This is a genomic window from Mesorhizobium sp. BH1-1-4, assembly GCF_020165665.1.
Lineage (GTDB): Bacteria > Pseudomonadota > Alphaproteobacteria > Rhizobiales > Rhizobiaceae > Mesorhizobium.
Genome location: NZ_JAIUIN010000002.1, coordinates 55,300 through 112,441 on the forward strand (window position 1 = coordinate 55,300; position 57,142 = coordinate 112,441).

The window sequence follows — 57,142 nt, forward strand, 5'->3', positions numbered from 1 at the left end:
GTGGCCGTCCGATTTGCTTGCGTCATGCACCGATCTTTCGCACGAGTTCCCAAATTCCGGTTGACGAAAAAATATGATCAAGTATCAGTTTCTGAAATGCTGACAGATTGTCAGCTTTTCTGCCGCGCGGCAAGGACGTTGGGAGGCGCCTTTGACTTCGACAAGCACCGGTGTTCAGGGCGATGGCGATTGGCTGGTCGGTAACCCGACCGGCGCGCAACTCGCTTCGGCCTTGTGGATCGGGTCGGTCGGCCTGCTCATTCTCGGTCTGCAGCCTGTCCTGCTCGGCGCCCTCTATACCGAGGGCCATGTCAGCGGTGACGAATTGGCACTGGTCGCCACCGCCGAGATGATCGCCATCGCGATCGGTTCGGCGATCGTGGCGATGCTGCTCTCGGCGCACAACATGCGCTGGAAGAGTGCGATCCTCCTGCTGCTCCTGGCGCTGGCCAATGTCTGGACGGCCTATGCCGCTGGCGCCAACACGTTGATGGCGGCACGCGCCCTGGCCGGTCTTGCCGAAGGCGGCCTCGTCGCCGTCGCCACCGAACTGATTGCCCGCTCGCGGCGCGCCGAACGCATCGGCGGCTTTTTCGTCACCATGCAGACCTTGGCGCAATGCGCTCTGGCCCTGCTGCTGGCCCTTTATGTCATCCCTGCCGCCGGGTCGGCCGGTGGCTTCCTCGTTCTTGCCGTCGTCTGTGTCGCGTCGCTGGTGGTCGCCTTCGCTGTCCCCTCCGACTATGCCGACCTGCCGAAGGACGAGAACCTCGCCAATGTGCTGACCGTTCCTTCGATCACCGCGCTGTTGTGCGTCTTCTGCTACTTCATGTTCTTCGGTGCGGTCTGGGCGTTTCTGGAGCCGCTCGGCGCCCAGTTCGGCATCGATGGCCGCACCGTCGGGCTGATCGTCTCGGCCAGCCTCGCGGTGCAGGTGCTGGGCGCGATGACGGCGACCGTGTTCGAGGCGCGCATCGACTATCGCCTTGCCATCGCGGCGATCGGCATCGTCGCGCTTGCCGCCTCGCTCGTGCTTGCCAGCGGACCTGGCCTCACGACATTCTGGGTCGCCGCCCTGGTTATGGGTTTTATCCTGCTGTTCATCGTGCCCTACCAGATCCGGCTGGCGATCACCGCCGATGAGACGCGCACCGCCGTGCTGCTTGTGCCGGCCGCCCAGCTTTTCGGCCTGGCGATCGGGCCGGTCGCGGCGTCGCTGCTCATCGACGGCAAGGATTTTCGCCCGGTTCCCGAATTCGCCGCCGCGAGCGCCGTCGCCAGCGTGGCGCTGCTCGGCCTGTTTGTCCTCGTGGCGCGGCGTCGCCGCGCGGTTGCGTGAGCGGCCATGTCGAACAGCTGGAGCAACTGGTCGGGCTTTGTCACCGCGGAGCCACGGCTGATGGCGAGCCCCGCCGATGCCGGCGAACTCGGCGATCTCATCCGGACCGCGCCCGGTCCGGTCCGCGTCGTCGGCGCCGGTCACTCCTTCACGCCGCTGGTCAAGTCGCAAGGCACCATCCTGTCGCTGGAGAAGCTCGAAGGCTTGGTCTCGCATGACGCGAAAAAAAATCAGGCACGCGTGCGGGCAGGGACGCGGCTTGGTTCGCTCATGCACATCCTGCAAGGCATTGGCCAGGGCCTGCCCAATATGGGCGACATCGACCGTCAGGCGATAGGCGGCGCGCTGGGCACGGCCACCCATGGCTCTGGGCCGACGCTCGGTGCCTATCACACGCAACTGGACACGGTGCAGATCGTCGACGGGCTGGGCAAGGTCCGCGAATTCAAGCGGGACGGGGATCAAGAGACGATCCATGCCATCGGCGTCGCGCTCGGCGCCTTCGGTGTGCTCAGCGAAGTGACGCTGAACAACATCGCGACCTACCGGCTGCGCCGCCGCAAATGGGTGTTGCCGATCGCCGACATGCTGCGCGATTTCGAAACGATGATGGCCGCCCATCGCTCGGCCGAATTCTACTACATTCCGTTTTCCGGTTACGCGCAGTTCATCGCCAGCGACTTTAGCACCGAAGCGACGACGACGCGCCCGACCGACGATGACGAGGGCTCCTTGCGCACACTGCGCCGCCTGCGCACCGGGCTTGCCTGGCTGCCGTCGCTGCGCCGCCGGCTGATCCTGGGCGCGGTCGCCAAAGTGCCGGCCGAGGACTATGTGCAGGACTGGCTAAATGTCTATGCCAGCGACCGGCAGACCCGGTTCAACGAGATGGAATATCACCTTCCCTTCGAGGAGGGGCCGAAGGCGCTGGCCGAGATCATCGACCTGACCGAGAAGCATTTTCCAGAGGTCTATTTCCCGATGGAAGTGCGGTCGGTGGCACCGGACGATTTCTGGCTCTCGCCCTTTCACAAAAGGCTCACCTGTTCCATCGCCATCCACCACGACGCGGCGAACGATCCGCTGCCGTTCATGCGCGCGGCCGAACCGATCTTCCGCCGATATGGCGGCAGGCCGCATTGGGGCAAGATGCACACCCTGAAGGCGGCCGACCTGAAAAAGCTCTATCCGCGCTGGGACGACGCGATGGCGGTGCGCCGCGACATCGATCCGCACAACCGTTTCGTCTCGCCCTACATGGCCGACCTGTTCGGCATCGATCAATGAAAGCTTACTTCGCGACGCTTTCGGATGCGCTGCGAGAGGCGGGCATTTTCCAACCTTGCCTGCTGCTCGACCGTGACCGGCTGGACAGCAACATCGCCCTGGTCAGGGAGAGGCTCGATCCCGGCCTCGCCGTGCGGCTGGTCGACAAGTCGCTCGCTTGCCTGCCGCTGCTTGCCCATATCGGCAATACGCTTGGAACCCACCGTTTCATGACCTTCCATCCGCCGATCAGCGAGGCGGTATTGACGGCGTTTCCGCACGCCGATCTCCTTTATGGCAAGCCGATGCCGGTCGGCGCGGCAAGGGCGGTGCTTTCGAGGGGCGATACGGCCTGGTCGCGCGTCTGCTGGCTGATCGATACCCAGGAGAGGCTGGCGGAGTATGGCGCGCTCGCCGACGAACTCGGTGTCGAGCTGCGCATCGCTTTCGAAATCGATGTCGGACTGCATCGCGGCGGCTTCGCCGAACCGGAGGCCTTGTCGCGGGCTTTGAAATTGCTGCCGACCCACAAAGGGCTGCGCTGCGAAGGCGTCATGGCCTATGAGGCGCATGCGCCGCACATACCGGGCTTGTTCGGCGGGCCGGCCAAGGCGTTGGCGCAAGCCTCGGAACGAGTTGCGGCTTTCGTGGCGCGCCTCGGCGCCGACCAGCGAAGCATACTCAACATTGGCGGCAGCAAGACCGCGCTGCTTCATCATGGCGGCGCCGCCAATGAAGTGTCGATGGGCTCTGCCTTCGTGCTGCCTGGCGATTTCGACACGCCAGGCCTCGATGGCTTTCAGCCGGCCGCCTTCATCGCGACGCCGATCCTGAAAGTGGTCGAGCCGATGCTGCCCGGCCCGCCGGCGGTCTCGCGCCTGCTGCAGGCGCTCGGCCGGTTTCCGCGCAAGGGCTGCTACCTCTATGGCGGCAAATGGATGGCCGAGCCGGTGTTTCCCGAGGGCATGAAGACGAACGGCCTGCTCGGCCTGTCCTCCAACCAACAATTCATGGGCCTGCCAACCGACACGACTGCAAAGCCCGACGATTACGCTTTCCTGCGGCCGACGCAGAGCGAGGCCGTGCTGCAGCAGTTCGGGCCGATCGCGGTCCTTTCCCGTGGCAGAATCGTGGATCGCTGGCCGGTATTGCCGATGATGTGATGGGGCAGACCGTCTCTAATAGTTGACTGCGTCAAGTAAATCGGCGATCGTGTTTGGACAGGAGATGTCCATGACCATTCACCATCAGCCCGACAACGCTGCGCACAACAAGGACCTGATCGATGCGGTTCGGGCCTTCAACCGGTTCTACACGCGTCAGATCGGACTGCTCGACGAAGGGCTGCTGAAGAGCGCCTTCTCGTTGACCGAGGCGCGGGTGCTGTACGAGTTGGCGCATCGTGACGGACTGACCGCGACCGACCTCGGGCGCGATCTCGGCCTCGATGCCGGTTATGTCAGCCGTTTGCTGAAGAAGTTCGAGCGCCTTCACCTCATCTCCAGGGCCACCCTTGCTTCGGACGCGCGGCAGTCGACGATCGCGCTGACGCCGGCGGGCAGGAACGCCTTCGCGCCGCTGAACAAGGATTCGCACGACCAGGTCGCGGCGCTGCTCGATCGGCTGCCCACCTCGGAGCAGGACCGGCTGGTCAATTCCATGCGCACGGTACAGCGACTGCTGGATGACAGTGCCGAGCCGAAAATCCCTTACCTGCTGCGGCCGCCGCAGGTCGGCGACATCGGCTGGATCACCCGCCGGCAAGGGATGCTCTACGCCCAGGACTATGGCTGGGACGAAACCTATGAAGCGCTGGTCGCCGAAATCCTGGCCAATTTCGTAAAATCCTACGATCCGAAATGGGAGCGCGGCTGGATCGCCGAACGGGAAGGCGAGGTCGTCGGCTCGGTCTTCGTCGTGCGCAAGTCCGACCAGGTGGCCAAGCTGCGGCTCCTTTATGTCGAACCTTCGGCGCGGGGTCTCGGCATCGGCAAGCGCCTGGTCGAGGAATGCATCGGCTTTGCCCGCGCCAGGGGCTACAAGACGCTGACCCTGTGGACCAACGACATTCTGACCGCCGCCCGGCACATCTACCAGGCGGCCGGATTCAGGCTGACCGAGGAAGAGCCCCACTATTCCTTCGGCAAGGATCTGGTTGGCCAGAACTGGGATCTCGATCTCTAGCGAGCTGTCCGGCAATGCCGGGTTGCTGGCGGTTTGCGCCAATGGTATCGAATACGGGTCGAAAAGGACCCTGGAGCGGCAAACGGTAAGCCCGCTCCCTTCCGTCAGATGGAAGCTCCGTTCCCATCCAGAATGGGAACCCACGGCAAGCCACGGCGTGCTTTGACGCCGGGCTTGGCGTTCGGGGTCCCGCCGATCGGCGTTCCTTCGTGTGCCAGGCGCCAACGAAGGAGAAGAGACAATGCCCATCATTCGCGCCGACACCGGCGTCATCACCCAGATCAACGTCTTCACCGTGCCCGAGGGCGGACAGCAGGCGCTGATCGACCTTTTGCGGGAGGCGGCAATGAGTTGTCGTGGCATTCCCGGCTGGATGTCGGCCAGCTTGCACAGGGAACTCGACGGCTCACGCGTCGTCAACTATGCGCAGGCGCGGGATCAGGCGGCCATGCGGCGCGTCTTCGAGCATCTGCGGACGAGCGGTTTCCTCGATCGCAACCAGGCCCTGGGGCAGGCCCATCCCGGCCTCTATGAGGTCGCGCTCACCGTGGAATAGGCGAGGCGGCGGGCCGCGCCTCGGCTGCTGCCGGGGCGTGGCCCATTCGGCATCCAGCCCCTATGATTTGACCGGCACCCAGATCTCCAGCCCACCATTGCCGGTGCGGGCATCGAATTCAGGGCCATAGCGCTCGAATTCCGGCGCGTCGGCGATTTCATGGCCTGAGGCGGGCAGCCAGCTGTTCCAGATCGTGTTGATCGTACGCCGGATGGTCGAGATGTGCTCGCGATGCGTGAACACGGCATATTTCTGTGCCGGCACCCGCACCCGTTGGAATTCCTTCGGCAGATCCGCGAAGTCGCGCACCTCGACGCCGACGACATAGTCGAAATTGCCGGCATCGTCGCCATTGAGGCAGACGCCGTAGAAAACGCCTGAAATCTCGCCTTGTATGTTGCCGATGTATGGAGCGAAGCGCTGCCACTGCATGGGAATGCCGGCACTGGATTCGCAGCTGTAGCGCTCGCCGAGCCCGCCGACGAGGAAGGGCCGGCTGGTCTCGAAGCGCGGCGGCTGGAGTGTGGTGAGAAGTGAGCTGTCCATCAGGATAGGCTCCACGAGGTCGAGGGACTTGGTCGAACCTTGCGCGCGCACCAGTTCCGGCGTGGTGCCGAACTGGTCGCGGAAGGCACGGGTGAAAGCCTCATGCGAGTTGTAGCTGGCCTCGAGCGCGATGCTGAGAATGTCGGGCGCTCCGCCAGCCAGCTTGCGCGCCGCCTCGGTCAGCCGGCGCGAGCGCATGTAGCCCATGACGGAGCGGCCGGTGGCGGCGCCGAAGGCGCGCGTCACATGAAAGCGCGACACGCCACTGCTTTGCGCGACGTCGTCGAGCGTAACGACGTCAGGCAGATGGCTTTCGACAAACCATAGCGCTTTCTCGGTCGGGTTCATGTGCTCCTCGCATTTGGCATCCGCACCCTGGCGCCTCGCAGCCCGCCCAGTTTGATCGAAATTGCGCATCGCGCAAATGGGCAAGCGGTCGCGCGTTCTCATTGGGTGCCTGCTGTGATCGACTCGGATGGCCGTGTCGGCAAGGTACCGTCGAACAGCACGGTGATGGCCGTGTCGGCAGCGATTGACTGAGTGCATGTATTGTTATAACAGAACATAGTGATCGTCTTGCCTCGGCGCCGCTCGCGGCCTAGGCTGCGACTCGTGATGGTCCCCGAGCCGAAAGGCGAGGGGTGAAAAGGGAACGCGGTGGGATCCGATTTGGGTCGAGGCCGCGGCTGCCCCCGCAACTGTAAGCGGCGAGCAAGATCCGGAACGCCACTGGCCGGCAAGGCTGGGAAGGCAGGATTGCGCGGAGACCCGTGAGCCAGGAGACCTGCCATCACCGAGTTGACCGGACGGGGTGTGCCGGGAGGAAACGTGGACATCGGTCTTGTCGGCCGGTCGACCAACATCCTTCCGTCGCCAGTTTTGAAAGTGACGGGACGTTGGACGGCGCAATCGATCGTATTCACCGCACCCAAAGGCACCAGATCATCGTGTGCACGCTTTGCCGCGACGTGCCGACCGGCGTCAGGTCTGGCGAAGCTCTGTGCGCCGAATTGCGCTCCCGTCTCTCGGCCCAGCCTGACCTGATGCGTGATTTCACGGTCGAGGGCGTGGCTTGCATGGCGGGATGCGCGCGCCCGCTGGCAGTGGCCTTCCAGGCGCCGGGCAAAGCCGCCTATCTCTTCGGCTCGATCGATGCAGAGGCCGACGCTGGCGATCTCGTGCGGTTTGCCAGGCTCTACGCTTCGCTTGCCGACGGCTGGTGCAATTCCGGACAACGTCCGCCGCGCCTGGCCGGCAAGACGCTGGCCCGCATCCCGGCACCGGGCAAGCCGGCGGATGGCAATCGATGACAACGCCGCTTCTCGATGCGCGCGACCTGAGCGCGACGGCGAATGGCCGGGCTCTGGTCGATGCCGTCAGCCTGTCGGTGACATCAGGCGACCGCCTCGCCATCATTGGTCCCAACGGCGCCGGCAAGACCACGCTGCTGCGCATGTTGTCCGGCATGCTCAGGCCAAGTTCGGGCGAGGTGGAGCTTGGCGGGCGACGCCTGGACAGGATTTCGCCGGCCGAGCGGGCCTTGCATATCGCCGTCGTTGGCCAGACCGACCAGCCGGATCCGCGTCTGGCGGTGATTGACTATGTCGAGCTCGGCCGAGTCCCGCATGCCGGCCTGGGGCGTCGGAGCGAGGAGCGCGACATTGTCGTGGATGCGCTGCGCCGGACCGGCCTGTTGCCGCTGCTCGGCCGCACCATCGGCTCGCTGTCGGGTGGCGAACGCCAGCGCGCCCAGCTTGCCCGAGCCATCGCGCAGGAACCCAAGCTCCTGTTTCTCGACGAACCGACCAACCACCTCGACCCGCGCGCTCGCGCGCAACTGCTCGAACTGGTGGCCGGCTTGGGCATGACGGTGATCGCCGTGCTGCACGATCTGACGCTGGTAGCGCCCTTCGCCACCAAGGTCGCGGTGATGAATGAGGCGCGGCTGCAGGCTCTGGCGCCGCCGCATGAGGCGCTGACCCAGCAGCTGATCCGCGAGATTTTCGGCGTCGACGTGTTCCGCCTGCGCCATCCCACCGAGGATCGCGAACTGACGGTGTTCGAACTCCCGAATCGCGCCGCGCCGCCATCGTGATCACCCTCTCATCATCCGACACGGTTCAACCAAGGAGCAAATCCGTGAAACGCCTTGCCATCTCGCTCGTCCTCTCGCTGCTCGCCTCGACGGCCTTCGCCTTCCCCGTCACCGTCGACAGCTGCGGCAACCCGCTGACTTTCGACGCTCCACCGAAGCGTGCGGTCATCCATGATCTCAACATGGCCGAGATGGCCTTCGCGCTGAAACTGCAGCCCTCGATCGTCGGCCTGACGGGCATCACCGGATGGTACAAGGTCGGCCCCGAATTCAAGGCAGAACAGGGTTCCATCCCAGAACTGGCGCCGAAATATCCAACGCTGGAGAATCTCGTCGCGGTCGAGCCCGATTTCTTCTTCGCCGGCTGGTACTACGGTATGAAGCCCGGCGGCGACGTGACCCCCGACACGCTCGCACCGCATGGCATCAAGACGCTGGTGCTGACCGAAAGCTGCGTCCATCTCGACAAGAGCCGCCCGGCCGCCTCCATGGACCTGCTTTATGGCGACGTCGAAAAGCTGGGCAAGGTTTTCGGCAAGGAGCCGGAAGCGGACAAGCTCGTCGCCGGCTGGAAAGCGCAGCTAGCCGATATCACCGCCAAGGTCGGTGATCGCAAGGGAACACGCGTGTTCCTCTACGATTCCGGCGAGGACAAGCCGTTCACAGCCGGAAAATTCGCCATCCCCAGCGCCATGATATCGGCCGCCGGCGGCGACAACATCATGGCCGACATGGAAACCAGTTGGGGCAACACGGACTGGGAGACGGTGGGGGCGCGCAATCCGCAATTCCTCATCCTGCTCGATTATCAGGACGGCGGCGGCTACAGGAAACTGCTCGATTTCCTGAAGGCGCACCCGGCGATGAAAGAGACGGACGCGGTCAAGAACGAGCGCTTCGTCGCGCTTCGTTACGCCGAGCTGACGCCGGGACCAGCGAACATCGAAGCCATCGGCAAGATCGCCAGGGCGATGCATCCGGAAGCGTTCTGATGCATCTTGCCCGAGAGCAAAAACCGGGCGCGCTGTCAGGGCACAGCGCGTTCACGCTGGCCATGGCGGCGGGCACGGTGGCGCTCGTCGCTCTCGCGCTGCTGTCGATCGCCTACGGCTCGACGCTGATACCTCTGGGCGATGTCATCGCCGCGCTTGGCCGTGCCATCGGGCTGGACGAGCCGCGAATATCGGGCCCGGTCGGCAAGATCGTCGTCGACCTGCGGCTGCCGCGGACGATCCTGGCGATCTGTGTCGGCGGCGGACTGGGCATTGTCGGCGCCTTGCTGCAGACGGTGACCCGCAACGATCTTGCCGATCCCTTCCTGTTCGGCCTGTCTTCTGGGGCCGCCGCCGGCGCGGTTTCCGTCATCACCGTCTTCGGTGACAGTTTCGGTATCTGGACCCTGCCGGTCGCCGCCTTTACCGGGGGCATACTGGCCGCATGCATCGTGCTTTTGCTGGTCGCGCGGGTCAGGGGGCAGGGCCCGGAACGGCTGATCCTCGCCGGCCTTGCCGTCTCCTTCATGTTCACCGCCCTGACCAATTATCTGGTCTTTGCCGGCGACCAGCGCGCGGCCCATTCGGTGCTGTTCTGGACGATGGGCGGGCTCGGCCTGGCGCGCTGGGACAATGTCTGGCTGGGGGCGGTGGGCGCGGGCACCATCGCGGCCTACGGGCTGTGGAATCACCGCAGGCTGGATGCATTCCTCGCCGGTGAAAGTGCGGCCGAAAGTCTTGGCGTGCCGGTGGCGCGCATGCGCAGGGCGACATTTCTCGTCGCCGCCTTCTCGACGGCAATCCTTGTCTCGGTCGCCGGCGTCATCGGCTTTGTCGGCCTGATGATCCCGCATCTGGCGCGGCCGCTGGCCGGTCCCTTGCATCTGCGCCTGATCGCGAGCTGCGCGATGTTCGGGGCGGTTCTCCTGCTGGCAAGCGATCTTCTGGCGCGCACCTTGCTGCCGCCGCAGGAACTGCCGATCGGCATCATCACCAGCTCGCTCGGCGCATTCTTCGTCGTCACCATGGTCGTTCGAAACCGCCTTTGAAGCGGCTTCTTGTACCGCTGCAGGTGGAGTTTCGGGTGGGAGCGGCGTTCACCCGCCGCTAACCAGGATCGCGTTGCGCGGCTGTCCTGCCGATTTTTTGCCGGCTTTCATCGCGCTATGGTATCTTGAATAGTAAGCACGCTTATTATATATATCGCTCATGGTTTCAGATGGCATCGACAGATTGGGATTTTTGATCCACGACGTGCAGCGCCTGATGCGCAAGCGCTTTGAAGCGCGCGCCAGCGGGCTCGGCCTGTCTTCGGCGCAATGGCGGCTTCTGGTGCGCGTCGCCAAGGAGGCGGGCGTTGCGCAGGCGCGGCTCGCAGAACTGCTCGAAATCGAGCCGATCAGCGTCTCGCGCCTGGTCGACCGGATGGAAGAGGGCGGCTGGATCGAACGCCGCTCCGACGCGACCGACCGGCGCGTGCGCATGATCTTCCCGACCGAGAAGGCGAACGCGGCCTATGCGGACGTCAAGAGCCTTGCTGGCGAAGTCTATGAGGAATCGCTCAGCGGCGTTTCGCCGGAAGACCGACGCGTCCTGATCCGGGCGCTGGATGTAATCGTCCGGAATCTGACGGACGGCGAAGCTTCGTCGCTTGAAAAGATCAAGAGTACGGAAGGTGCGGCAGCATGAACGCGGTAGCCAAGGTGGAAGAAAACGCTCCCAAGGTGGAGATGGAAGCGCCGGCCCAGCCGGCGGTCGCCCCGGTCGCGGTAGCTCCCCCCGTGCAGCCGATCCCGGCGCCGAAGAAGAAGCGCCGCATCGGCCGTCTGATGCTGATGGTTGCCTTGCCGGCGGCACTGATCATCGGCGGCGGCTATGTCTGGGTCACGGGCGGTCGCTACCAGGAGACCGAGAACGCCAATCTGCAGCAGGCCAAGGTGTCGATTGCCTCCGATACGGCCGGCCGCATTGTCCAGGTCGCCATATCGGACAACCAGACGGTCAAGCAGGGCGATCTCCTGTTCGCCATCGACCCCGAGCCCTACCGGATCGCGCTCGCCCAGGCCGACGCCGCGGTCGCCACCGCCCGCCTCAATGTCGAGCAGTTGCGTGCTGCCTATAGCCAGGCGCTGTCGCAGCGGAAGTCCGATGCCAGCGAGGTCGATTATGCCCAATCGCAATTCGATCGCGCCGCCGATCTTGCCCAGAAGGGCATCAACGCCAAGTCGTCGCTGGATCAGGCCAAGAACGATCTCGACAAGGCCAGGCAGCAACTGGCTGTTGCGGAACAGGGCATCATCAGCGCCAAGGCGGCACTCGGCGGCAATCCCGATATTGAAACCGACAGGCACCCGACCGTGATGTCGGCACTCGCCGCGCGCGACAAGGCAGCCTACGACCTGGCACAGACCACGGTGAAGGCGCCCGCCGATGGTGTCGTCTATCAGGCCGCGTCCTTCAAGGTCGGCCAGTATGTCGGCTCCGGCACACCGTTGTTCGCGCTGGTCGAGACCGGCGACACCTGGATCGACGCCAATTTCAAGGAAACCCAGCTCACCAACATGCAGCCGGGCCAGAAGGCGGAAATCGTGGTCGATACCTATCCGGGCAGGACATTCGAAGCGACGGTCAAGGCTATCGGTGCCGGCACCGGCGCGGACTTCTCGCTGCTGCCCGCCCAGAACGCCACGGGCAACTGGGTCAAGGTCACCCAACGCATCCCGGTGCGTCTGGAACTGACCGATCCCGACGCCAAGATGGCGCTGCGTACCGGTATGAGTGCTTCGGTTACCGTCGATACGGGCGTGGCACGCGGCTGGCCGTCGATCTTCGGCCACGCCACGGCTGGCGAGCCCGCGCGGTAAGTCAAGGGAAGCCCGCGGGGACCAGGCGGGTTGGAAACGAGTTGCAGGATTGGTCTGATGGGAGGGGTGGCGAAAATCAGCATTTGGGACGCGCCGCGTGGCAGCTGTCCAAAATCTGAAATCTTCGGCACGGACCCGTCGGTCCTCAGGTTTCCGGGCGGCAGGCATCCGCTCATCAGAGACTTTCAGTCGATGTAACCCCCACATCGATAATCGCGTCCCACCGCGACGAAGGTCTCTCGACGGAAGGCATAGCCGCCCGGAAACCCGTTCTACACGTTTCTGTTGTTTTCTGGAAGTTCTACGCCATGAGCACGTCCGAACCCTTCAAAGAAGTGCCGCATCGTGGCCTGATCACGGTCGCGCTCATGTTGGCGACGGTGATGCAGGCGCTCGACACCACCATTGCCAATGTCGCGCTGCCGACCATGACTGGCGATCTCGGCGCCTCGCCCGACAACATCAACTGGGTGCTGACCTCCTACATCGTCGCCGCCGCCATCATGACGCCTGTCACCGGCTGGCTCGCCGACCGTTTCGGCCGCAAGGAACTGTTCCTGATGGCGGTGGTCGGCTTCACCATCTTCTCGATGTTGTGCGGCCTGGCGTGGAGCCTGGAAAGCATCGTGTTCTTCCGGCTGATGCAAGGCGTGTTCGGCGCCGCGATCGTGCCGCTGTCGCAGACCTTCCTGCTCGACATCAATCCCAAGGAACGCCATGGCCAGGCCATGGCCATATGGGGCGCCGGCATCATGCTGGGACCGATCCTCGGCCCGACGCTTGGCGGTTGGCTGACCGAGAATTTCAACTGGCGCTGGGTGTTCTTCATCAACCTGCCGGTCGGCATCGTCGCCTTGCTTGGCATGGTCGCCTATCTGCCGGCCGTTGCCCGGCGGGTGCGAAGCTTCGATTTCTTCGGCTTTGCCATGATATCGCTCGGCGTCGGCGCCCTGCAGCTGATGCTCGATCGCGGTGGCGAGGTCGACTGGTTTTCCTCGGTCGAGATCTGGATCGAGCTTGGTCTTTCGCTCACCGGCTTCTGGGTGTTCATCATCCACACGGTGACATCGGAGCATCCCTTCATCGATCCGAAGATTTTCCTCGACCGCAACTTCGTCACCGGGCTGGCGTTCATTTTCGTCATGGGCGTGCTGATCCTGGCCTCCATGTCGCTGCTGCCGCCGATGCTGTCGACCATCTTCGGCTACCCGACCGTCACCATCGGCATCGTCATCGGGCCGCGCGGCGTCGGCACGATGATTTCGATGCTCGTCGTCGGGCGGCTCATGAGCAGGATCGACGCCAGAATTCTCGTCGTCTTCGGCTTTCTCCTGACCGCGCAGTCGCTCTACACCATGGCCAGCTTTTCGCCGCAGATGGACAATTGGCTGATCCTCAGCTCCGGCGTGATCCAGGGGCTGGGCATGGGCATGGTGTTCGTGCCGCTGTCGACTGTAGCCTTCGCCACGCTCGACGCCCGCTACCGCACCGATGCAACCTCGTTGTTCAGCCTGGTGCGTAACCTTGGCTCGTCGATCGGCGTATCTGTCGTGACGGTGCTTCTGGTGCGCAACACGCAAATCAACCACGCCGAGCTTTCCACCTTCATCAACCCGTTCAATCCCAATCTGTGGGCGGTCTCGCCAGCGGCAGCTGGCGGCGATCCGACGGCACTGTCGCAGGTCGACCGCATGGTCAATGTCCAGGCGATGATGATCTCCTACGTCAACGACTTCAAAATACTGATGATGATGACGCTGGCCGCCATCCCGTTTGTCTTCCTGCTGCGCAAGCCGAAAACGGCGCCGGCCGGCGGGGCGCCTGCAGCGCATATGGATTAGGCCGACGCAGGCAGATCGCCTGCCGCCGATATGGACCATACCGCCGCATCGGGTGGTCCTAGCCGGTTGCCGGGCGAGCCGGCATCGTTTCGCCAGTTGACGGACGAGTGCCAGGACGATGCAGAACGCGACATTTCCGGTCTTCGATCTCGGCCAATTCGAGAAAGCGAGCGCCACGGAGAAGGCGGCGCTGGGCACCGAGGTCGACCGCATCTGCCGCGGCACCGGCTTCCTGGCGATCAAGAACCATGGCATTTCGCAAGCGGTGATCGATGCCGCCTGGTCCAAGGCACGCGCCTTCTTCGACCTGCCGCCGGAACAGAAGCAGCGGTCCAAGGCGCCCTACAACGGCTATCCTTACGGCTACCTGGGCCCAGAACTCGAAGCGCTGGCCAAATCCCGCAATGTCGACACGCCGCCGGACCTCAAGGAAAGCTTCAATGGCGGCCCGCTCGGCGTACCACCGGGCATGTCCGATCCCGAGGCGCTCGCCTTCTGCTATGCCGAGACGATCTGGCCTGAAGCGCCGGACGGGTTCGTCGACGCCTGGAAAGCCTATTATGCCGCCCTGGAGGATCTGGCGCTGCGCATCATGCGCGTCTTCGCCACCGCGCTTGGCCTGCCCGAGACCTATTTCGACAGCTATCTCGATGCGCCGATCAGCGCGCTGAGGGCGCTCAACTATCCCGAGCAGCATGCCGCGCCAAAGCCCGGCCAAATCCGCGCCGGCGCTCACACCGACTATGGCAGCCTGACTATCTTGCTGCCGCAGGCCGGGTCGCGGGGACTTCAAATCATCACCCCGGACGGAGAATGGACCGAAGTGCCGCCGATCCCGGGCGCCTTTGTCATCAATATCGGCGACCTGATGGCGCGCTGGACCAATGACCGCTGGGTGTCCACCGTGCACCGTGTCGTCAATCCAGAAGCGGGCGGGCGGGATCGGCGCCAGTCCTTGGCCTTCTTCCACCAGCCGAACTGGGATGCCGAGATCAAGGTGCTGGATGCCTGCCTTGCCGATGGCGAGACGCCAAAATATGGCCCCGTGCGCTCTGGCCCCTACCTGATGGCGAAATTCAAGGCGACGACGAAATAGGTTGGGATACTATTTCCCGAGCACCAGGGCCCAATAGCGCAGGTTCGGGTCGCGGCCGTCGCGCACATAAGCGAGGCCGAAGCGGCTGAAGTCCGGGTCGAGTATGTTGCGCCGGTGGCCCTGCGAATGCATCCAGATGTCGAACAGCTTCTGCTGATCGAACCGGCCTTCGGCGATGTTCTCGGCCGCCGCACCTCGTACGCCATTGTCCTTCATGCGCGAGGCGAAATCCTTGCCCCAGCCGGTGGTGTGGCTCATGCGCTCGCGCGAGGCCATGTAGCCGGCCTGTTGCAAAGCGGCCTGCTCGAGTTGCGCGTCGGGTGCCAGCGGGCCGCGCCCGGCCGTGGCACGCAAGCCGGCCAAAGTGGCCGTGGCGGAGGACGAGACACCAGCACCTTGCCCGGTCGGCAGCGAAACGGTGCCGCATGCGGCGAGTGTGGCGAGAACCGCGAGGCCGGCTGCCTTGAGCCAGGTGCGCCTGTTCAGCTTCGCGATCTGGTCGTTTTCGAGTCTTGAAGTGGTCATGCCTGCCTGAGATAGCCGCGATCATGGCTTTTGCCGGGCAGGGCGATGAAAATCCGAGATCGAAATGGCGGTTAGCCGCTTATTTCACAAGCGTGATATAGCGGCCGGCATACATCTCGCGATCTCCAAACACGGCCGAGCAGTCGGTTTTGATGGACGAGTTTCCTGTCATTTGCACCGTCAGGCCAACAAGCCTCAAACAGTCGCCCTGACCGCTCATATCCGAGTTGCCGGCAAAGGTAACGGCAGCGTCAGGCGCATAGACGAACCCGCTGATCACGGAATTCGCGCCGCCGTTCAGCGTCAAGGCTGATGTGTTGCCATGGTTCTCGAAAATGGTGATGCCCGTATAAGGGCCACTGGTGGGCGGGGAAAGGTTCACCTTTTCATTGGCATTTATGATGATCTGCGCACCCTCCATGAGGAATATGGTCACGCCTTGACCGGTCAGGCTGCCGTTGCCGCCCGGTTTTATGGTCACGCCGCGCATGATGTAGACGCCCGGATTGAGCGTGATGTTTCCCGACAACGTCTTGTCGCAATAGGTTCCGGGCGACAGCGTGTAGGTTTTGCCGTTCGGGACCGGCAGGCACAACGAGTAGGCGGGAGGGACAACGTCCGCCAGGGGGTCGAAAGACGCATATTGGTGTTCGAGCGGAGTTCCGCAGGCGAGATTGGCGCTGGGCGGCGAAATCCCGGAAGTGCCGCCGACGGTCGAGAGGCAGCCGGCCGAGACCTGCGCGGAACCGCCTCTGCTGACGGCACTGGAATCGTCCGAGTTCGCCGCGATCACGCAGTTGCTCATGGAGACACTGGTCGAGCCCTGCAGACTTATGGCGGCCGACGCATGCGGATCGAGCGCCAGCACGCAGGCCTGCGCACCGGGGTTCATCTTGACCGTGGCCGACCGGTGGGCCGGCCAAGGGGCCGCGCCGTTGATGAAGCTCGGACGGTTGATGCTGGACGCAAGCGAGATGTAATAGGCGCTCGGGTCGCCGCTGGCGCTTGCCGAAAACGCGGCGACGCTGTCTGAATATTCCTGCTGGTCGGCGACGCTCAGATTGGCCGCGAAGAATGTCAGCCCAAGCGCCTGGACATCACCCGCAGTCATGCTGGGGAGGTACTGTGTGCCGACGGCAAGCCCAGCCGCGTCCAGCGAGTTCTGCAATTGCGCCGCGTCGTCGCTCGTGCCCGTCACGTCCATGGTGCCGGCCACGACAACCATGATCGGCAGCATCGCTATGGCGGTCGCCACTGCAAAATTGCCGCGCTCCGAAGGCCAGAAGTCCTTCAACGTGAACATCGCCCCTCGCCATGTTGTAGGCTCGACCAATACGGCACGGGGTCTCTCCGAGTAATTTAAGCAATCACTAAAATGCATGACTTCTAAAATGAAGATCATGGTTCGCCGAACGAATGCCTCTGCTACGCCGCCGGAAGCGATAGCCGGAGCTGACTGATTACCGCCATTGACGTGGCGACAATTGCCGCCAGATCTGCTATCGTCACGCTTGCTCTTTCAGTGGCAGCTAAAGGCGGCCATCCAGGCGGTGACCGCCCCGACACACGGGAGGAAGGTTATGGCCGGCTTTCATGTCATGGCGGACGCGTACGGCATGCATGTGCAGCCCGCGGTTCGCCGTATTTCCACATCGGACCTCTGGGACGCGCTCAGGCTTGGCGCCGAGGATTTTTGGGCCAGGCCCTCGCACTACGTGTTCCTGTGCCTGATCTATCCGGTCGTCGGGCTGATCCTGACGCAGTGGACGTCCGGTTCCAACGCCATCCAGCTCGTCTATCCCCTGATGTCGGGCTTTGCCCTGGTCGGCCCGTTCGCCGCGATCGGACTCTATGAGATCAGCCGCCGCCGCGAGCTTGGCATGAACACCAACTGGCGCCATGCGCTCGATGTTCGCCATTCATCGGCGCTGCCCTCGATAGCGGTCATCGGCATCATGCTGTTCGCGTTGTTCCTGTTATGGCTGTTCACGGCGCAGTCGATCTACACCAGCCTTTTCGGCGGCGAGCCGCCGGCTTCGGTCGGGGCCTTCCTGCGCGACGTGCTGACGACAGGCAAGGGCTGGATGCTGATCCTTCTCGGCAACGCCGCCGGCCTGGTCTTCGCCGTGGTGGTGTTGGCGACCACGGTCGTTGCCTTTCCGCTTTTGCTCGATCGCGATGTCGGCGCCGTTTCGGCCATAGAGACCTCGGCGCGCGCGGTCATGGCAAATCCGCTGCAGATGGCGCTCTGGGGCCTCATTGTCGCGGCCCTTCTGGTGGTCGGCTCGATCCCGCTGTTTGCCGGACTGGCCGTCGTCATGCCGATCCTCGGCCACGCCACCTGGCATCTCTACCGCAAGGTGGTCGAGCCGGCCCAGATCAGGCCTCCGCGCCGACCGATGTGACGACTCAGCGCTGGGCGTCGGTCGCCATCTTCAGCGCCAGCGCCGTCAGCACGCTTCCCATCATCCAGCGCTGGATCACCAGCCACAATGGCCGACCGGCGAGGAAACTGGCGATCGAGCCTGCGGTCATGGCGATGATCGCGTTGACGGTGAGGCTGATCGATATCTGCGTCGCCCCCAGCACCAGGAGCTGCGACAGGACATGGCCTTTCTCGATGCTGATGAACTGCGGCAGCAGCGACAGATAGAGGACGGCCACTTTGGGGTTGAGCAGATTGGTCATCAAACCCATGGCGAACAGCTTGCGCGGCCGGTCCTTCGGCAGGTCGCGCACCTGGAAGGGCGAGCGTCCGCCCGGTTTTACGGCCTGCCAGGCCAGCCACAGGAGATAGAGCACGCCGGCAAAGCGCAACACGTCATAGGCATAGGGCACCGCGATCAGCAGCGCGGTGATGCCGAAGGCGGCCGACAGTACGTAGAACAGGAAGCCGACCGCGACGCCGCCAAGCGAGATCAGTCCGGCCTTCGGCCCTTGCGACAGCGAGCGCGAGATCAGGTAGATCATGTTGGGGCCTGGCGTCAGCACCATGCCGAGGCAGACCAGCGCGAAGGCGAGATGGTTGGCGGTATCGGGCATTTGCTTGGATCCCCAGCGCGCCGCGATGGATGAGAGACCATGACAGCGGCCAATCTGTGCCTGTCACGACGAGCGTCTGCAAGGGCTTGGCGGCACCAGGCGTTGCGCCAGAGGAACGATCTCGGGTTAGCCGACCACCCGCAGGTTCGACAGTTCGTTGCCGATTTCCTTGAAATCGTTTGCCAGGCTGGCGCCGGTCGCGTTCCAGAACAGCTTCGCCGGTTTGCTCGGATCCGTCGCATCCTTGCGGAAGCGCGAATTCGACGAGCAGGATTTCAGCGCATCGATCGCCAGCTGGTCGCTGGCCTTGGTCGTCGACAGGTCGAGTGCCACCGTCATCACCATGATGTTGGCCGCCTTGGCGTTGTTGCAGAGCGTGGCCATCTGCTCGTTGAGTGCGTTGGTGTAGTTGCCATTCGAATAATCGAACTGACCGATGGCGCTCGATGTGCCCATGAACAGGCGCCCGACCGAGGTGCCGTTGTAGCCGGGGTTGAGGTAGCCGAAGGACGCATAGGTCGATTTCGAATTGGCGGGGTCGGAATAGCCCAGCGAGGATGGTGTATAATAGGTATTGGCACCGTCGGTCAGCACGATCACCACCTTGTCGTTGCCCCTTTCCGTTTCCGGGCGCCCCTGGGTGAACGGCTCTCCGCTCGAGACCACCCGCCAGCCCCAGGCCATGCCCTCGGGAACGTTGGTGCCGCCACTGGGCTGCATCAGGTCGATCGCCGCCTTGATCGAGGTGAGCCCGTCGGCGGTGCTGACATCGGTCAGCGGCGTGATCGGGTTGGTGGTACAGCTGTAATTTGGCCCGTTCCCGGCGGGCAGTGCCGGCGCATCGATCGGCCGCGGCTGGAAATACTTGGCCATGTTGCGCAGCTGGGATTGGCCGCTGCTGCTCGATGGATCGTCGTTCCACCAGCTGTTGACGGCGCCATAGGTCGTGGGTGTCGCCTCCTTGGGGTCTTGCGTTACCTTCCAGTGGTTGCCGGGTTCGTCCGGCGCGAACATCGGCACGAACATCGTCGCCGGATCGCCGACGCCGATGCCGGTGTTTGCCGAACCGCCCGATGGCGCGGTATCGTTGACGTTGTAAGGATAGGGCCGTGCCTCGACGCAGCCCTGCCAACTGGCGAACGGGCCATAGGTGTCCACATAATCATACGCGTCATAGCTGCGCTTGCAGGTATTGTTCGAATAGTATTCGACACAAACGACGCGCTTGCTGTTGACGACGCGTTCGTGGTTCGTCACGACCTGCATGTCATGATAGAGCGAAAACCGGGTCAGCATCTGGCCTTCCGCGGCTCCCCAGCCAGTGCCACGCTTGTACCAGATGCCGTTGGTCTGCTGGGCGTATTTGTCGGCGGCGTTCAGCGTCGACCAGTCGAAATTCTCGTTTGACACCGGCGAAAGCCCTTCGGTGTCCATCCATGACGCGTTGCTGTTCGCGGGGCCGACATTGACCGAGGCGCCAAAAGGCACGAGGCCGAATTGCACCGGCTTGTCGACCTGCTTGATCATGATCGCCTGCTGGGCCAGCGTGTCGACGAGCTGCTTTGAAGCCGTCTTGAGAAGATCGATGCGCTTTTGTCCCGAGCCCGTGCCGAGTGTGGTCATCGATCCGGAATTGTCGAGCACCAGGGCAACTTCCAGCGTGTTCTTCAGCCGCACCTGCGAGATGACGTCGAAGCTGAGCCTCTGGTTCGCATCGGTCGCCGACTTGCCGGTGAGCTGGGCGAAGGCAGGATAAAAATAGGGTTTGTAGTTGAGCTGGGCGGTCATGGTGAGCAGGCCACCGCCGGTGGTGTTGCTGGGCAAGGTGACGTTGAGCGTCGTGCTGGCGGGGTCGATATCGTTCAAATTGGCATTGAAGAAGTCGAGCGCATAGGCCCTCAACTGGTCGTCGGTCGCACCTTCCGTCAGCCTGCGGGCCGTGGCGAAGTTGGCCGCGTCGAGCGCGTTCATCACCATCTGCTTTTCACGGTTCATTTCCGTGTAGTCGACAGCGATCGCCAGGCCGCCCATCAGCGGCACCATCGCCACCACCGTCATGAGAGCATAGTTGCCGCGCCTGTCGCGGCCGAACTGACGGCAGATTTCAAACATGTCTTGCAGCGGCCCCCGCCGGCGGATTCTCCGGTCTACGCTAGCTTTCCATAAAACGCTGAAGGACGGGTTGGGGAAACCGCTCGATTGCCGGGTTGCCGCTTCACCAACCGCTAACCAATCAAAGGCCGCGGCTTGCGCCGCAATTCGTGCCGATGCGGCGAAAGCTGGTGACAGCATGGGCCGGTTCGGATAATTCGAACCGGCTGCGGCGAACCGTCGGCCGCCGCACCCGCAACGATCATACTGAAGGAAACGGCATGGCGGATTCGCCTGAAATCGTCGGCTCGCTCGAATACGTGTCGAAAGCCTATTCGGCAATTCTTTGCGATGTCTGGGGCGTGGTGCACAATGGCGAATGGCATTTTCCGGCGGCCGCGGCCGCGCTGGCGGCGGCAAGGGCGGCCGGCATTCCTGTCGTTCTGATCACCAATTCGCCGCGCCGCAGCGCCGATGTCGTGGCGCAGATGAGCGTGATCGGCGTTCCGCCGTCGGCCTATGACCGTGTGGTGACCTCCGGTGACGTGACCCGTGACCTGATCGCGGAGGGCCCACGCAAAATCTTCCACATCGGCGCCGACCGCGATTTGACCCTTTATGACGGCCTCGATGTCGAACTTGTCGAGGAGTTCGAGGCCGCCGGCGTCGTGTGCACCGGGCTGTTCGACGACGAGGTCGAAAAACCCGAGGATTATGCCGACCTGCTGCGCCGCTTGCGCGCCAGGAACCTGCCGTTCATCTGCGCCAATCCCGATATCATGGTTGAACGCGGCGAACGGATCATCTGGTGCGCCGGCGCGCTCGCGCGCGACTACGCGCAGCTCGGCGGTCGCACGCTGATCGCCGGAAAGCCCTATGCGCCGATCTACGAGGTCGCGATGAAGGAGGTGGCCGAGATCCTTGGCCGGCCGGTCGAGCGTTCGCGAATACTGGCGATCGGCGATGGCATGATGACCGACGTCAAGGGCGCGGCCGACAATGGTTTCGACGTCCTCTATGTCTCCGGCGGCATCCATGCCCGCGACTATGGCGACCCGTCCCGGCCGGATCCGGCAAGGCTCGGGCTCTTCCTGGAGCGGCACGGCTATCGTCCGGTGGCCGTCATCGCAAGGCTGCGGTAGGTGGCGATGGTCGCGTTCCAGCATCTTACGACAACCGCGCCGCTGCCCGCCGATCTGCGTGGCGGCGTCGTGGCGATCGGTAATTTCGATGGCGTCCATCGTGGCCATCAGGCCGTGCTCGAACGCGCCTTGGCCGAGGCCGAGCGGCATGGCGTGCCGGCGCTGGTGCTGACCTTCGAACCGCACCCGCGAACGGTTTTCAAGCCTGACTTGCCCCTTTTCGTGCTGACGCCGCCGCCGATGAAGGCGCGGCTCCTGTCGCTGCTGGGCTTTGCCGCGCTGGTCGAGCAACCTTTCACGCGCGACTTCGCCTCGCTGTCGGCGGAAGTCTTCGTCACCGACGTGCTGGAAAAGACGCTTGGCATCACCCACGCCGTGACCGGTTTCGATTTCCATTTCGGCAAGGACCGCCAGGGCGGGCCGGCCTATCTGATGGCCGCGGGCGAGCGCCATGGCTTCGGTGTCACCCTCGTCGACGCCTTTCGCGACGAAGGCGCCGAGGTGGTTTCGTCGAGCCGTATCCGTGCCTTGCTTTGCGAGGGCGAGGTGGCCGAGGCCGCCGGTCTGCTCGGCTATCGCTTCACGGTGGAAAGCGAGGTTGTCGGCGGCCAGCAGCTCGGGCGGACGCTCGGCTTTCCCACCGCCAATATGAGGCTTCCGGCGGCAGCCACGCTCAAGGAAGGTATTTACGCGGTACGCTTCCGGCGCGCCGACGGTACGCTGCACGACGGCGTCGCCAGCTTTGGCCGCCGGCCGACCGTCGACGACCATGGCGCGCCGCTCCTGGAAACCTTCGTCTTCGATTTTTCCGGTAACCTTTATGGCGAGACTTGCGAGGTCTCGTTCTTCGGCTTCCTGCGCAGCGAGATCAAGTTCGACGGGCTCGACGCACTGGTCGTGCAGATGAAGCGCGATGAAGTCGAGGCCCGCGCCCTGCTGGGCGGCGTCAAGCCGCTGTCCGGCCTCGACGCATCCGTGGCGTTCTGAGCTACTTCTTCAGGGCCAAACCGACGGCGATAAAGGTCCAGCCCTGGAAGATCAGGTCGATCGCCAGGAACAGTCCGAGCACCCAAAGGCTGTTGACCGGCCAGCCCATGGCGATGATCAGGCCCGCAAGCACGCTGATGACGCCCGCCGCGACGATCCAGCCCCAGCCGCGCTCGGGACGATGGCTGTAGCCGACCCAGGCCCGCAGCGCGCCGGAAGCGACGAGCGCGACGGCCAGCAGGAAGGTCAGCACCGCCGAGGCCAGCAGCGGATTGTCGAACGCGAAAAAACCGGCGACCGCATAAAGCAGTCCGCTGAGCAGCCAGTAGAAGAAGCGTCCCCAGGTCTTGACCCCGAAAGCATGCATGATCTCGATGATGCCGGCCACCAGCATCAGCCAACCCACGACATAGACGGAAGCCACCGTGGCGATGAACAGATTGCCGAAAGCGATGCCGCCGAGGATCAGCAACAACACGCCGAGGCCGACGAACCATCCCCATTTGTCCCGCGTCTTGCCGATCGCGTTCTCCAGTGCATCGCCGTGCAAGGTCATGTCGCCACCTCCGTTGAAGACCGCCGCGATGCCGCGAGGTTATGCTTGGTGCCGACCCGCGTCCAGCCGGCCGCTGGGGCGATGGCGCAGCCCCGTTGGCAGGCAATTCCAGCCGGATGTCTCGCCCTTAAATCAAATTTTACCAAAGCCTCGTCAAAGCTGTCATCGCAGGACGGTTGTATCGTGTTAGTGGAGTGACCATGAGTCAGGTCGGAAAGATTTCTATAGCCGTGGCCACTGTCGTGCTGGCGACGTCGGGCGCGGCCGAGGCCGGCGACGGCGCTTTCGGCTGGCTATCCGGCGACTGGTATCTGACCGTCGGCGCGACCGGCCTGGTGGCGCCCAATTTCGAGGGCGGCAAGAAGTACATGCTGAGCGCCCAGCCCATCATTTCACTGGGCAAGGCCGGTCCCCAGGCGCGTTTCACGTCGCGCAACGACAATATTTCGCTGGCGCTCATCGACGACGGCGGCGTCCGCGCCGGCCTGACCGGCAAGTTCCTGTTCTCGCGTGACGACGGCGATGCCGACGAACTCAAGGGGCTCGACCCGGTGCGCTGGGGCGGCGAGGTTGGCGGCTTCTTCGAATTCTATCCGACGGACTGGATGCGCGCGCGGGCCGAATTGCGGCATGGCATCCGTGCCCATAATGGCTTTGTCGCCGACATCGCCGTCGATGCCTTCTACGACGTGACGCCAACTGTCAGGATTTCGGGTGGCCCGCGCGTGTCTTTTGCCTCGGCGAACTATTTCGATGCCTATTACGGCGTCGACGCGCAGGAAGCCGTGGCCTCCGGCTTGAGCCGGTACAATCCCGGCGGCGGCCTCAAATCCGTCGGCCTCGGCGGCGCCGTGACCTGGAAGGTGACCGACCCGATGACCGCCAGCCTGTTTGGCGAATATTCCCGCCTCGAGGGTCCGGCCGCCGATTCCAGCCTGGTCAAGGAGCGCGGCGACCGCAACCAGTTCATGGTCGGCGTGTCGACCACCTATCGCTTCGACTTCAAGATGTAAGTGAATCGAACGAGACGCTTTATTCCTGCGCTCTTCTCCGCTAAAAGCCCAGCAATGACGAGCTTTTCGCGCCTCCACGCGCCGACGATACGAATTACCAGCCCGGTGTTCCCGGCAGCCTGAAGGCTGTTGGAGCAGCCGGGACTATTGCGCGCGGCCTCTCGCGCTTTTCCAGATCATCAAGGCCAGATCATCAAGGCGTGCCGCCCAGGAGTGGGCCCGTTTTTGGGAAACGGCACGCGTGTAAAGTAGAATTCCAAGCCGCAAGCCACGTGGCCCGGCATGCACATGGCAGACCAATGACCGACCAGAACCAATCAACGATCGACTATTCCAAGACCCTTTACTTGCCGCGGACGGAGTTTCCGATGCGCGCCGGCCTGCCCGAGAAGGAGCCGGTGCTGGTCAAGCGCTGGCAGGACATGGACCTCTACCGCAAGCTGCGCGAGAGCGCGGCGGGGCGCACGAAATACGTGCTGCATGACGGCCCGCCCTACGCCAACGGCAACATCCATATCGGCCACGCGCTGAACAAGATCCTCAAGGACGTCATCACCCGCTCGTTCCAGATGCGCGGCTATGACTCGAACTATGTGCCTGGCTGGGACTGTCACGGCCTGCCGATCGAATGGAAGATCGAGGAGCAGTACCGCGCCAAGGGCAAGAACAAGGACGAGGTGCCGGTCAACGAATTCCGCAAGGAATGCCGGGAGTTCGCCGCGCACTGGATCTCGGTACAGGGTGGCGAGTTCCAGCGGCTCGGCGTCATCGGCGACTTCAAGAACCCTTACACGACCATGGCCTTCCATGCCGAGTCGCGCATCGCCGGCGAATTGCTGAAATTCGCCATGTCCGGGCAGCTCTACCGCGGTTCGAAGCCGGTGATGTGGAGCGTCGTCGAACGCACGGCGCTCGCCGAGGCCGAGATCGAGTATCAGGATTATGAGTCCGATACGATCTGGGCGAAGTTTCCGGTGGCCAATCTCGCTGTCGCCAGCGTCCTGGACGGCCAGCCGGCGGAACTCGATCCGGACTTGAGCGGACGCTCGCTTGACCTGCTCGATGCCCATGTCGTCATCTGGACGACGACGCCATGGACCATCCCGGGCAACCGCGCCGTCAGCTATTCGCCGCGCGTCGCCTATGGCCTCTACGAGGTGACGGCGGCCGAGAATGCGTTTGGCCCGCAGCCAGGCGAGAAGCTGATCTTTGCCGATGCGCTGGCCGAGGAAAGCCAGGCCAAGGCCAAGGTCACCTTGAAGCGCCTTCACGGCATCAGCGCCGAACAGCTTGGAAATCTTGTGCTTTCGCATCCCTTCAAGGGCCTCGGTGGCGGCTATGAATTCCCGGTGCCGATGATTGCGGGCGACCATGTCACCGACGATGCCGGCACCGGCTTCGTGCACACCGCCCCCGGCCATGGCCGCGAGGACTTTGATGCGTGGATGGACGCCGCGCCCGCGCTGCGCCAACGCGGTATCGACACCGAAATCCCGTTCACGGTCGACGATGCCGGCTTCTTCACCAAGGACGCGCCGGGCTTCGGCCCGGATCGCGAGGGTGGCTCTGCGCGCGTCATCGACGACAATGGCAAGAAGGGTAACGCCAACCAGGCGGTCATCGACGAGCTGATCAAGCGCAACGCGCTGTTCGCGCGCGGCCGGCTGAAGCACAGCTATCCCCATTCATGGCGTTCGAAGAAGCCGGTCATCTTCCGCAACACGCCGCAATGGTTCGTCTACATGGACAAGGACCTCGGCGACGGCAGCACGCTGCGCAGCCGCGCGCTGAAGGCGATCGACGACACGCGTTTCGTGCCGGCGGCCGGCCAGAACCGCATCCGCGCCATGATCGAGGAGCGCCCCGACTGGGTGCTGTCGCGCCAGCGCGCCTGGGGCGTGCCGATCGCCGTCTTCGCCGACGAGGACGGCAATGTCCTGAAGGACGAGGCGGTCAACCAGCGCATCATGGACGCCTTCGAGAAGGAAGGCGCCGACGCCTGGTTCGCGCCTGGTGCCAAGGAACGCTTCCTCGGCAATCACGACGCCTCCAAATGGCGGCAGGTGATGGACATTCTGGACGTCTGGTTCGATTCGGGCTCGACCCATGTCTTCACGCTGGAGGACCGGCCCGACCTGAAGTGGCCGGCCGACGTCTATCTCGAAGGTTCCGACCAGCATCGCGGCTGGTTCCATTCCTCGCTGCTCGAAAGCTGCGGCACCAGGGGCAGGGCACCTTACGATACTGTAGTCACCCATGGCTTCACCATGGACGAGGATGGCCGCAAGATGTCGAAATCGCTCGGCAATACGGTCGTGCCGCAGGATGTGATCAAACAGTCCGGCGCCGATATCCTGCGGCTCTGGGTGGTGACGACGGATTATTGGGAAGACCAGCGGCTCGGCAAGAACGTGCTGCAGACAAACATCGACGCCTATCGCAAACTGCGCAACACCATCCGCTGGATGCTGGGCACGCTCGCCCATGACGACGGTGAGGACGTCCCCCTGGAGACGATGCCGGAGCTGGAGCGGCTGATGCTGCACCGGTTGGCGGAGCTCGACGAGGTGGTGCGCCAGGGCTACGACGCCTTCGAGTTCAAGCGCATCACGCGCGCGCTGCTTGATTTCATGGTGGTCGAACTGTCGGCCTTCTATTTCGACATCCGCAAGGACGCACTCTACTGCGACGGCCCGTCGAGCGTGAAGCGCAAGGCGTCGGTCCAGGTGGTGCGCCACCTCTTCGACTGCCTGGTGAAATGGCTGGCGCCGATGCTGCCGTTCACCATGGAAGAGGCATGGCTCGACCGTCACCCCGATGCCGTCTCGGTGCATCTCGACCAGTTCCCGCTCATCCCGGCGGGTTGGAAGAACGAGGCGCTGGCGGAGAAATGGCGCAAGGTCAGGCAGGTGCGTCGTGTCGTCACCGGCGCGCTCGAGATCGCACGCGCCCAGAAGGTCATCGGCTCCTCGCTGGAGGCTGTACCGGTGGTGACGATCAACGATGCGGCGCTCGAAGCGGCGATATCGGACGTCGACATGGCCGAGATGGCGATCACCAGCGATCTCGTCATTGCCCATGGCCCGGTGCCGCAAACCGCCTTCGCCCTCGACGACGTCAAGGGCGTCGCCGTGGTGGTGGAGAAAGCAGAGGATCGCGGTCTGGTCAAATGCGCGCGTTCCTGGCGCTATACGGCCGATGTCGGGCAGGATCCGGAGTTCCCGGATGTCTCGGCCCGTGATGCCGCGGTGCTGCACGAGTTGAAGGCGCTGGGAAGGGTCTGATGCATGTCGCCCAAAAGTGCATAGCGGTTTTGGGACAATGGCATGCACCAATCAATAGTGCACGAACGCCACGCCGGGCGGTGCAAATCCGCCCGCGCGTTGCCCTTAACGAGTGGTTGAGGTAAACACGCGAAACTCCGGAAGACAAATTGTCGCCGGATTTCCGTCGCAAGTGCTTGCACGATGGGGACCGGACACAAAGCCGGTGCGATCGAGAGGCTGTCTAGAGTGGGACTTTTTGGCATGACCGAAAGATATAACGCGCGCCTTGCGCTGCTGGCGCCGCTTGTCGCATCGGGCCTCGCTCTATCGGGCTGCATGGGCTCTCCGACCTATGGCACCGACAAGACCGCCGCCGAACAACTGGCCGGCGATCTGACAGGCGCTGTCTCCTTCGCGCCGAAGCGCAGGGACCCGATCGACTACAAGCCGCGTCCTACCTTGGTGAAGCCTGCACCTGGCCAGAAGGAAGCGCTGCCTGCCCCGCAGGAAAGCATTCAGACGGCAAACGCCGGCTGGCCCGAATCGCCCGAGCAGCGCCGCGCGCGCCTGCGCGCCGACGCCACTGCCCACCAGAATGACCCGGCCTACCAGTCGGAGATCGTCGACGACGTGCAGACGGATCCGGCTTCTGTGAAAAGGGCGATGGAGGAATCAGGATCCAGCCACCCGCCGGCGTGGAAACCCGCCGATTCCGACAAGGGCCGCGCCGCCGAGATCCAGCGCCGCCTTGCCGACAGCAAGCAGGGCGATCCGAACACGCGCAAATACCTCAGCGAGCCGCCATTGGCCTACCGTGTCGCCTCCGATGCCGCGCCGCAGAACGAACTTGGCGAGGACGAATACAAGAAAGAACGCGCCCTCAAGGCAAAGGCCGAGGGCAAGAAGGGCGGCTGGTTCGACTGGTTGCGGTAAGAACAGTCGCGCCGCCTGGTCTTGCGGCGGGCTTGGCTCAGTCTCGACGTCCTCTGAAAAAATCCTTCAGCAGCAGGCCCGCCTCGGTCTCGGCCATGCCCGGATAGACATCGGGCGTGTGGTGGCAGGTCGAGGAAGCGAAGAAGCGCACGCCGTTGACCACGGCGCCGCCCTTTTCGTCGCTAGCACCGAAGTAGAGACGGCGCAGCCTGGCGAAGGAGATCGCCCCGGCGCACATGGCGCAAGGTTCCAATGTCACATAGAGATCGTGGCCGATGAGCCGCTCGCTCGAGATTTTGCCGCAGGCTGCGCGGATCACCAGCATTTCGGCGTGCGCTGTCGGGTCGGCAAGCTCGCGCGTACGGTTCCCGGCGCTGGCAACGACCGTGCCGCCATTGACGATGACCGCGCCGACCGGCACTTCGCCGCGCGAGGCCGCTGCTTCGGCCTCCTGCAGAGCCAGGGCCATGAAATCCGGCTTCTTCAAGCGGTTTGTCTTCCCATTATATCCTCGCCACCCGGCGGTGATCCTGTTATGGAGCGGATCAACCTGAAAATCGGACTCGATTTTCGGGAATGATCATGCGCCAAATCAAAAATGCTACAGCGTTCGTTGCGCGCCGAACGGATGCGCCACGCTGTAGCAGCGCAAACGGACAAAGGCCACATGGACGACAACGACAAGAAATCTCCGCGCAAAGGCGGCCCGGGCAGGAGTGGCCCGAAATCGGCAGGTGCACGTGGCCGCGATGCCAGCAAGGGCGGCAAGCCGTCCTTTGGTGCGAAAAAGCCGTATGCCCCGCGTGGCGATCGGCCGATGGCCGCCGATGGCGACCGGCCGAAGCGAGACTTCAAGGGCGGCGACAGGCCGTTCAGCAAGGGGCCGCGCCCCGAAGCCAAGCCCTATGAAAAGCGCGAAGGCCCGCGCAAACCCTATGCCCCGCGTGGCGACCGTCCAATGGCTGCCGAAGGCGAGCGCAAGCCTTATGAAAAGCGCGAAGGGCCGCGCAAGCCCTACGCCCCGCGCGGCGACCGTCCAATGGCGGCCGAGGGTGAACGCAAGCCTTATGAGAAGCGCGAAGGGCCGCGCAAGCCCTACGCCCCGCGTGGCGACCGTCCAATGGCGGCCGAGGGCGAGCGCAAGCCTTATGAGAAGCGCGAAGGGCCGCGCAAGCCCTATGCGCCGCGTGGCGATCGCCCGGCTTCCGCTTCGGCGGCGGGCGGCGAAAAGCGCTTCGACCGTCCCAAGCGTGATTTCGGCGATCGTCCGAAGCGGGATTTTGGCGGCGACAGACCCAAGCGTGATTTCGGTGATCGGCCGCAAGGCGCATCGGGCGGCGGTTTCAAGCCGCGTCCGCGGCCTGCCGATGCCCCGGAAGAAGCCGGCGAGCGGATCGCCAAGCGGCTGGCGCGCGCCGGCCTCGCCTCGCGCCGCGACGCCGAGGAACTGATCGCCGCCGGCCGCGTCAAGGTCAATGGCCGGGCGTTGTCTTCACCGGCCTTCAACGTCATGCCGGGTGACATCATCCATCTCGACGGCATGGAAATCCCGCCGATCGAACGCACGCGTCTGTTCCTGTTCCACAAGCCGGCCGGCGTCGTCACCACCAACCGCGACCCCGAAGGCCGCAAGACCGTTTTCGACGTGCTGCCGGCCGAATTGCCGCGGCTGATGACCATCGGCCGGCTCGACATCAACACCGAGGGCCTGCTGCTGCTGACCAACGACGGCGGCTTGTCGCGCGTGCTCGAACTGCCGGCCACCGGCTGGCTGCGCCGCTACCGCGTGCGCGTCCACGGCAAGGTCGAGGAAAGCGCGCTCGCCGGACTGCGCGAAGGCATTGCCGTCGACGGCGTCTTCTACGGCGCCATCGAAGCCAGCCTCGATCGCGAGCAGGGCTCCAATGCCTGGCTGACGATCGGTTTGCGCGAGGGCAAGAACCGTGAGGTCAGGAATATCCTCGGTTCGCTCGGCCTCGATGTGACGCGGCTGATCCGTATCTCCTACGGGCCGTTCCAGCTCGATGATCTGGCGGAGGGCCATGTGCTGGAGATCAAGGGACGGGTGCTGCGCGACCAGCTCGGCGAGCGCCTGGTCGAGGAATCCGGCGCCAATTTCGACGCCGAGATAACAAAACCGTTTTCCAACCAGCCCGTGCGGCGCACCGAAGTCCGTGAGGCCGAACCCGAACGGCCGAAGTTCACGCGAGACGGCGAGCGGCGGCCGATCGGCGAAGGCGGCCTGATCAAGAACCGCAAGCGTCGGGAAGGCAGCCGCGACGAGGCGCTCGGCAAACTGTCGACCAGCCCCGACAGGGGCGAGAGACCGGAAAAGAGTTTCGGCGATCGCGGTCCGCGACCGGAACGTGGCGGCTTTGGCGATAAGCCGCGTGGAGGTTTTGGCGACAAGCCGCGCGGCGGCTTCGGCGACAAGCCTCGTGGCGGCGGCAAGAAGTCCGAACGCGAGCAGCGGCCGATCGAGCCGCCGGGCCAGCGCAAGGCCAATGTCTGGATGGCGCCAGGAGCCCGGCCGATCGGCAAGGGCAGGGCGGAAGCGGATGCCGCCAAGGCGGCGGAAGCAAAGGCGCGCAAGGCCTCGTTCAAACCGTCCTATGGCAAGCCCGGCGGCAAACCGGGCGGCGACAAGCCGTTCGGCAAGCCGCGTGGCGAGGGTCCGGCCGGTGGCGGCGAGCGGCCACGCGGCGGCACCAAGGGCCCCCGGACAAGATGAGAATCGTTGGCGGCGAGTTTCGCGGGCGTCCGTTGGCGACGCCCCGCGGCAGCGCCATCCGTCCGACGACCGACCGCACCCGCGAAGCCGTCTTCAACGTTCTGGCGCATCGCTTCGCCGGACAATCGGACGGAGCCCGCGTCCTCGATCTGTTCGCCGGCACCGGCGCGCTCGGCCTGGAAGCCTTGTCGCGCGGCGCATCCTATGGCGTGTTCATCGAGGAATCGGCCGAAGGCCGTGGCCTGATCCGCGACAATGTCGAGGCTTTCGGCCTGACCGGACGCACCAAGATCTTCCGTCGTGACGCGACCGCCCTTGGCGAGGCCGGCACGCTGGCGCCATTCGGCCTCGTCTTCGCCGACCCGCCCTATGGCAAGGGCCTTGGCGAGCTTGCCTTGCAATCCGCCAGGGCCGGCGGCTGGCTGCGCCCCGGCGCGCTTTGTGTGGTCGAGGAGGCGGCAGTGGCGCCCTTCGAGCCAGGGCCGGGCTTTTCCGTGCTCGATGAGCGCAACTACGGCGAGACTATCATCCGTTTCATCGAGGCTGCCTGATACGCCTGCTTTCCGCCGTGGCCTCTTTGCCGCCGCCTTTGCCGGCAACATGACCAACAATTCACTTTGCTTGTCGCCGGCACCTTGCCTATCGTTCGCTGCATGAAACCGGAGCCATCGATGACATCCAGGACTGAATGGCTGCGTGGAACGCTGCTCGCGACCTCCCTGGCTTTTGTGGTGACCGGTCCGGTATTGGCCGACAGCGCTCCGACGAATGGCAAGGCCACCGAGTTCAAGGTCACGGATTTTCTGCTCGACAACGGCATGGAAGTGGTCGTCATTCCCGATCACCGCGCGCCGATCGTCACCCATATGGTGTGGTACAAGATCGGCAGCGCCGACGAACCGCCGGGCAAATCCGGCATCGCCCATTTCTTCGAGCATCTGATGTTCAAGGCGACGGCCCACCACGCGGCCGGCGAGTTCGACCGCGCCGTCTCCGATATTGGCGGCTCCAACAACGCCTTCACCTCCTACGACTACACCGCCTTCCATGAGACAGTGGCGCCGTCCGCGCTCGAGCTGATGATGAGCTTCGAGGCCGACCGCATGCGCAACCTCATCCTCACAGACGATGTCATCAAGACCGAGCGCGACGTTATCCTCGAGGAGCGCCGCTCGCGCATCGACAACAATCCGCAGGCCGTGCTCGACGAAGAGGTCGATGCCACGCTGTGGCAGAACCAGCCCTATCGCATTCCGGTCATCGGCTGGATGCAGGAGATGGAGCAGCTGAACCGCACCGATGCCACCGCCTTCTACAACAAATACTACCGGCCCAACAATGTCGTGCTGATCGTGGCCGGCGATGTCGAACCGGACACGGTGAAGACGCTGGCCGAGAAGACCTATGGCAAGGTGGCGCGCGGGCCTGACCTGCCGCCGCGCGTCCGCCCGGTCGAACCTGAGCAGAACACCAGGCGCACGGTCACGCTTTCCGACGCCCGCGTCAGCGTGCCGAGTTTCTCGACACAATGGGTCGTGCCGTCCTACCATACGGCCAAGCCGGGCGAGGCCGAGGCGCTCGACCTGCTGGCCGAAATCCTCGGTGGCGGCAACCGCAGCCGGCTCTATCAGGCGCTGGTCGTCAAGCAAGGCATTGCTTCCAGCGCCGGCGCGTACTTCCAGGGCACCATGCTCGACGACACCAATTTCACCGTCTATGGCGCGCCGCGCGGCGACGCCAAATTGGCCGACGTCGAGGCCGCGGTCGACGCGGAGGTGGCGCGCATCGCCAGCGACGGCGTCACCCCGGATGAACTCGAAAAGGCCAAGGACCGCTATGTCCGGTCGATGATCTTTGCCCGTGACAAGCAGGACTCCATGGCCAACATCTATGGCTCGACGCTCGCCACCGGCGGCAATGTGCAGGACGTCGAGCAATGGCCGGATCGCATCCGCAAGGTGACTGCCGATGAGGTCAAGGCCGTTGCCGCGCGCTATCTCGTGCTGGCCCGCTCGACATCAGGCTATCTCTTGCCGCAGCAACAGGCGGGGAATTGATGATGCACGCGATACATATGCGCGAGGCGGCGACGGTGTCTTCCGTTCTCCCACAAGGGGAGACGGGCAGACCGCGCGTGGCCACCACTTTCGCAACCCTCTTCCTCTCCGTCCTCTTCCTGGTTCTGCCCGCGCTTGCCGCCCGTGCCATGGAGATCCAGTCCGTTACCTCGCCGAAGGGTGTCACAGCCTGGCTGGTGGAGGACTATTCCGTGCCGATCGTCGCCGTCCGTTTCGTTTTCGGCGGCGGCTCGACGCAGGATCCACCGGGCAAGGAAGGTCTCGCCAATCTGATGACCGGTCTCTTCGACGAGGGTGCCGGTCCGCTCGATTCGGAAGCCTTCCAGATCAGGCTCGACGATGCCGGCGCCGAGATGAGCTTCGACGAGACCCGCGATGGCATCTACGGTTCCATGCGCATGCTGGCCGAACAGCGCGACGAGGCGTTCGACCTGTTGCGTCTGGCGGTCAACGAGCCGCGCTTCGACCAGGAGCCTATCGACCGCATCCGTGCCCAGGTCCTGTCGGGCATCATTGCCAACGAGAACGATCCCGACACGGTGGCGCAAAACCGGTGGGCGCGCGCCGTCTATGGCGATCACCCTTATTCGCGCTCCGACCAGGGCACCAGGCAAAGCATCGCCGCCATCACGCAGGCCGATCTCAAGGCCCTGCACAAGGCGGTCTTCGCGCGCGGTGGCCTGCATATCGCGGTGGTCGGCGCCATCGACCCCGAGACGCTTGGGAAGAAGCTCGACATGGTGTTCGGCGACCTGCCGCAAAACCAGGCGCTCGGCCCCGTTGCCGATATCGAGCCCAAGCTGGCGCAGCATATCGAGGTCAATTACGACCTGCCGCAGACATCGCTGCAGCTCGCCTGGCCGGGCGTGAAGCGCAAGGCGACAGATTTCTTCCCGGCCGTGCTGATGAACGAGATCCTCGGCGGCGGAACGTTCACCTCGCGCCTGTTCCAGGAGGTGCGTGAAAAGCGCGGTCTCGCCTACAGCGTCAATTCCTCGCTGGTCAACCAGGACCATGCCAATGCGCTGATCGTCACCACCGGGACGCGCTCGGATCGCGCGGCCGAGACGCTCGGCATCGTGCGCGACGTCGTCAAGCAGCTGGCCGTGGACGGTCCGACCGAGGCCGAACTGGCGGCGACCAAGAAATATCTGATCGGCGCCTATGCCATCAGCAATCTGGATTCGTCGAGTTCGATCGCCGCCACGCTGGTCGAACTGCAGCTCGACGACCTTGGCATCGACTACATGCAGCGCCGGGCCGGCTATATCAACGCGGTGACGATCGATGAGGTCAAGGCGGCGGCGAAGAAGCTGCTGACGACCGAACCGACCATCATGGTGGTCGGCCCCCCACTGGCGGGAGCCGGCAAGGGATGAGCCCGACCTTCGGCATAGCGTTCGGCGGCGGCGGCGCGCGCGGTCTGGCGCACATCCATGTCATCGAGGCGCTGGACGAGCTCGGCATCAAGCCGGTGGCGATCGCCGGCTCGTCGATCGGCGCCATCATGGGCGCCGGCATGGCCGCCGGAATGAGCGGCAAGGACATCCACGACTATGCCCGATCGATCCTCGGCCGCCGCGCCGAGGTGGCGAGCCGCATGTGGCGGGCGCGGCCGGGCACGATCGCCGAAGCCATGCAGAACGGCATCCGCGTCAGCCAGTTCAACGTCGAGCGCATCCTCAAGGCCTTCCTGCCCGAGGCCATTCCCGAGACCTTCGCCGAACTGAAAATCCAGCTGAAGGTGACGGCGACCGATTATTTCGGCCACAAGCTCGCCGTGTTCGACGATGGCGACCTGCACTCGGCCCTTGCCGCTTCGGCCGCCATTCCCGCCGTGTTCCGCCCGGTGACGCGCGACGGCAGGCTGCTGATCGACGGCGGCATCTACAACCCCGTGCCCTTCGACCTGATCGAGAAGGATGCCGACATCATCATCGGCGTCGACGTCGTCGGCGCGCCGGAAGAGGCCGACCGCAAGCAGCCGACCTCCGTCGACCTGATGTTCGGCGCCACGCAATTGATGATGCAGTCGATCATCGCCAACAAGTTGAAACAGTGCCAGCCCCATATCCTGGTCCGACCGGCAGTCTCAAAATACCGCGTGCTCGATTTCCTGAAGATCGACGCCTTGATGAACGAGACGGTGGATATCAAGGACGAGCTGAAGCGTCAGGTGGAGCGGGTGGTTGAGGCGCGGGGCGGGAAGGGCAAGCGCGGGAGTGGGTGAGGTTGGATCGGGTCAACCACCTGAATCGTTTTTTGAATCGCGCACTCTGCCTGCATCCCCATGACCAATTGGAGCGAATTATAAGGCGAGGTCATCAAACTTGCGGATGAATGCCGCCTGCAGCGCCGGGTCGCCCAACAGCGTTCGACCGTACTGACTTACATAGTCCAAGATCGCTGTCTGCAGGTTATCGCGAAAAACAATCTTGCGCACGGGATCTATCATGGCATTCCCCTTTGCCCAAATTGTCCATCCGTTCTTCGTACGAGCTTCATGAAGGAGGCCACACCGCACCGAGGCGTAAAAGTCTTCCGCGACTGCTTGGGTAAAAACAGCGGCGAATGGCTGTTCTGTAACTAGGAAGTCATTGAACATTTTGCCGCTTTTCGAATACTCATAGGCTCCAAGACGGGGAGACGCCTGACTCACAAACCGGTAGCTCATCCCCCTAAGAGTAGCTGCCAAAAATTCGATTAATGTGCACTGGATCGCCACGATCGAAAAGCCCTCACCCTGAAAAGTGCCGTGATCCTGGAGGAGTTTAATCGGGGCAAGATATCGCGATTCAAGCCGTGCCTTGAAATAGTCTTGGAAGGCGTCCGGCCATCGCGCTCCCTGTCCGGCTAGGAGTGAAGGTTTGAAGGCTTGCCAATCGGCAACCGTGCGCCGACCGGCGATGTATGGGTCTGAATTTGTGCCTCTACTCATGCTGACTTCCAAGCATCACCAAGATTATTCTTGTCGTCTTCGAATTAAAAGCGAAACATCGCGATTGTAGATATCAGTGCTTTCTCTTTTCTTAGTTTACGGGAGTTAGCACGTAGCCAGGAAAGATAGTTTCTTTGCATTTGATCCGAGCCAAAATTTCCTTCAGGGTCTCGATATCCTCGCTTGTGGATACAATCACCTGCTGATCGCTACGCTGCCTTGCGGCGGCGCGTTCTAGCAACCTGCCAAAGCTAACTTTGGATGATGACTGTTGACGCGGCTCATCAAGCAGCAACATTCCCGGATGATTGGTCGGATGTTGGTGACTCAACTCCAAAAGTCCGAGCTGGTAAGCCCATTTCAGCCGGATGGCGTCGCTGGCGGATGTCTCGAATCCGATTTCGTAGCCTTCTTTTTGCGGTCGATAAGTATCTTCATCGATCGTTAGTTCATCTGGGTCGAAGGTCTTGAATCCAAACTCGCGCGCTTGTTGGCGCAACAATCTCGTCAAGGTCTCGAACTTCGCTTTATCTGGCGGACTCATCTTGTCTGACGGAAGCGCCGTTAGAATCTCCAACAAGGCCTTGAACGTTGCCGCCAGGGTTTGCATACGCTCGACGGTATCGTCGAAGATGGATTGGATCGTTTCCAATTCACGAATGCGAGCTTCAGCGCGTACTCGCTCTTCGATGGCGACGGCGGAGGGATTGCCTGCAGGCGCAACGAGATCTGCGCGTATCGTTCGGATTCGACTGTACAATTCGTTGAGTTCTCGATCTGCTTGAACAGCCCTCATATCGAGCTTTCTCTGCTCGTCCTGCTCGCGCTTCAGAATGTCTTGGAACATATTCAACTGAGAACGAAGGTATTCTATGTTGTCTTCGATCGGCATCACTGCCGTCAGCACTTCCTGCGACAGGAGCGAGTCAACCAAGGCCTGTTCGCAGGTTGGACAGTGGTCAAGTGTAAGAGCTCCGACGCTACCGGAATAGCGCTGAAGCTTCTGCACGTCCTGATTTTTCTGCATGTCATCGGCCAATGACTTGATGCGCCTTTCCAATGATGCAACATCCGCCTGCTTCAGCTGCCTGGCCGTATAGATCTCGATGCGGACCCGATTAGCTGCCTCGACCTCCCTGTTAAGCACTTCGAGCTCACCCACAAGGTGGTCAGCCGACGCTCCCACGGCGGGAACCTCGATAGCGTTGAGCTCGGCCACCCGGGCGCGAAGTTGGCTTAAGAGAGATCTAAGTGTCAGCCATCCCGCTTTCTCGGCGATCAGGACATGTCCTTTGGTGAGTTCATCCGCCATGGCTGTAGGTCGTGTAGGCAGCGCCTCGGTCTTCGCGCCACCACGTCGTACATAGCGATCTATTTCTTCCCAGAGGTTATGCCAGTCTCGGGCGTTTTGATCGATCTTTTCCTGAAGGCGTTGCCGTTCCAGTTCGATCTTATGAATGTCGAGGTCCAAAATAAACTCAACTGCCCGTTTCTGAACCTCGCGAATCCTCAAGTAAGTCGGGATAGCGGCAGGTATTGCCGACCAACCGGCTTTTTGCTCGACCCAGAAAAGCGGAAAAATGGTCTCCAGATAGAGTTTGCCCTCCGGGCTGTCATATCGTCGAACCGTCGGCAACTTCCAACCTAAAAAATCTTCGAGAAAATGATGGAAGCCATCTTCACGCTGCGCGGCTCCAGGATCAAGAACGAAGAAGTTTCTACTTTCGAAGCGAGCGTCAGAGTCAGTCAACGTGGGTCCAAAATCGACAGTAATCAGTCTATTGTCGACAAGGTCCTTCTTGATCGGACGATGCACGGTTACAACGCGGCCCGCGCCGTTCTGAATTTCCAGAGACACAGCCGATTCAATCACTGTTTCCGACGATTCATCGTCATTCTTCAGGAAAGATGTCATGGCATGCGGCAATGGCACTTCTCTGCGAGGGCTGAGCATCTTTTCCATGCCAAGCGCGTATAGCATTCCCTGCATGCAGGTAGACTTGCCCTTTGTGTTGTCGGCCCAGATCACGTTTAAGCCAAGTTCGAACCGAATATCAGCCCCATAGAGCCCTGCTGAGGTTAGCGCACGCATGCGCAAATGCCGAAGGCGCAGCGTCACAGAAGATCCTCCATTCGCCAGATTTTTGTCAGCTGGGCCTCGGTCAATTTCCTTGTCACTTCGGCCAGAAAGGTACGCTCTTCCACGAAGATATCGCTGTTCGCGTCAATAGCCCTAGCCACTTCTAGGCCCTTCTCGGTCAGGGTCACTGACTTGCCTTTTGCAACGTTGACCAGCTTAAGTCCGTGCGCGAAGGCAACTGCGCGATTAAGCCAAGGCTCAACCCGTACCGAAATTTCTGACGTTCGAATATCCCCGCGGAGCATTGCTCGCACGTCGTCTCGTCCCTCTCGGATTCGAACCGCATGCGCCAGAAACTGCAGTTTCTGGAAGCTGCCCCTTTTACCGTGGCTATAGAGTAGGCTGATTAGCAGTATGCCGATCCCCCACGACATCCGCAGGTCCCCAGCGAGCGGTTCCGGCCGAGAGATGAACGAAAAGGCCGCTCCTTGGATTGCCTGCTTAAACGGGTTCTCAGATGTCATCGGAGGAGAAATCCAGCGGGCAACGCATTATCCAGTCAGAAATCGCTCCCATCGCAATCTCCTCGGCATTTGCGTTGGACAGCGACGGCGCGGCGCCTTTGATCGTGGTGACCAGAATGTCCAACTCTGTGTTGAGAATGTTGGTTGGCACTGGCCCGCCCTGTGGGCCGGCAAATGCCAAGCGACGCGCTCGACTCGTGATTGCCGCTGCGACTTTCTCATGCAAGTCGGGCGCGTTTGTCCGAAGGGCGTCTGTCAGAGCATTTCCTTTGAGAAAACACTCTACGCTGGCGGCCACGACGGTCTGAAGTTCGCCGACTTCAGCTCTCTTGGCGAGCTTCTTGGTGGCGTTGGCTAGGAGGTTGGGCGATCCGGCTTGCCATGCGTCAAGTTCCTCCTTCGTTGGTGGCTCAACGCTAAAAGAGAGGCTGGTCAGCGCCGCAATGGCCGCTTTCAGTGCAGCACCAGGAAAGGACTCCTGATCGTGGATACAGACCTCAAAATCAGTATCCAGATGGGCATGGCATTGTGCGCGCAGATCTGTAGTCTTTTTGGCGCAATGAAGATTCACATCTTTGCTATCGTGTATCGGTGCAAGCAGAATCCACTTCTTTACAGGCTTCGCGAGAAAGAGCTTGGAGACTTCAACTGCCCCATCTATTAATTTTTTCAGGTCGGTGGTGATCTTGGATTTCTGACGATCAGCGCGGGTGGCTACATCGACGGGCTCTTCTACGGCATAGCACTGATAAATTACAGAGTCGGCCGTGCAATAGTAATCTATACCATAATCCCCCATGTGAGTGGCCGGAATCTTATGGACATCTAAGGGGCCATGCCGCTGCTGCAATAGACTCAGTGCGAAAATTTCCCAATCGTCAGGATTCCACTGATGCACAACACTGACCACGCCGCCCCCGCACATATGCCCCAAATATTAAGTGTCAACATATGCATATTTGTTGCGACAGCTCAATCCAAGCCGGCGTTTCAACGTAGAGTCCAGGATGCGTATACACCCAAAAAAAGTCGGAATTGCTATTAACAGTCAGCCTGGATCGGTATCTCCAAATGCCTGGCGAAGTAAGTAAAGATCCGTAAAAATCGAAGGCCCGCGCCCGAACGACGTCTTTACTACGCATGCTATCTACGTCAGCTGCGTATCATGAGTGCAACGTTCCGAGCCTTCGGTACCGATCCGCTCTGTCGGTCACCGTCAGGAAGCTGCCGCCTGTTCTCGGAGTGCTTTCGCTTGCGAGCCTTTGTAACTCGCCCCCTCAGTCCTTCGCCCGCTCCACATACGACCCGTCGGCGGTCATTACCACCACGCGGGTGCCGGGCGCGATGTGGGGTGGCACGTTGGTGCGCACGCCGTTGGAAAGCACGGCCGGCTTGTAGGAGGACGACGCCGTCTGGCCCTTGGTCGTCGGCTCGGTCTCGACCACTTCGAAGGTGGCGCGCTGCGGCAGCACCAGGGCGATCGCGATGCCGTTGAACTGCGACACCTGTACCGGCATGCCTTCCTTCAGATAGGGAGCGGCGTCGCCGACCACGGCTTCCGACACCGCCACCTGGTCGTAGGTTTCCGGGTTCATGAAGTGGTAGCCTTCGCCGTCGGCGTAGAGGAAGGTGTGCTCGCGCTCCTCTACATAGGCGCGCTCCACCTGCTCGGTGGTGCGGTAGCGTTCCGATACCTTCACCCCATCGCCGATGCGGCGCATGTCGAGCTGCGTCACGGGCGTGCCCTTGCCTGGGTGGATGTTTTCGGCAAAGAGGATCACATAAAGCTTGCCGTCCTTGTCGACGACATTGCCTTTGCGGAGCGAACTGGCGATGACTTTCACCACGGTTTTAAATCCTGCGAGAGTTGACGGGCGTTTGCCGGCTTGCGCGGCGCTGGATGGGGGCCTAGCGCATCTTGGCGCGAACCGCCAGCCCCCTCGGCGAACCGAAGCGCGCTGATGACCGCTGCTTCGGCCTGGTGGACGCCGCATGTCCACGCCGACCGCCGCCCGCGCCTGATGCTGCGCAACAAGCTGACGGCCGCCTTGCGCGACTGGTTTGCCCGCCACGACTTCGTCGAGGTGGAAGCGGCGGCGCTGCAGGTGTCGCCCGGCAACGAGGCGCATCTGGCGGCTTTCGCCACCGAAGTGATCGGGCCCGATGGCGCCCATTCGCCGCTTTATCTCCACACCTCGCCGGAATTCGCCTGCAAGAAACTGCTTGCGGCCGGCGAACGGCGCATTTTCAGCCTGGGCGCCGTCTACCGCAACCGTGAGCGCGGCCCCTTGCATCATCCCGAATTCACCATGCTCGAATGGTACCGCGTGGGCGAGACCTATGAGAGCCTGATGCGCGATTGCGCCGATCTGCTGGCGCTGGCCGCGACGAGGGCAGGGGCCACGCGCTTCTCTTTCCGCGGCCGCGACTGCGATCCGTTCGCTGAACCGGAGCGGTTGACCGTGGCGGACGCCTTCTCGCGCCATGCCGGCATCGATCTGCTGGCCACGGTCGCCGCCGATGGCGGCACCGACCGGGACGCGCTTCATGCTGCCTTGATACAGGCCGGCCTGCGCACGGCGCCTGACGACAGCTGGGCGGATTTGTTCAGCCGCGTGCTGGTGGAAAAGATCGAGCCGTTCCTCGGGCAGGGGCGGGCGACCATCCTGTGCGAATATCCGGTCGCCGAGGCGGCGCTCGCCCGGCCGAGCCCCGGGGATCCGCGCGTCGCCGAACGTTTCGAACTCTATTGCTGCGGTGTCGAGCTCGCCAACGGCTTTGACGAACTGACCGACGCGGCCGAGCAGCGCCGGCGCTTCATCATCGAGATGGACGAGAAGGAGCGGATCTATGGCGAGCGCTATCCGCTCGACGAGGATTTTCTGGCCGCCCTTGCCGTCATGCCGCAAGCCAGCGGCATCGCGCTTGGGTTCGACCGGCTGGCGATGCTGGCGACCGGAGCACACAAGATCGAGGATGTGATCTGGACGCCGGTCGCGACATCTTGAGGACAGGTCGCTGCCGGCCCTCTATCTCCTCAATGCGCGAAAACCTGCTCCAGTGAACGAAAACCCTTGAATTCCAGGGCGTTGCCCGAGGGGTCGCGAATGAAGAGCGTGGCCTGTTCGCCGGGCTCGCCCTTGAAACGGACCATCGGCCGCTCCAGCCAGTCGATGTCGTCGCGCGCTTCCAGCCGCGCCGCCAGGCGCTGCCAGTCGTCCATCAACAGCACGGCGCCGAAATGCGGGATCGGCACCAAAATGCCGTCGACCTTGCCGTCGCTGGCGGCTTGCGCGGCCCGCGGCCGCAGATGCGCCGACATCTGGTGGCCATAAAGGTCGAAATCCACCCAGGTCGCCGAGGAGCGGCCAATCGCGCAGCCCAGCACCTCGCCATAGAAAGTTCGGGTTTCATCGAGATCACGGACCGGAAAGGCAAGATGGAAAGGCGTCATGGCGAGGGCTCCATATAGGCAAAAGCTGCGACGTGCGCTCTTCGCGGCCGCTTCGATGGCGATTGGGTCACGGCATCCTGATTGCCCTTCTGCCATTGCACAAGCGGCACTGGAACAATAGATGGTGCGACAGCATCCGCCTTGCGAACAGGCTGAAGAAACAGGATCAAGTGCATGACCGACAAGCTCGACGCCGCGAAATTGACGGACCGCGTCGCGGCCCTCGTCGAGGCCGCCAAACGTGCCGGCGCCGATGCCGCGGACGCGGTCGCGGTGCGCGGCCGTTCGACCGGCGTTTCGGTGCGGCTTGGCAAGGTCGAAAATACCGAAGCCTCGGAGGGTGATGACGTTTCGCTGCGGGTCTTCGTCGGCCAACGCGTGGCCAGCGTGTCGGCCACCGCCGCGTCCGATCCGAAGGCGCTTGCCGAGCGCGCCGTCGCCATGGCCAAGGTGTCTCCCGAGGATCCCTATCAGGGTCTTGCAGATCCCGCGCTGCTCGTCAGGCAGACGCGCGATCTGGACCTGTTCGACGCGACCGAGGTTTCGGCCGACGCGTTGAAGGAAGCAGCCCTTGCGGCCGAAGCGGCGGCTCTCGCCGTCAAGGGCGTGACCAATTCGGCCGGCAGCAGTGCCAGTGCCGGGCTGGGTGGGCTGGTCCTGGCCACTTCGCACGGTTTTCTCGGCCACTATGTCGCCTCGCGCTTTTCGCGCTCGGCCAGCGTGATCGCCGGCGAGGGTACCGGCATGGAGCGCGACTATGAATTCTCCTCGCGCCAGCATTTCGCCGATCTCGACGCGCCGCAGGATATCGGCCGCATGGCCGGCGAACGGGCCGTGCGCCGCCTTGGCGCGCGCAAGGCGGCGACCGGACCGGTCGACGTCGTGTTCGATCCGCGCGTGGCGCGCGGCATTGCCGGCCATCTCGCCGGCGCCATCAACGGCGCGTCGGTCGCGCGAAAAACCTCGTTCCTGCGCGACATGATGGGCAAGCAGGTGGCAGCTGCCGCAATCACCGTCACCGACGAGCCGCTGCGGCGCCGTGGCCAGGCCTCGCGCCCGTTCGATGGCGAGGGCGTCGAGGGCGAGAAGCTGTTGATGGTCGAAAAGGGTGTCCTCAACCACTGGTTCCTGTCGACATCGGCGGCCCGGGAACTCGGGCTCGTCACCAACGGCCGCGGCGCGCGCGGCGGCTCCTCCGTCTCGCCGTCGTCGACAAACCTTGCCATCGAGGCGGGCGAACGCTCGCCGCAGGATCTGATCGGCTCGCTCAAGACCGGCTTCTATGTCACCGAGGTGTTTGGCCAGGGCGTCGACATGGTCACCGGCGAATACAGCCGCGGCGCCTCCGGTTTCTGGATCGAAAATGGCGCGCTTGCCTATCCGGTCGCCGAAGTCACCATCGCCTCGAACCTGAAGACGATGTTCCTCAACATGGTGCCGGGCAATGACCTCGACCGCAATTTCGGCACCGCCGCCCCGACGCTCCTGATCGAAGGCATGACCCTTGCCGGAGCATGACCTGACCAACGCGGGCGCGGATCTGGACCTGCCGCTGCTGCGCGACGCCGCCCGTGAGGCGGGTCTCATCGCCATGCGCTACTTCGGCAACAACCCGCAGGTCTGGATGAAGGGCGGCACCTCGCCGGTCAGCGAAGCCGATCATGCCGCCGATGCGTATCTGCGCCAGACGCTGCTTGCGGCACGGCCGGATTATGGCTGGCTTTCGGAAGAAACCGCCGACGATCCAGCGCGACTTTCGGCGCGCCGCACCTTTGTCGTCGACCCGATCGACGGCACGCGCGGCTTCCTCGAAGGCCAGCGCGCCTGGTGCGTCAGTGTGGCCGTCGTCGAGAACGGCCGCACGCTCGCCGGCGTGCTCGAATGCCCGGCGATGGACGAGACCTATTCCGCGTTGCCCGGCCAGGGCGCATTCCGCAACGGCAAACGCATCGCGGTCCGCAAGCTCGGGGACAGGCCTGAGATTTCCGGTCTGAAGCAGTTGATCGACCTGATGCCGGCCGGCTGGCAGCAGCGGCTGGTGCGAGCGCCGTACAGCCCTTCGCTCGCCTATCGTCTGGCGATGATCGCCAACGGCACGCTCGACGGCACCTTCGTCAAGCCGAACGCGCATGACTGGGACATTGCCGCCGCCGATCTCATCCTGCGCGAGGCCGGCGGCCAATTGCTCAACCCGCAAGGCCACGCGCCGCTCTATGCCGGCGAGGTGACCCGCCATGGCGCGCTCGCAGCCGGCAGCGGAGAACTGCTGGCGGTGCTTGTTGATGTCATCGCCGGGCTGGATGCCTGAAAGCATTTTCAAAGGTTCCAAAGTCGGCGGCTTTGGTCTAGACCTGTCACAAACTCACAATATGTGAAGGACGGACATGGCCGCGGAAGACGGAAAGAAACAGCTTTTGCATCTGGTGTTCGGCGGCGAACTGAAGAAGCTTGGCGGCACGGAGTTCCGCGATCTCGACGCACTCGACATCGTCGGCGTCTATCCGGACTATCAATCCGCGCACACGGCGTGGAAAGCCAAGGCGCAAGCCAGCGTGGACAATGCCCATATGCGCTATTTCGTCGTTCATCTGCACCGTCTGCTGGACCCCGATAGCAAGGTCGCCGGTTGACTTCGATGGAGAATGACCTGGCGAAAGAGCCAGCCAGCGACGCCGTGCCGACGAGCAGGGGCGGCAGCCGCAAGACCAAGGCATTCTGGCGCAGGGTTCGCGAACCGCTCGCGCAGTCCCGATTCGTCAAGAACGCCATTGCCAGCCTGCTCGCGCAGTTCGTGCGGCTGGTGCGCCTGACCAGCCCCCTGGTCGCCGGATCGGCGCGCTTCTCGGGCGGCAGCTACGCCGAGTTCGAGCCCGGCATCATCGCCCTGTGGCATGGCCAGCACCTTTTGACGCCAGCCTATTATCCCAAGCGCAAGCCGCTGGTCGCCATGGTGTCGCGCAGCGCCGATGCCGAGCTCAACGCGCTGATGCTGGAGAAATTCGGCATCGAGGCGGTGCGCGGTTCGGGTGGGCGCGACAATGCCAGGCATCTCGACAAGGGCGGCGCCAAGGCGCTCATCGCCCTCAAAAAGTCGCTCACCGCAGGCAAGAACGTCGCCATGATCGCAGACATCCCCCACGGTACGCCGCGCGATGCAGGGCTTGGCATCGTTCTTCTGGCGCGCCTCTCCGGCCGGCCGCTGCTGCCTGTCGCCATTGCCACCAGCCGCCGCAAGGTGCTGGAGAAGAGCTGGGACAAGACCACCATCAATCTGCCCTTCGGCCGCTCCGCCGTGACCATCGGCGCACCGATCTTCGTGGCGGCGGATGCCGACGACGCCGAAATGGAGCGCAAGCGCCAGGAAGTGACGGCCGCCCTCAACGCGGCGACCGCCGAGGCCTATCGTCTCGTGGATGGTCCGCGATGAGCGGTCGCTGGGCCCGCACCATGCTGTCGGCATATCGATTTGCCGGCGCGGCCGCCTATCCGCTGGTCGGCCCCTATGTTGCCTGGCGCACCTCGCGCGGCAAGGAAGACCGCAACCGTCGGCGCGAGCGCTACGGCGTCGCCGGCCGGCCGCGCCCCGAGGGGCCGGTCATTTGGATCCATGCCGCGAGCGTCGGCGAGACCCTGGCCGTCGTGCCGCTGGTCGAAAGCATCCTCGACTATGGCGTCAACATAGTGCTGACGACAGGCACGGTGACCTCGGCCCAGGTCGTCGACGAGCGGCTCGGCGACCGCATCATCCACCAATATGTGCCGCTCGATCTGAAGCCGGCGGTCAGCCGCTTCCTCGATCACTGGAAACCCGATCTGGCGATCATCGCCGAATCCGAGATCTGGCCGATGACCATCCTCGAACTCGGTGCCCGCCACGTGCCGCAGGTGCTGGTCAATGGCAGGCTGTCCGACCGCTCCTTCACATCGTGGAAGAAGCGGGCCAACATCGCCGAGGCGCTGTTCGAAAACCTTGCTCATGTCGTTGCCCAGTCCGATGTCGACGGCGAGCGTTTTCGCGCGCTCGGCGCCCGGCCGGTCACGGTGTCGGGCAATCTCAAGGTCGACACCAACCCGCCGCCGGTCGACGACCGCGCTCTCGGCACCTTGCAGCGGCAGATCGGAGATCGCCCGACCTGGGCGGCGATCTCGACCCATGATGGCGAGGAAGTGGTCGCCGCGGAAGTCCACGCGACGCTGCACAAGCGCCACCACGGCCTGCTGACGATCGTCGTTCCGCGCCATCCCGATCGGGCCGAAGCCCTTGCCGCGCAGATTTCCGGCATGGGCCTGAAGGTCGCGCGGCGCAGCAAGGGCGACCGCATCGGGCCTGACACCGATATCCTGCTCGGCGACACGATCGGCGAGATGGGCTTATACCTCAGGTTGACCGAAATCGCTTTCGTCGGCCGCTCGCTGACCTCCGAGGGCGGGCAGAACCCGCTCGAGCCGGCCATGCTCGACACCGCGGTTCTTGCCGGGCGCAACGTGCAGAATTTTCGCGAGGCCTATCAGCGCCTGCTCGACAGCGGCGGCGCCAAGCTGGTGCGCGACCGCGACATGCTGGCTGGCGCCGTCAATTTCCTCCTGACCAACGAAGTGGCGCGCCACGAGATGATGGCGGCGGGAATCGCGACCGTCGATGAGATGCGCGGCGCGCTCGCACGCACGCTCAAATCGCTCGAACCCTATATCCAGCCGCTGGTGGTCAAGGCGCGCCTGAAGGGCGCCAACGGGCGCTAAAATGGCCTCCGAAGCACCGCCATTCTGGTGGGAAGAGCCGGACTGGAAGGTCCTGGCGCTGTCGCCGCTGTCGGCTATCTATGCGCTTGCCGCCGGCCGCGGCATGCGCCGGGCCAGGCGCGAGAAGATCGAAGCGCCGGTTCTGTGCGTCGGCAATTTCACCGTTGGCGGCACCGGCAAGACGCCGGTTGCGATCGCGCTCGCCCAGCAGGCCAAGCGCATGCGGCTGAAGCCCGGTTTCCTGTCGCGCGGCCATGGCGGTTCCTTCGCCGAGCCGCATGTCGTCGACATCGACCACGACAGCGCCAGGCATGTCGGCGACGAACCGCTGCTGCTGGCCGAACATGCACCGGTGGCGGTGACGCCCAATCGTGCCGCCGGCGCCCGGCTCTTGCTGGAAAAACACGGCTGCGATTTCCTGATCATGGACGACGGCTTCCAGAGCGCGCGGATCCACATCGATTACGCGCTGGTCGTGGTCGATGCCCGCTACGGCATCGGCAATGGCCGCGTCATCCCGGGCGGTCCGCTCAGGGCCAAAATCGTCGACCAACTGGTCTTCACCAGCGGGCTGCTGAAGATGGGCGAGGGCACGGCCGCCGACGCCGTGGTCCGCCAGGCGGCGCGTGCCGGCCGGCCGATCTTCGAGGCCCACACGGAACCGAGCGGCAAGGCAGGGCTTGCCGGAAAGCGGTTTCTGGCCTTTGCCGGTATAGGTCATCCCGAAAAATTCTTCGACACACTGCGTGGCGCCGGCGGCGAGGTGGTCCTGTCCAAGCCCTTTCCGGACCATCACTTCTACGCCGAGGACGAGCTTGCCGAACTGGCCGCGACGGCGAGCGACGAAGGCCTCGGGCTGATCACCACCGCCAAGGACGCCGCCCGGCTTCGCCACGGCGCCTCAAAAGACTTCCTCGGGCGTCTCGACGTGCTGGAAATCGACACTGTGTTCGAACTCGACCACGTGCCCGAACGCATCATCGAGGAAACGCTCGACGCCTGGCGGCAGCGCAAGTTGAGAGGCTAACCCCGCTTGCGCAACTCCGGATGCACCTCGATTTCACGGCGCAGCGAAGCCGTTGCGCTCACATAGGGCTCCTGCCTGGCGACGCTCCAGTATTTCAGCTCATCCAGCGGAATGCTCTCGCCGGTCACGGCGCAGCGCACGAACGCGCCGGGGCTGGTGACCTGGAAATCGCCATCGAGATAGCGGATGCGGGCTTCCTTGCCGCCGGGGCCTTCGAAACGGTTCATCATGCAATGGCACTTGAGTTCATCGGGATTCAATCGCCATAAATCGTGGGCAAGGTCAAGCTTGGCGCAATGCTCATGTAATATTGCCCTATGGCACAATGGTTGTCAGGAAGCGCCATGGACATCGCCAATGCAAGCATGCCGCCTTTGCTGAGAGAAGCGCTCACGCCCCAGCCGGTGCCTTCGCCCAAGGCCGATCCGGCGACCGCCGCACTGGTCAAGGCGCTCGTCCAGCCGCCGGCGCCGGCGATGGTGCAATCGGCGCAGTTCGCCACCCAGGCGCTGCAAGGCTCGATGCCGCGCCCGGCCGCTCAAACCGCGCAACGCCTGTCGTCCTCCGAGATCGAGGATGCTTACCGGGCCGTCATGGAACCTGACGCCGCCGCCCACAATGCACCGGGACGAGCCTCGACGGGTGGGGCAGGGACGGACGCGGATCAGGCTTCGCGCGGCTTCGTCCCGCCGCCGACGACGGCCACCGACAGCACGCCCAAACTGGGGGCGGTGCCGGCCCTGTCCACATTCTCGCCGGCCGTCGCTTCCGCGGCGGTGCTGGTCGCGGCCAATGCCAACGCGCCGCGACCGCGCGGCGCCTCCAGCCGTCCGGCGGGCCATGCCCCACGATCCGATCCAGCTCCGCCGTCGCTGTGGACGATATCGATCGTGACCGCCATAGTCTCGGCCGTGACCACCACGATCGTGCTTTTGCTGTTCCGTTAAGCAGGGTTTCACGCGATTCCCGACAGGGAAACGCCACGCATTTTCCCCCGGGGAATTGCACTGGAGTGCATATGTCCTGAAAGCGGGCCGGCGATTGCCGGACGCGTCTCGGCCTAATCGTCATCCTGCAGAAAAGCGTCCAGCCTGGCCGACGCAAGCCCGGCCTGTTCGGCAATGCGCCTGGCGAGATCGGCGGCGGCCGCGCGCGGCCGGCCGACCGGACGATCCAGCCAATAGGAAACCGGATTGAGCGCCGTGCGAGCGTCGACGGCGACGAGACGCCCCGACTGTATCTGATGTTCGGTGAGCGGCGGCCGCGCCAGCGCGATGCCGAGGCCGTGCGCGGCGGCATCGAGCACCAGATTATAGTCCTCGAAGCGGCGATCCTGCGGACGCGGCCGGTAGTCCATGTCCTGCGCGGCGAACCAGGCGCGCCACCCCGACGCGTCGGAATCGTTGATCAGCGGGAATTTGAGCAGCCTTGCCGGGTCGCCACGGCCGATCTCCAGTGCCAGGCCCGGCGAGGCGATGGGGAAGAGATGTTCCTCGAACAGCTGCACCGAGACGCGGCCCGGGATGCGGCCGCGGCCGCAGCGGACGGACAGATCGATGCCTTCGTCGGCGAGATCGGCCTGGCGATTGTCGACGTCGAGCACGATGCGCAGGCGGGTAGGATCATTCTCCAGCGCTGCCATGCGTGGCATCAGCCACAGGCCGCTCACCGATGGAATTGAGGCCAGGCGTACCACGGCGGTGCCGCGCGGTTCCACCCAGCGGTCCGAATTGACCGAGATCAGGGCGAAGGCTTCGGTGGTCCTGAGATGCAGGCGATTGCCTTCGTTGGTCAGCGTCACGCCGCGCGCGCCGCGCTCGAAAACCTTCAGGCCAAGCCAGTCCTCGAGCTTGGCGATCTGCCGGCTGACGGCACCATGGGTGAGGTTGAGTTTTTCCGCGGCGGCCGAAAAGCTTCCCGTGCGCGCCGCAGCGTCGAAGGCGCGCAACGTTTCCAGCGGCAGCAGACTGTTTAAGCTGTGATCCATACTCACAGGTGACCCTCGATTTGGTCGTTTGTCAATTGATCGGGAAAGGCGTTTTCTGCTTCCCAAACTTGAAGAATCCGAGGGCAGCGAGATGAGCGCGATGACCACCACGTCGAATCCGACACAGCGGATGGATACCACGGCCGCCATCGCGGTGGCGCTGACGGTGATCGGCTGGGCCTCGGCCTTCCCGGCGATCCGGGCCGGGCTTGCCGCCTTCCAGCCGCTGGAACTTGGTGCCCTGCGCTTTGCCATCGCCGCCGTGCCCGCGGCGATCTACCTTGCCGTCAAGCGCCCGGCGCTGCCCAGGGTCGGCGATTTGTGGCGCCTAGCCTTCGGCGGCGCCATCTTCGTGGCGCTCTACACGGCCATGCTCAATTTCGGTGAGCTGACGGTTTCGGCCGGAGCCGCCGGCTTCATCATCAATGTCAGCCCGATCTTCACCGCCATCATGGCGATGGCGCTGCTTGGCGAGCGGTTCTCCGGTCTGGCCTGGATCGGCACCGCCATTTCCTTCGCCGGTATCGGCATCATTGCGGTCGCCGACGGCAATGGCCTGCATTTCAACGCTGGCGCGCTGCTGGTGCTGGGGTCGGCGCTGTGCTCCGCCGTCAACACCATCGTCCAGAAGCCGCTGTTTGCCCGCCACCATCCGCTGACCATCGCGGCGTCCAACATGGTGCTCGGCGCGCTCTGCCTGGCGCCTTTCCTGCCCGCCGCTCTGCAGCAAGCGGCTGTCGCCGACACCGCCGGCCTCGGCGCCGTCATCTATCTCGGCATCGTGCCGAGCCTGATCGCTTATGCGGCATGGGCGACGGCCCTGTCGCGCCTCCCGGCGGCGCGTGCATCGAACTTCTTGTACCTGGTCTCGCCGATGTCGGCGCTGATCGGCTTCTTCTGGCTGGGCGAAGTGCCGACTCTGCTCGGAATCCTCGGCGGCGCGCTGGCGCTGGGCGGCGTCATCGTGGTGAATTTGAAGCGGTAAATCATAGAGTTGGGGTCGTTTGTCGACTCAGAATGATAAGTCGCGTTCCTTGGGCCTGTGATGCAGGCATCAGCCAGGCTATCTTGCCGGCCTTGATGGGGGGAGCGCGATGGGAAGAGGCTTTGTAGCCGTGGTTTTCTGCTTGCTGATGCTGAGCGGGAAAGCAGTCGCGGGCTGGTATCACGTGGAGAACTACGAGGGATCCATCGGAGAAAATCCGGTCCATCTCTCCCTGCAGAGGTACGACAGCTTCGGCAGTGGCATTACCGTCGAGGGAAGCTACTTCTACGATGCCAAGCAAAGCCCCATCGCGATCTACGGCAAGGCCGAAGGCGCCAGAATCATGCTTTGCGAGATCGCGGACGACAAGGAATTTGAACGGGTCCTTGTGATGGGATCAAAGACACCCGTCGACACCACCGGGTGCCCGCTCTCTCTCGATATCGGCAAGGACGGTGCGACCGGAAGCTGGAGCAAGGGGGTGGACACCTATCCCGTCAGTCTGCGGAAGGTCGCAAGCCTGGACGACACCGGCGAGGGCAAGATCGAGGGAACCGTCGAAATTCCATTCTGGGCCCAGACGGCCCGTGAGAGGTTCGCCGGCGTTTACACCAACACCAGCCTCGGCCTTTGCATGGCGAAGCTGCAGGTCATCAAAAAGCGCGGCGGGAACGTCGTTCAGGAAATCGCCTTCAAGGATGACGACGCATGCAGTGCCGGCATGCTGATGACGCCCATCTACATGAACGTCCAGAAATGGGTCGAGGGGGGCAAGGACGTTGTCTCGGTGAATTTTCGAGGCGGTGGCGCCGGCTATTCCAGAGATTACGTTTTCTCTCATAGGTTCAAGGACTATCGCCTGTTGGTTAATTGAGCTTATTGCGTGACTGTACTTCGTATTCACCGCCGCCCGAACAGCCGCTCGATGTCCGCCAGCTTGAGCTCGATATAGGTCGGCCGGCCGTGGTTGCAGGTGCCGGAGCCCGGCGTCGCTTCCATCTGGCGCAGCAGCGCGTTCATCTCCTCGGCCTTGAGCAGCCGGCCTGACCGGACCGAACCATGGCAGGCCATGGTCGCCGCGATCTTGTCCAGCCGCTCCTTCAGCGTTTCGACCGTGTCGTTGTCGGCGATCTCGTCGGCGAGGTCGCGCACAAGTTGACCGACATTGGTCTCGCCCAGCATCGACGGCGTCTCGCGCACGGCAACCGCGCCCGGGCCGAAACGCTCGATGCCGAGGCCGAAGCGTGCGAGCGTTTCGGAATGCATGGCGAGCCGCTCGGCGTCCTCTTCCGGCAGGTCGATTATTTCGGGCAGAAGCAGAATTTGCGAGGGCACCGGCCGCGAATGCAGGGCGTTCTTCAGCGCCTCGTAAACCAGCCGCTCATGCGCCGCGTGCTGGTCGACGATGACGAGCGAATCCCGGGTCTGGGCGACGATGTAGTTCTCGTGCACCTGCGCGCGGGCGGCCCCCAGCACCGCGCCAAGCAGCGTCTCGGTTGCTTCATTTTGCCCGGCGCGCGCATCGGCACTGGCAAGCGGGCCGGCATCGAACGCCGCCTGGTCGCTTTCGCCGAAGCCGCCGGTTCCTGCGTTGCCGCGTTCAAAGCCGGCACCGTCGAATTGCATGTCGAGCGGCCGCTGCGACGAGCGCGAAGGGTCGAAGCCCGTCGGGCCGGACGCACGGAAAGCCGCGTCGTAGCTGCGATGGCCATTTGTCGGGCCGCCATGACCATAGGAGGCCGCGCCTGGGCGGAAAGCAGCCATCATGCCGGCCGCTCCCGTGGTGGCGGAGCGGATGCCGGCCTCTGCCAATGCCTGCCGGATCGCGCCGACGATCAGCCCGCGCACGAGGCCCGGATCGCGGAAGCGGACATCGGCCTTGGCCGGATGGACGTTGACGTCGACGATCGCCGGGTCGAGCGTCAGGAACAGCACCGTCACCGCGTGGCGGTCGCGCGGCAGGACATCGGCAAAGGCGCCGCGAATAGCCCCGGCGATCAGCTTGTCGCGCACCGGGCGGCCGTTGACATAGGCATATTGCTGCAGCGCGTTGGCGCGGGTGAAGGACGGGATCGACACATGGCCGGTCAGATGCACGCCTTCGCGCATCGCATCGATGGCAATGGAATTGTCGGGAAAGTCGGCGCCCATCACCTGCGCGACGCGGCGCAGGCTGCCGTCCGCGCTGCCCTCGGTCGCCGGCAGTTCCAGCGTCGTGCGGTCGGATCCGGCCAGCGTGAAACGCACCGTGGGGAAGGCGATGGCGATGCGCTTGACCACGTCGCTGATGGCCGAGCTTTCGGCGCGTTCGCCCTTCATGAATTTCAGCCGTGCCGGCGTGGCGAAGAACAGGTCGCGCACCTCGACCGTGGTGCCGCGATTGGCGGCCGCCGGCTTGACGGGCAGGACGCGACCGCCCTCGATGCCGATCTCGGCGGCGCTGTCGCCGGAAGCCGTGCGCGAGCGGATCGACAGCCGCGACACCGAGCCGATCGACGGCAGTGCCTCGCCACGAAAACCGAGCGAGCGGATGTCGTTGATGTCCTCGGTGAGCTTGGAGGTGCAATGGCGCGCGATGGCCAGCGCCAATTCCCGTTCTGGAATGCCGGAACCGTCATCGGTGACGCGGATCAGGTTCAGCCCGCCGCCCGATGTGACGACCTCCACCTTGCTTGCGCCGGCATCGAGCGCGTTCTCGACCAGTTCCTTGACCACGCTCGCCGGACGCTCGATGACTTCGCCGGCGGCGATCTGGTTGATCATCGTTTCGGAAAGCTGGCGGATGGGCATGACGACAGTATAGGCGGATTCGTATCGTGCGGGCGAGGGCGAACTGCGGCCGAAACAATGAAACGACTCTACGCCTGCGCCACCAGCCAATCCCTGACCTTGCGGGCATTCTCGCTCAATTCCCGGTTCTTCGGCCACACGACATAGAAGGCCTTGCCGGTTTTGAGCACGTGACTGGTCACCGGCACCAGCAGGCCCGTCGCCAGCAGCCGCTCGGCAAGGTGCCGCCAACCCAGCGCAATGCCTTGTCCCTCCATGACGCCCTGGATCACCAGGCCATAGTCATTGATGCGCAGGCCGCGCGCCGTATCGTCGAGCCGGCCTCCGGCCGATCGGAACCATTCGTCCCAGCTGGCGGCTTCGCGATAGGGTTCCTCGAGGTGAATGAGGCGGTGCCTTGCCAGTTCCTCGACGCTCCCCGGCGTGCCAACTTTTGCGAGATAGCTGGCGCTGGCGACCGGAAAGATCTCCTCGTCGGCCAAGGGCAGCGAAAAATAATCCGGCCATTCCCGCGGCTCACCGCCGCGCACGGCAAGCGGGATGCCCTCGGCGATGATGTCGAGATCACGGTCGGCGGTCTGGATGCGCAGGTCGATGCCCGGCAATTCGTCGCGGAACTGCTGCAGGCGCGGCATCATCCAGAACGAGCCGAAAGCGGTCGAGGCGGCAAGCGTCACATGGCCGCCGGTCGCTTGCAGGCGCAAATCCTCGGCGGATTTGCGGATATGCGAAAGCCCGAGCGAGACATCCGCGTGGAACCGCTCGCCGGCTTCCGTCAGGCTGACCTGCCGGTGGCGGCGCTGGAACAGCTTGGCGCCGAGCTGTTCTTCAAGCCCGCGCACCGCGTAGGAGACGGCCGCCTGCGTCATCCCGAGCTCGCGCCCGGCCGCTGTGAAACTCGACAGCCGGCCGGCCGCCTCGAAGACGATCAGGCTGCCGGCGGAGGGCAGGAGGTGACGCAGGCTTCGCATAAGCAGAGCTTATACAAGAGATCAGGATTTTCCAGCGTCACAGCCATATTTCGCCTCGCTAACTTGGCTTGGAACGGACGCTTGGAGGTCTCATGAACGCACCCGCCGCCGAACTGACTGAACCGACCCATCGCCGGGGTGGTGGCCGCCTCGGGCGCAAGGCGCTTCGTGGCGCTCCGATCGCTTCGTTTCCGACGCTGGTTCGCCAGATTCCGGTCTATGAGATCGTTCCCGATGAAGCGGTGGAACTGATCCACGAGGAGTCGCTCAAGATCCTCGAAGAGGTGGGCTGCGAATTCCGCGACGACGGCGCCATCGAGCTTTGGAAGGCGGCTGGCGCCGATGTGAGGGAAACGCGCGTGCGTATCGACCGCGCGCTGCTGATGGAGCTCGTCTCGAAAGTTCCATCGGAATTCACGCTCAACGCGCGCAATCCCGAACGCACGGTCCGCGTCGGCGGCAAGAACTCGATCTTCGTGCCGATGTACGGCGCGCCCTATATCCGTGACCTCGACAACAACAGGCGCTACGGCACGCTTGCCGACCTCAACAATTTCCACAAGCTCGCCTATATGGCGCCGGCTCTGCATTCGTCGAGTTCGGTCATCTGCGAGCCGATGGAAATCGCCGTGCCGAAGCGGCATCTGCACATCATCCATTCGGCGCTGAAGCATTCCGACAAGCCATTCATGGGCATCGTGACGTCGAAGGAGCGCGCCGAGGACACGATGGCGATGGCTGCAATCGTCTTCGGCGAGGAATTCGTGCGCGAGAACCCGGTGCTGGTGGCGATCACAAACTGCAATTCGCCACTGGTCTGGGACGCCACCATGATCGATGCGATGCGGGTCTATGCGAGCCACAACCAGCCGCTGATCCTGGCGCCGTTCGCGCTCTGCGGCGCATCGACCTCGGCCTCCGCCGTGGGCGCGGTGGCGCAGGTCAACGCCGAGGCGCTCGCGGGCGTGGCCCTGACCCAGCTCATCCGCCCGGGCTCTCCGCAAATGTACGGCCAGTTCATGGTCACGGTCGACATGAAGACCGGCGCGCCGATGGGCGGTACGCCGGAGGCCGCGCAGATGATGTATCTGATGGGTGCGCTGGCGCGGAAATACAAGCTGCCGTGGCGCACCTCCGGCTTCCATGTCGGCTCGAAGCTCAACGATGCCCAGGCCGGCTATGAGGCGAACATGCTGATGCATGCCGCCATTCTCTCCGGTGCCAATTATATCTGGCACTCGGCCGGATGGCTGGAGGCGGGTCTCACCTGCGGGTATTCGAAATTCGCCACTGACTGCGAACAGCTTGTCGGCTGGTACAAATATGCCGGCGGCCTGCCGTTCGACGATTTCAAGGAAGCGATGGCGGCGATCCGCGAAGTCGGGCCGCAGGGCCATTTCCTCGGCACCCAGCACACGCTCGAGCATTTCGAGAAGGCTTTCTTCATGCCGAGCATCATGGACTTCAACTCCTACGAACAGTGGAACGCCGAAGGGGCGAAGGACCATGACACGCGCGGCCGCGAGAAGGCGCGCAACATGCTCGCCGACTATGAGGAGCCGAAGCTCGACGAGGGCATCGCCGACGGTCTCAAGGATTTGATCGCGCGCCGCGAGGAGAAATTGCCCGACAGCGTTAGTTGAAAAACAACAGACAAAGACCTCACGGGAACAACAAGGGGAGATTGACATGACGATTTTCAAAAGCAACGGCGATCGTGTGCCGCCCGCTATCGAAGCGATGGCGACGGAGGCGCGTGCGGGTCGCATCGACCGGCGCGAATTCCTGGCGCTGGCCAGCGCCTTTGGCGCATCGACGGCTTTGGCCTACGCCATGATCGGTCTCGCCGCGCCACGACAGGCCCTTGCCGAGGAGCCGAAGAAAGGTGGAACGCTGCACGTCTCGATGGCGGTCAAGGCGCAGAAGGATCCGCGCACGTACGACTGGGTGGAGCTCGCCAACATATCGCGCAGCTGGCTGGAGCCGCTGGTGCGCTACACCAGGCAGTTCACCTTCGAGCCGGTGCTGCTCGAAAGCTGGGACATCAACGACGACGCCACCGAATACACCCTGCATGTGCGCAAGGGCGTCACCTGGAACAATGGCGACGCTTTCAATGCAGATGACGTGGTGCACAATGTGACGCGCTGGTGCGAGAAGGGCGTCGCCGGCAACTCCATGGCGGCGCGCGTCGGTGCGCTGATCGATGCCAAGACCGGCAAGGCCAGGGACGGCGCCATCACCAAGGTCGACGACAACACGGTCAAGCTGAAGCTCTCGGAGCCAGACATTTCGCTCATTCCAAACTTCACCGATTATCCGGCACTCGTCGTGCACCGCAATTTCGACGCCGATGGCGCCGATCCGATCAAGAAGCCGATCGGCACGGGACCGTTTGAGCTGGTGTCGTATGACGTCGGCCAGAAGGCTGTGGTCAAGCGCCGCGAGAACGGCAAATGGTGGGGTGGCGAAGCGCCGCTCGACGGCGTGGAATTCATCGACT

54 protein-coding genes and 1 riboswitch (2 of these 55 running past the window's edge) are annotated in these 57,142 nt (G+C 63.5%); of the genes, 36 read left to right on the forward strand and 18 right to left on the reverse strand.

The features are described 5' to 3' along the window. Positions 1–26 carry the start of a TetR/AcrR family transcriptional regulator gene (locus tag LB569_RS03965; RefSeq protein WP_224691165.1) on the reverse strand. The gene continues 601 nt to the left of window position 1, outside the view, so the window shows 26 of its 627 coding nt (coding positions 1–26); its start codon is at positions 24–26; its stop codon lies off the left edge, out of view. Positions 27–151: 125 nt separating this feature from the next. Between LB569_RS03965 and LB569_RS03970 the strand changes: the two genes are divergently transcribed. From LB569_RS03970 to LB569_RS03990, 5 genes are all read left to right on the forward strand, one after another. Continuing rightward, positions 152–1,339 (forward strand): MFS transporter, encoded by a 1,188-nt coding sequence (locus LB569_RS03970; protein WP_224691166.1) that lies wholly within the window; start codon positions 152–154, stop codon positions 1,337–1,339. A gap of 6 nt (positions 1,340–1,345) precedes the next feature. Beyond that, entirely contained in the window at positions 1,346–2,626 is a 1,281-nt protein-coding gene (locus LB569_RS03975) for a D-arabinono-1,4-lactone oxidase (RefSeq protein ID WP_224691175.1), read from the forward strand. Further along, the gene (locus LB569_RS03980; RefSeq protein ID WP_224691176.1) at positions 2,623–3,768 is read left to right on the forward strand and encodes a DSD1 family PLP-dependent enzyme; all 1,146 of its coding nucleotides are present in this window, start codon (positions 2,623–2,625) and stop codon (positions 3,766–3,768) included. The genes LB569_RS03975 and LB569_RS03980 overlap by 4 nt, the downstream gene beginning before the upstream one ends. A 70-nt stretch (positions 3,769–3,838) precedes the next feature. Continuing rightward, on the forward strand, positions 3,839–4,789 hold the full coding sequence (locus LB569_RS03985) for a helix-turn-helix domain-containing GNAT family N-acetyltransferase (RefSeq protein ID WP_224691178.1): 951 nt from the start codon (positions 3,839–3,841) through the stop codon (positions 4,787–4,789). Positions 4,790–5,030: 241 nt separating this feature from the next. After that, entirely contained in the window at positions 5,031–5,345 is a 315-nt protein-coding gene (locus LB569_RS03990; protein ID WP_224691180.1) for an antibiotic biosynthesis monooxygenase family protein, read from the forward strand. 60 nt (positions 5,346–5,405) lie between these two features. Here the strand turns inward: LB569_RS03990 and LB569_RS03995 are convergent, their stop codons facing one another. Continuing rightward, positions 5,406–6,239: an AraC family transcriptional regulator gene (locus LB569_RS03995; RefSeq protein ID WP_224691183.1), complete on the reverse strand. Its 834-nt coding sequence runs from the start codon at positions 6,237–6,239 to the stop codon at positions 5,406–5,408. Between the two features lie 251 nt (positions 6,240–6,490). Then, a riboswitch (cobalamin riboswitch) is annotated at positions 6,491–6,698 on the forward strand. Positions 6,699–6,787: 89 nt separating this feature from the next. Here LB569_RS03995 and LB569_RS04000 point away from each other — a divergent pair. The 8 genes from LB569_RS04000 to LB569_RS04035 all read left to right on the forward strand — a co-directional run bounded on the left by LB569_RS04000 (position 6,788) and on the right by LB569_RS04035 (position 14,779). Beyond that, positions 6,788–7,201 (forward strand): DUF1636 family protein, encoded by a 414-nt coding sequence (locus LB569_RS04000; RefSeq protein WP_224691185.1) that lies wholly within the window; start codon positions 6,788–6,790, stop codon positions 7,199–7,201. Further along, positions 7,198–7,986, forward strand: coding sequence for an ABC transporter ATP-binding protein (locus tag LB569_RS04005; protein ID WP_224691187.1), 789 nt, complete (start codon positions 7,198–7,200; stop codon positions 7,984–7,986). The genes LB569_RS04000 and LB569_RS04005 overlap by 4 nt, the downstream gene beginning before the upstream one ends. Positions 7,987–8,030: 44 nt before the next feature. Continuing rightward, a complete protein-coding gene (locus LB569_RS04010) occupies positions 8,031–8,978 on the forward strand; it encodes an ABC transporter substrate-binding protein (RefSeq protein WP_224691189.1) in 948 nt (315 codons plus the stop codon). Next, positions 8,978–10,027 carry a FecCD family ABC transporter permease gene (locus LB569_RS04015; RefSeq protein ID WP_224691191.1) on the forward strand — a complete coding sequence of 350 codons (1,050 nt, stop codon included), beginning with the start codon at positions 8,978–8,980 and terminating at the stop codon, positions 10,025–10,027. Before LB569_RS04010 ends, LB569_RS04015 begins: the two co-directional genes overlap by 1 nt. Positions 10,028–10,187: 160 nt before the next feature. Continuing rightward, positions 10,188–10,667 carry a MarR family winged helix-turn-helix transcriptional regulator gene (locus LB569_RS04020; protein WP_224691193.1) on the forward strand — a complete coding sequence of 160 codons (480 nt, stop codon included), beginning with the start codon at positions 10,188–10,190 and terminating at the stop codon, positions 10,665–10,667. Continuing rightward, positions 10,664–11,842, forward strand: coding sequence for an HlyD family secretion protein (locus LB569_RS04025; RefSeq protein ID WP_224691195.1), 1,179 nt, complete (start codon positions 10,664–10,666; stop codon positions 11,840–11,842). Before LB569_RS04020 ends, LB569_RS04025 begins: the two co-directional genes overlap by 4 nt. A gap of 308 nt (positions 11,843–12,150) precedes the next feature. Further along, on the forward strand, positions 12,151–13,683 hold the full coding sequence (locus LB569_RS04030; RefSeq protein WP_224691197.1) for a DHA2 family efflux MFS transporter permease subunit: 1,533 nt from the start codon (positions 12,151–12,153) through the stop codon (positions 13,681–13,683). A 118-nt stretch (positions 13,684–13,801) separates the two neighbouring features. Next, on the forward strand, positions 13,802–14,779 hold the full coding sequence (locus LB569_RS04035) for an isopenicillin N synthase family dioxygenase (protein WP_224691199.1): 978 nt from the start codon (positions 13,802–13,804) through the stop codon (positions 14,777–14,779). A gap of 9 nt (positions 14,780–14,788) precedes the next feature. Here LB569_RS04035 and LB569_RS04040 read toward each other — a convergent pair whose 3' ends face one another. Further along, the gene (locus tag LB569_RS04040; RefSeq protein WP_224691201.1) at positions 14,789–15,304 is read right to left on the reverse strand and encodes a CAP domain-containing protein; all 516 of its coding nucleotides are present in this window, start codon (positions 15,302–15,304) and stop codon (positions 14,789–14,791) included. 79 nt (positions 15,305–15,383) lie between these two features. Beyond that, a complete protein-coding gene (locus tag LB569_RS04045; RefSeq protein WP_224691499.1) occupies positions 15,384–16,607 on the reverse strand; it encodes a TadE/TadG family type IV pilus assembly protein in 1,224 nt (407 codons plus the stop codon). Positions 16,608–16,884: 277 nt separating this feature from the next. Between LB569_RS04045 and LB569_RS04050 the strand changes: the two genes are divergently transcribed. Then, entirely contained in the window at positions 16,885–17,709 is an 825-nt protein-coding gene (locus LB569_RS04050) for a DUF2189 domain-containing protein (RefSeq protein WP_224691209.1), read from the forward strand. A gap of 4 nt (positions 17,710–17,713) precedes the next feature. Here the strand turns inward: LB569_RS04050 and LB569_RS04055 are convergent, their stop codons facing one another. Together LB569_RS04055 and LB569_RS04060 are read right to left on the reverse strand one after the other, a co-directional pair. Next, on the reverse strand, positions 17,714–18,346 hold the full coding sequence (locus tag LB569_RS04055) for a LysE family translocator (RefSeq protein WP_224691210.1): 633 nt from the start codon (positions 18,344–18,346) through the stop codon (positions 17,714–17,716). A 126-nt stretch (positions 18,347–18,472) separates the two neighbouring features. Further along, on the reverse strand, positions 18,473–20,458 hold the full coding sequence (locus tag LB569_RS04060) for a TadE/TadG family type IV pilus assembly protein (RefSeq protein ID WP_224691211.1): 1,986 nt from the start codon (positions 20,456–20,458) through the stop codon (positions 18,473–18,475). Positions 20,459–20,718: 260 nt separating this feature from the next. Here LB569_RS04060 and LB569_RS04065 point away from each other — a divergent pair, with 260 nt between their 5' ends. After that, positions 20,719–21,579: a TIGR01459 family HAD-type hydrolase gene (locus tag LB569_RS04065; RefSeq protein WP_224691212.1), complete on the forward strand. Its 861-nt coding sequence runs from the start codon at positions 20,719–20,721 to the stop codon at positions 21,577–21,579. Between the two features lie 6 nt (positions 21,580–21,585). Continuing rightward, positions 21,586–22,566, forward strand: coding sequence for a bifunctional riboflavin kinase/FAD synthetase (locus tag LB569_RS04070; RefSeq protein ID WP_224691500.1), 981 nt, complete (start codon positions 21,586–21,588; stop codon positions 22,564–22,566). Position 22,567: 1 nt separating this feature from the next. On the opposite strand, the gene LB569_RS04075 is transcribed toward LB569_RS04070, so the two are convergent. Then, entirely contained in the window at positions 22,568–23,122 is a 555-nt protein-coding gene (locus LB569_RS04075; protein WP_224541202.1) for an HdeD family acid-resistance protein, read from the reverse strand. Positions 23,123–23,322: 200 nt separating this feature from the next. On the opposite strand from LB569_RS04075, the gene LB569_RS04080 reads away from it, so the two are divergent. The 3 genes from LB569_RS04080 (at position 23,323) to LB569_RS04090 (ending at position 28,334) form a co-directional block, all read left to right on the forward strand. Further along, entirely contained in the window at positions 23,323–24,135 is an 813-nt protein-coding gene (locus LB569_RS04080) for a MipA/OmpV family protein (RefSeq protein WP_224691213.1), read from the forward strand. Positions 24,136–24,434: 299 nt separating this feature from the next. Beyond that, positions 24,435–27,419 (forward strand): isoleucine--tRNA ligase, encoded by a 2,985-nt coding sequence (ileS, locus tag LB569_RS04085; RefSeq protein WP_224691214.1) that lies wholly within the window; start codon positions 24,435–24,437, stop codon positions 27,417–27,419. A gap of 243 nt (positions 27,420–27,662) precedes the next feature. Continuing rightward, positions 27,663–28,334: a hypothetical protein gene (locus LB569_RS04090; RefSeq protein ID WP_140707115.1), complete on the forward strand. Its 672-nt coding sequence runs from the start codon at positions 27,663–27,665 to the stop codon at positions 28,332–28,334. 37 nt (positions 28,335–28,371) lie between these two features. Here LB569_RS04090 and LB569_RS04095 read toward each other — a convergent pair whose 3' ends face one another. After that, positions 28,372–28,821: a nucleoside deaminase gene (locus LB569_RS04095; protein WP_224691215.1), complete on the reverse strand. Its 450-nt coding sequence runs from the start codon at positions 28,819–28,821 to the stop codon at positions 28,372–28,374. Between the two features lie 180 nt (positions 28,822–29,001). Here LB569_RS04095 and LB569_RS04100 point away from each other — a divergent pair, with 180 nt between their 5' ends. From LB569_RS04100 to LB569_RS04120, 5 genes are all read left to right on the forward strand, one after another. Continuing rightward, positions 29,002–31,065, forward strand: coding sequence for a pseudouridine synthase (locus tag LB569_RS04100; protein ID WP_224691216.1), 2,064 nt, complete (start codon positions 29,002–29,004; stop codon positions 31,063–31,065). Then, complete coding sequence (gene rsmD / locus LB569_RS04105) at positions 31,062–31,616, forward strand: 16S rRNA (guanine(966)-N(2))-methyltransferase RsmD (protein ID WP_224691217.1); 555 nt, start codon at positions 31,062–31,064, stop codon at positions 31,614–31,616. The genes LB569_RS04100 and rsmD overlap by 4 nt, the downstream gene beginning before the upstream one ends. 120 nt (positions 31,617–31,736) lie before the next feature. Then, a complete protein-coding gene (locus LB569_RS04110) occupies positions 31,737–33,122 on the forward strand; it encodes a M16 family metallopeptidase (protein WP_224691218.1) in 1,386 nt (461 codons plus the stop codon). A gap of 77 nt (positions 33,123–33,199) precedes the next feature. Continuing rightward, positions 33,200–34,522, forward strand: a complete 1,323-nt coding sequence (locus tag LB569_RS04115) for a pitrilysin family protein (protein WP_318013099.1) — start codon at positions 33,200–33,202, stop codon at positions 34,520–34,522. Beyond that, positions 34,519–35,373, forward strand: a complete 855-nt coding sequence (locus LB569_RS04120; protein WP_224691219.1) for a patatin-like phospholipase family protein — start codon at positions 34,519–34,521, stop codon at positions 35,371–35,373. Before LB569_RS04115 ends, LB569_RS04120 begins: the two co-directional genes overlap by 4 nt. A 78-nt stretch (positions 35,374–35,451) precedes the next feature. Here the strand turns inward: LB569_RS04120 and LB569_RS04125 are convergent, their stop codons facing one another. From LB569_RS04125 to efp, 5 genes are all read right to left on the reverse strand, one after another. Further along, entirely contained in the window at positions 35,452–36,081 is a 630-nt protein-coding gene (locus LB569_RS04125; protein WP_224691220.1) for a hypothetical protein, read from the reverse strand. 91 nt (positions 36,082–36,172) lie between these two features. Further along, positions 36,173–38,200 carry a hypothetical protein gene (locus LB569_RS04130; RefSeq protein ID WP_224691221.1) on the reverse strand — a complete coding sequence of 676 codons (2,028 nt, stop codon included), beginning with the start codon at positions 38,198–38,200 and terminating at the stop codon, positions 36,173–36,175. Further along, positions 38,197–38,685 carry a hypothetical protein gene (locus LB569_RS04135; protein ID WP_224691222.1) on the reverse strand — a complete coding sequence of 163 codons (489 nt, stop codon included), beginning with the start codon at positions 38,683–38,685 and terminating at the stop codon, positions 38,197–38,199. Before LB569_RS04135 ends, LB569_RS04130 begins: the two co-directional genes overlap by 4 nt. Continuing rightward, a complete protein-coding gene (locus LB569_RS04140; protein ID WP_224691223.1) occupies positions 38,675–39,595 on the reverse strand; it encodes a hypothetical protein in 921 nt (306 codons plus the stop codon). The genes LB569_RS04135 and LB569_RS04140 overlap by 11 nt, the downstream gene beginning before the upstream one ends. Before the next feature lie 367 nt (positions 39,596–39,962). Next, on the reverse strand, positions 39,963–40,532 hold the full coding sequence (gene efp, locus LB569_RS04145; RefSeq protein ID WP_140707100.1) for an elongation factor P: 570 nt from the start codon (positions 40,530–40,532) through the stop codon (positions 39,963–39,965). Positions 40,533–40,646: 114 nt separating this feature from the next. Here efp and epmA point away from each other — a divergent pair, with 114 nt between their 5' ends. Next, the gene (epmA, locus tag LB569_RS04150) at positions 40,647–41,693 is read left to right on the forward strand and encodes an EF-P lysine aminoacylase EpmA (protein ID WP_224691224.1); all 1,047 of its coding nucleotides are present in this window, start codon (positions 40,647–40,649) and stop codon (positions 41,691–41,693) included. 29 nt (positions 41,694–41,722) lie between these two features. Here epmA and LB569_RS04155 read toward each other — a convergent pair whose 3' ends face one another. Beyond that, complete coding sequence (locus tag LB569_RS04155) at positions 41,723–42,139, reverse strand: VOC family protein (protein ID WP_140707096.1); 417 nt, start codon at positions 42,137–42,139, stop codon at positions 41,723–41,725. Positions 42,140–42,313: 174 nt separating this feature from the next. Here LB569_RS04155 and LB569_RS04160 point away from each other — a divergent pair, with 174 nt between their 5' ends. The 6 genes from LB569_RS04160 to lpxK all read left to right on the forward strand — a co-directional run bounded on the left by LB569_RS04160 (position 42,314) and on the right by lpxK (position 47,906). Beyond that, positions 42,314–43,657: a TldD/PmbA family protein gene (locus LB569_RS04160; protein WP_224541221.1), complete on the forward strand. Its 1,344-nt coding sequence runs from the start codon at positions 42,314–42,316 to the stop codon at positions 43,655–43,657. Beyond that, entirely contained in the window at positions 43,644–44,447 is an 804-nt protein-coding gene (locus tag LB569_RS04165; RefSeq protein ID WP_224541222.1) for a 3'(2'),5'-bisphosphate nucleotidase CysQ, read from the forward strand. The genes LB569_RS04160 and LB569_RS04165 overlap by 14 nt, the downstream gene beginning before the upstream one ends. A 76-nt stretch (positions 44,448–44,523) precedes the next feature. Continuing rightward, positions 44,524–44,769: a DUF4170 domain-containing protein gene (locus tag LB569_RS04170; protein ID WP_140707090.1), complete on the forward strand. Its 246-nt coding sequence runs from the start codon at positions 44,524–44,526 to the stop codon at positions 44,767–44,769. Positions 44,770–44,774: 5 nt separating this feature from the next. Continuing rightward, the gene (locus LB569_RS04175) at positions 44,775–45,566 is read left to right on the forward strand and encodes a lysophospholipid acyltransferase family protein (protein ID WP_224541224.1); all 792 of its coding nucleotides are present in this window, start codon (positions 44,775–44,777) and stop codon (positions 45,564–45,566) included. Further along, positions 45,563–46,879 (forward strand): lipid IV(A) 3-deoxy-D-manno-octulosonic acid transferase, encoded by a 1,317-nt coding sequence (gene waaA, locus LB569_RS04180; RefSeq protein ID WP_140707086.1) that lies wholly within the window; start codon positions 45,563–45,565, stop codon positions 46,877–46,879. Before LB569_RS04175 ends, waaA begins: the two co-directional genes overlap by 4 nt. 1 nt (position 46,880) lies before the next feature. Next, a complete protein-coding gene (gene lpxK / locus LB569_RS04185; RefSeq protein ID WP_224691225.1) occupies positions 46,881–47,906 on the forward strand; it encodes a tetraacyldisaccharide 4'-kinase in 1,026 nt (341 codons plus the stop codon). Here lpxK and LB569_RS04190 read toward each other — a convergent pair. Then, a complete protein-coding gene (locus LB569_RS04190) occupies positions 47,903–48,136 on the reverse strand; it encodes a DUF2093 domain-containing protein (RefSeq protein ID WP_140707082.1) in 234 nt (77 codons plus the stop codon). The genes lpxK and LB569_RS04190 overlap by 4 nt on opposite strands. A gap of 114 nt (positions 48,137–48,250) precedes the next feature. Between LB569_RS04190 and LB569_RS04195 the strand changes: the two genes are divergently transcribed. Further along, a complete protein-coding gene (locus LB569_RS04195) occupies positions 48,251–48,853 on the forward strand; it encodes a hypothetical protein (protein ID WP_224691226.1) in 603 nt (200 codons plus the stop codon). Positions 48,854–48,966: 113 nt separating this feature from the next. On the opposite strand, the gene LB569_RS04200 is transcribed toward LB569_RS04195, so the two are convergent. Further along, the gene (locus LB569_RS04200; protein ID WP_224691227.1) at positions 48,967–49,893 is read right to left on the reverse strand and encodes a LysR substrate-binding domain-containing protein; all 927 of its coding nucleotides are present in this window, start codon (positions 49,891–49,893) and stop codon (positions 48,967–48,969) included. Positions 49,894–49,984: 91 nt separating this feature from the next. On the opposite strand from LB569_RS04200, the gene LB569_RS04205 reads away from it, so the two are divergent. Further along, complete coding sequence (locus LB569_RS04205; protein WP_224691228.1) at positions 49,985–50,878, forward strand: DMT family transporter; 894 nt, start codon at positions 49,985–49,987, stop codon at positions 50,876–50,878. Positions 50,879–51,020: 142 nt separating this feature from the next. Next, complete coding sequence (locus LB569_RS04210; RefSeq protein WP_224691229.1) at positions 51,021–51,752, forward strand: hypothetical protein; 732 nt, start codon at positions 51,021–51,023, stop codon at positions 51,750–51,752. A 26-nt stretch (positions 51,753–51,778) separates the two neighbouring features. On the opposite strand, the gene mutL is transcribed toward LB569_RS04210, so the two are convergent. Both mutL and LB569_RS04220 read right to left on the reverse strand, forming a co-directional pair. Beyond that, a complete protein-coding gene (mutL, locus tag LB569_RS04215) occupies positions 51,779–53,668 on the reverse strand; it encodes a DNA mismatch repair endonuclease MutL (RefSeq protein ID WP_224691230.1) in 1,890 nt (629 codons plus the stop codon). A 68-nt stretch (positions 53,669–53,736) separates the two neighbouring features. Then, positions 53,737–54,639 carry a LysR substrate-binding domain-containing protein gene (locus tag LB569_RS04220; RefSeq protein WP_140707070.1) on the reverse strand — a complete coding sequence of 301 codons (903 nt, stop codon included), beginning with the start codon at positions 54,637–54,639 and terminating at the stop codon, positions 53,737–53,739. Positions 54,640–54,731: 92 nt separating this feature from the next. Between LB569_RS04220 and LB569_RS04225 the strand changes: the two genes are divergently transcribed. Further along, a complete protein-coding gene (locus tag LB569_RS04225; protein ID WP_224691231.1) occupies positions 54,732–56,282 on the forward strand; it encodes a trimethylamine methyltransferase family protein in 1,551 nt (516 codons plus the stop codon). Positions 56,283–56,328: 46 nt separating this feature from the next. Beyond that, positions 56,329–57,142, forward strand: partial view of an ABC transporter substrate-binding protein gene (locus LB569_RS04230; protein WP_224691232.1) — the start only. Its footprint extends 836 nt past the window's final position; 814 of the gene's 1,650 nt are visible here — the first part of the coding sequence; its start codon is at positions 56,329–56,331; its stop codon lies off the right edge, out of view.

Bases quoted from the DNA above. Each gene is read 5' to 3' on its own strand.
- ileS (WP_224691214.1), top strand. From the start codon at position 24,435: ATGACCGACCAGAACCAATCAACGATCGACTATTCCAAGACCCTTTAC.
- lpxK (WP_224691225.1), top strand. From the start codon at position 46,881: ATGGCCTCCGAAGCACCGCCATTCTGGTGGGAAGAGCCGGACTGGAAG.
- LB569_RS04040 (WP_224691201.1), bottom strand. From the start codon at position 15,304: ATGACCACTTCAAGACTCGAAAACGACCAGATCGCGAAGCTGAACAGG.
- LB569_RS03975 (WP_224691175.1), top strand. From the start codon at position 1,346: ATGTCGAACAGCTGGAGCAACTGGTCGGGCTTTGTCACCGCGGAGCCA.
- LB569_RS04135 (WP_224691222.1), bottom strand. From the start codon at position 38,685: ATGACATCTGAGAACCCGTTTAAGCAGGCAATCCAAGGAGCGGCCTTT.
- epmA (WP_224691224.1), top strand. From the start codon at position 40,647: ATGACCGCTGCTTCGGCCTGGTGGACGCCGCATGTCCACGCCGACCGC.
- LB569_RS04120 (WP_224691219.1), top strand. From the start codon at position 34,519: ATGAGCCCGACCTTCGGCATAGCGTTCGGCGGCGGCGGCGCGCGCGGT.
- waaA (WP_140707086.1), top strand. From the start codon at position 45,563: ATGAGCGGTCGCTGGGCCCGCACCATGCTGTCGGCATATCGATTTGCC.
- LB569_RS04045 (WP_224691499.1), bottom strand. From the start codon at position 16,607: ATGTTCACGTTGAAGGACTTCTGGCCTTCGGAGCGCGGCAATTTTGCA.
- LB569_RS04060 (WP_224691211.1), bottom strand. From the start codon at position 20,458: ATGTTTGAAATCTGCCGTCAGTTCGGCCGCGACAGGCGCGGCAACTAT.
- LB569_RS04100 (WP_224691216.1), top strand. From the start codon at position 29,002: ATGGACGACAACGACAAGAAATCTCCGCGCAAAGGCGGCCCGGGCAGG.
- LB569_RS04190 (WP_140707082.1), bottom strand. From the start codon at position 48,136: ATGATGAACCGTTTCGAAGGCCCCGGCGGCAAGGAAGCCCGCATCCGC.
- LB569_RS04200 (WP_224691227.1), bottom strand. From the start codon at position 49,893: ATGGATCACAGCTTAAACAGTCTGCTGCCGCTGGAAACGTTGCGCGCC.
- rsmD (WP_224691217.1), top strand. From the start codon at position 31,062: ATGAGAATCGTTGGCGGCGAGTTTCGCGGGCGTCCGTTGGCGACGCCC.
- LB569_RS03990 (WP_224691180.1), top strand. From the start codon at position 5,031: ATGCCCATCATTCGCGCCGACACCGGCGTCATCACCCAGATCAACGTC.
- LB569_RS04025 (WP_224691195.1), top strand. From the start codon at position 10,664: ATGAACGCGGTAGCCAAGGTGGAAGAAAACGCTCCCAAGGTGGAGATG.
- LB569_RS04075 (WP_224541202.1), bottom strand. From the start codon at position 23,122: ATGACCTTGCACGGCGATGCACTGGAGAACGCGATCGGCAAGACGCGG.
- LB569_RS04020 (WP_224691193.1), top strand. From the start codon at position 10,188: ATGGTTTCAGATGGCATCGACAGATTGGGATTTTTGATCCACGACGTG.
- LB569_RS04050 (WP_224691209.1), top strand. From the start codon at position 16,885: ATGGCCGGCTTTCATGTCATGGCGGACGCGTACGGCATGCATGTGCAG.
- LB569_RS04055 (WP_224691210.1), bottom strand. From the start codon at position 18,346: ATGCCCGATACCGCCAACCATCTCGCCTTCGCGCTGGTCTGCCTCGGC.
- LB569_RS04175 (WP_224541224.1), top strand. From the start codon at position 44,775: ATGGAGAATGACCTGGCGAAAGAGCCAGCCAGCGACGCCGTGCCGACG.
- LB569_RS04155 (WP_140707096.1), bottom strand. From the start codon at position 42,139: ATGACGCCTTTCCATCTTGCCTTTCCGGTCCGTGATCTCGATGAAACC.
- LB569_RS04065 (WP_224691212.1), top strand. From the start codon at position 20,719: ATGGCGGATTCGCCTGAAATCGTCGGCTCGCTCGAATACGTGTCGAAA.
- mutL (WP_224691230.1), bottom strand. From the start codon at position 53,668: ATGCCCATCCGCCAGCTTTCCGAAACGATGATCAACCAGATCGCCGCC.
- LB569_RS04170 (WP_140707090.1), top strand. From the start codon at position 44,524: ATGGCCGCGGAAGACGGAAAGAAACAGCTTTTGCATCTGGTGTTCGGC.
- LB569_RS04070 (WP_224691500.1), top strand. From the start codon at position 21,586: ATGGTCGCGTTCCAGCATCTTACGACAACCGCGCCGCTGCCCGCCGAT.
- LB569_RS04080 (WP_224691213.1), top strand. From the start codon at position 23,323: ATGAGTCAGGTCGGAAAGATTTCTATAGCCGTGGCCACTGTCGTGCTG.
- LB569_RS04195 (WP_224691226.1), top strand. From the start codon at position 48,251: ATGGACATCGCCAATGCAAGCATGCCGCCTTTGCTGAGAGAAGCGCTC.
- LB569_RS03980 (WP_224691176.1), top strand. From the start codon at position 2,623: ATGAAAGCTTACTTCGCGACGCTTTCGGATGCGCTGCGAGAGGCGGGC.
- LB569_RS03995 (WP_224691183.1), bottom strand. From the start codon at position 6,239: ATGAACCCGACCGAGAAAGCGCTATGGTTTGTCGAAAGCCATCTGCCT.
- LB569_RS04030 (WP_224691197.1), top strand. From the start codon at position 12,151: ATGAGCACGTCCGAACCCTTCAAAGAAGTGCCGCATCGTGGCCTGATC.
- LB569_RS04125 (WP_224691220.1), bottom strand. From the start codon at position 36,081: ATGAGTAGAGGCACAAATTCAGACCCATACATCGCCGGTCGGCGCACG.
- LB569_RS03985 (WP_224691178.1), top strand. From the start codon at position 3,839: ATGACCATTCACCATCAGCCCGACAACGCTGCGCACAACAAGGACCTG.
- LB569_RS04005 (WP_224691187.1), top strand. From the start codon at position 7,198: ATGACAACGCCGCTTCTCGATGCGCGCGACCTGAGCGCGACGGCGAAT.
- LB569_RS04160 (WP_224541221.1), top strand. From the start codon at position 42,314: ATGACCGACAAGCTCGACGCCGCGAAATTGACGGACCGCGTCGCGGCC.
- LB569_RS04090 (WP_140707115.1), top strand. From the start codon at position 27,663: ATGACCGAAAGATATAACGCGCGCCTTGCGCTGCTGGCGCCGCTTGTC.
- LB569_RS04015 (WP_224691191.1), top strand. From the start codon at position 8,978: ATGCATCTTGCCCGAGAGCAAAAACCGGGCGCGCTGTCAGGGCACAGC.
- LB569_RS04220 (WP_140707070.1), bottom strand. From the start codon at position 54,639: ATGCGAAGCCTGCGTCACCTCCTGCCCTCCGCCGGCAGCCTGATCGTC.
- LB569_RS04110 (WP_224691218.1), top strand. From the start codon at position 31,737: ATGACATCCAGGACTGAATGGCTGCGTGGAACGCTGCTCGCGACCTCC.
- LB569_RS04035 (WP_224691199.1), top strand. From the start codon at position 13,802: ATGCAGAACGCGACATTTCCGGTCTTCGATCTCGGCCAATTCGAGAAA.
- LB569_RS04205 (WP_224691228.1), top strand. From the start codon at position 49,985: ATGAGCGCGATGACCACCACGTCGAATCCGACACAGCGGATGGATACC.
- LB569_RS04225 (WP_224691231.1), top strand. From the start codon at position 54,732: ATGAACGCACCCGCCGCCGAACTGACTGAACCGACCCATCGCCGGGGT.